Annotated in this window: 46 protein-coding genes and 1 tRNA gene; 23 read left to right on the top strand and 24 right to left on the bottom strand. The window is 33.9% G+C overall.

What is annotated here, in order from left to right:
* The 10 genes from Q4Q35_RS10025 to Q4Q35_RS09980 form a co-directional block, all read left to right on the top strand.
* Positions 1-307, top strand: a 307-nt coding sequence (locus Q4Q35_RS10025) for a T9SS type A sorting domain-containing protein (RefSeq protein WP_303276880.1), incomplete at its 5' end; no start/stop codon positions are given.
* Positions 308-563: 256 nt separating this feature from the next.
* Entirely contained in the window at positions 564-2243 is a 1680-nt protein-coding gene (locus tag Q4Q35_RS10020) for a T9SS type A sorting domain-containing protein (protein WP_303277835.1), read from the top strand.
* Between the two features lie 122 nt (positions 2244-2365).
* On the top strand, positions 2366-2977 hold the full coding sequence (locus Q4Q35_RS10015; protein WP_303277834.1) for a TetR/AcrR family transcriptional regulator: 612 nt from the start codon (positions 2366-2368) through the stop codon (positions 2975-2977).
* Positions 2978-3050: 73 nt separating this feature from the next.
* Positions 3051-4253: a TolC family protein gene (locus Q4Q35_RS10010; RefSeq protein WP_303277833.1), complete on the top strand. Its 1203-nt coding sequence runs from the start codon at positions 3051-3053 to the stop codon at positions 4251-4253.
* A 4-nt stretch (positions 4254-4257) separates the two neighbouring features.
* Positions 4258-5166 (top strand): HlyD family secretion protein, encoded by a 909-nt coding sequence (locus Q4Q35_RS10005; RefSeq protein WP_303277832.1) that lies wholly within the window; start codon positions 4258-4260, stop codon positions 5164-5166.
* The gene (locus Q4Q35_RS10000; RefSeq protein WP_303277830.1) at positions 5166-6077 is read left to right on the top strand and encodes an ABC transporter ATP-binding protein; all 912 of its coding nucleotides are present in this window, start codon (positions 5166-5168) and stop codon (positions 6075-6077) included. Before Q4Q35_RS10005 ends, Q4Q35_RS10000 begins: the two co-directional genes overlap by 1 nt.
* Positions 6078-6082: 5 nt before the next feature.
* On the top strand, positions 6083-6808 hold the full coding sequence (locus Q4Q35_RS09995; protein ID WP_303277829.1) for an ABC transporter ATP-binding protein: 726 nt from the start codon (positions 6083-6085) through the stop codon (positions 6806-6808).
* Complete coding sequence (locus Q4Q35_RS09990) at positions 6808-7920, top strand: ABC transporter permease (protein ID WP_303277828.1); 1113 nt, start codon at positions 6808-6810, stop codon at positions 7918-7920. The genes Q4Q35_RS09995 and Q4Q35_RS09990 overlap by 1 nt, the downstream gene beginning before the upstream one ends.
* Entirely contained in the window at positions 7920-9038 is a 1119-nt protein-coding gene (locus tag Q4Q35_RS09985) for an ABC transporter permease (RefSeq protein WP_303277827.1), read from the top strand. The genes Q4Q35_RS09990 and Q4Q35_RS09985 overlap by 1 nt, the downstream gene beginning before the upstream one ends.
* A 110-nt stretch (positions 9039-9148) precedes the next feature.
* The gene (locus Q4Q35_RS09980) at positions 9149-10219 is read left to right on the top strand and encodes an adenylate/guanylate cyclase domain-containing protein (protein ID WP_303277826.1); all 1071 of its coding nucleotides are present in this window, start codon (positions 9149-9151) and stop codon (positions 10217-10219) included.
* Between the two features lie 335 nt (positions 10220-10554).
* On the opposite strand, the gene Q4Q35_RS09975 is transcribed toward Q4Q35_RS09980, so the two are convergent.
* The 4 genes from Q4Q35_RS09975 to trxA form a co-directional block, all read right to left on the bottom strand.
* A tRNA-Asp gene (locus tag Q4Q35_RS09975) sits at positions 10555-10628 on the bottom strand.
* A gap of 115 nt (positions 10629-10743) precedes the next feature.
* Entirely contained in the window at positions 10744-11673 is a 930-nt protein-coding gene (locus Q4Q35_RS09970; protein WP_303277825.1) for a DUF58 domain-containing protein, read from the bottom strand.
* Positions 11674-11756: 83 nt separating this feature from the next.
* Positions 11757-12299 carry a ClpP family protease gene (locus Q4Q35_RS09965; RefSeq protein ID WP_303277824.1) on the bottom strand — a complete coding sequence of 181 codons (543 nt, stop codon included), beginning with the start codon at positions 12297-12299 and terminating at the stop codon, positions 11757-11759.
* Positions 12300-12379: 80 nt separating this feature from the next.
* Positions 12380-12697 carry a thioredoxin gene (gene trxA / locus Q4Q35_RS09960; protein WP_136480345.1) on the bottom strand — a complete coding sequence of 106 codons (318 nt, stop codon included), beginning with the start codon at positions 12695-12697 and terminating at the stop codon, positions 12380-12382.
* A gap of 385 nt (positions 12698-13082) precedes the next feature.
* Here trxA and Q4Q35_RS09955 point away from each other — a divergent pair, with 385 nt between their 5' ends.
* Genes Q4Q35_RS09955 through Q4Q35_RS09945 form a run of 3 tightly spaced genes read left to right on the top strand, consistent with a single transcriptional unit; the run spans position 13083 to position 14267 of the window.
* On the top strand, positions 13083-13514 hold the full coding sequence (locus Q4Q35_RS09955) for an SRPBCC family protein (protein WP_303277823.1): 432 nt from the start codon (positions 13083-13085) through the stop codon (positions 13512-13514).
* Positions 13504-13827, top strand: coding sequence for an ArsR/SmtB family transcription factor (locus tag Q4Q35_RS09950; RefSeq protein ID WP_303277822.1), 324 nt, complete (start codon positions 13504-13506; stop codon positions 13825-13827). The genes Q4Q35_RS09955 and Q4Q35_RS09950 overlap by 11 nt, the downstream gene beginning before the upstream one ends.
* Before the next feature lie 17 nt (positions 13828-13844).
* Positions 13845-14267, top strand: coding sequence for an SRPBCC family protein (locus Q4Q35_RS09945; protein ID WP_303277821.1), 423 nt, complete (start codon positions 13845-13847; stop codon positions 14265-14267).
* Positions 14268-14828: 561 nt separating this feature from the next.
* Here the strand turns inward: Q4Q35_RS09945 and dnaE are convergent.
* Positions 14829-19217, bottom strand: coding sequence for a DNA polymerase III subunit alpha (gene dnaE, locus Q4Q35_RS09940; RefSeq protein ID WP_303277820.1), 4389 nt, complete (start codon positions 19215-19217; stop codon positions 14829-14831).
* 186 nt (positions 19218-19403) lie between these two features.
* Here dnaE and Q4Q35_RS09935 point away from each other — a divergent pair, with 186 nt between their 5' ends.
* The 3 genes from Q4Q35_RS09935 to rimM all read left to right on the top strand — a co-directional run bounded on the left by Q4Q35_RS09935 (position 19404) and on the right by rimM (position 21818).
* Positions 19404-20462: a lactonase family protein gene (locus Q4Q35_RS09935; protein WP_303277819.1), complete on the top strand. Its 1059-nt coding sequence runs from the start codon at positions 19404-19406 to the stop codon at positions 20460-20462.
* Between the two features lie 111 nt (positions 20463-20573).
* Entirely contained in the window at positions 20574-21131 is a 558-nt protein-coding gene (locus tag Q4Q35_RS09930) for a 30S ribosomal protein S16 (protein WP_303277818.1), read from the top strand.
* Positions 21132-21293: 162 nt separating this feature from the next.
* Positions 21294-21818, top strand: coding sequence for a ribosome maturation factor RimM (gene rimM / locus Q4Q35_RS09925; protein WP_303277817.1), 525 nt, complete (start codon positions 21294-21296; stop codon positions 21816-21818).
* 36 nt (positions 21819-21854) lie between these two features.
* Here the strand turns inward: rimM and Q4Q35_RS09920 are convergent, their stop codons facing one another.
* Positions 21855-22286, bottom strand: a complete 432-nt coding sequence (locus Q4Q35_RS09920) for a hypothetical protein (protein ID WP_303277816.1) — start codon at positions 22284-22286, stop codon at positions 21855-21857.
* A gap of 148 nt (positions 22287-22434) precedes the next feature.
* Between Q4Q35_RS09920 and Q4Q35_RS09915 the strand changes: the two genes are divergently transcribed.
* The 6 genes from Q4Q35_RS09915 to Q4Q35_RS09890 all read left to right on the top strand — a co-directional run bounded on the left by Q4Q35_RS09915 (position 22435) and on the right by Q4Q35_RS09890 (position 27870).
* Positions 22435-23190, top strand: coding sequence for a tRNA1(Val) (adenine(37)-N6)-methyltransferase (locus Q4Q35_RS09915; protein ID WP_303277815.1), 756 nt, complete (start codon positions 22435-22437; stop codon positions 23188-23190).
* Positions 23191-23299: 109 nt separating this feature from the next.
* Positions 23300-24478, top strand: coding sequence for an acyl-CoA dehydrogenase family protein (locus Q4Q35_RS09910; RefSeq protein ID WP_303277814.1), 1179 nt, complete (start codon positions 23300-23302; stop codon positions 24476-24478).
* A gap of 93 nt (positions 24479-24571) precedes the next feature.
* Positions 24572-24946 (top strand): hypothetical protein, encoded by a 375-nt coding sequence (locus Q4Q35_RS09905; RefSeq protein WP_303277813.1) that lies wholly within the window; start codon positions 24572-24574, stop codon positions 24944-24946.
* 75 nt (positions 24947-25021) lie between these two features.
* Positions 25022-26065, top strand: coding sequence for a transporter (locus Q4Q35_RS09900; RefSeq protein ID WP_303277812.1), 1044 nt, complete (start codon positions 25022-25024; stop codon positions 26063-26065).
* An 86-nt stretch (positions 26066-26151) separates the two neighbouring features.
* Complete coding sequence (locus tag Q4Q35_RS09895; RefSeq protein WP_303277811.1) at positions 26152-27051, top strand: metallophosphoesterase family protein; 900 nt, start codon at positions 26152-26154, stop codon at positions 27049-27051.
* A 24-nt stretch (positions 27052-27075) separates the two neighbouring features.
* Complete coding sequence (locus Q4Q35_RS09890; RefSeq protein WP_303277810.1) at positions 27076-27870, top strand: DUF1853 family protein; 795 nt, start codon at positions 27076-27078, stop codon at positions 27868-27870.
* Between the two features lie 194 nt (positions 27871-28064).
* Here Q4Q35_RS09890 and Q4Q35_RS09885 read toward each other — a convergent pair whose 3' ends face one another.
* The 15 genes from Q4Q35_RS09885 to Q4Q35_RS09815 all read right to left on the bottom strand — a co-directional run bounded on the left by Q4Q35_RS09885 (position 28065) and on the right by Q4Q35_RS09815 (position 41929).
* A complete protein-coding gene (locus tag Q4Q35_RS09885; protein ID WP_303277809.1) occupies positions 28065-28394 on the bottom strand; it encodes a 2Fe-2S iron-sulfur cluster-binding family protein in 330 nt (109 codons plus the stop codon).
* A gap of 264 nt (positions 28395-28658) precedes the next feature.
* A complete protein-coding gene (locus Q4Q35_RS09880) occupies positions 28659-28997 on the bottom strand; it encodes a hypothetical protein (protein ID WP_303277808.1) in 339 nt (112 codons plus the stop codon).
* A gap of 10 nt (positions 28998-29007) precedes the next feature.
* A complete protein-coding gene (locus tag Q4Q35_RS09875; protein ID WP_303277807.1) occupies positions 29008-30435 on the bottom strand; it encodes an NADH-quinone oxidoreductase subunit N in 1428 nt (475 codons plus the stop codon).
* 22 nt (positions 30436-30457) lie between these two features.
* The gene (locus tag Q4Q35_RS09870; protein WP_303277806.1) at positions 30458-31945 is read right to left on the bottom strand and encodes a complex I subunit 4 family protein; all 1488 of its coding nucleotides are present in this window, start codon (positions 31943-31945) and stop codon (positions 30458-30460) included.
* Positions 31946-31954: 9 nt separating this feature from the next.
* Positions 31955-33874, bottom strand: a complete 1920-nt coding sequence (nuoL, locus tag Q4Q35_RS09865; RefSeq protein WP_303277805.1) for an NADH-quinone oxidoreductase subunit L — start codon at positions 33872-33874, stop codon at positions 31955-31957.
* 11 nt (positions 33875-33885) lie between these two features.
* The gene (gene nuoK / locus Q4Q35_RS09860; RefSeq protein WP_303277804.1) at positions 33886-34203 is read right to left on the bottom strand and encodes an NADH-quinone oxidoreductase subunit NuoK; all 318 of its coding nucleotides are present in this window, start codon (positions 34201-34203) and stop codon (positions 33886-33888) included.
* Positions 34200-34727 (bottom strand): NADH-quinone oxidoreductase subunit J family protein, encoded by a 528-nt coding sequence (locus Q4Q35_RS09855; protein ID WP_303277803.1) that lies wholly within the window; start codon positions 34725-34727, stop codon positions 34200-34202. Before Q4Q35_RS09855 ends, nuoK begins: the two co-directional genes overlap by 4 nt.
* Positions 34728-34732: 5 nt before the next feature.
* Positions 34733-35209, bottom strand: a complete 477-nt coding sequence (locus tag Q4Q35_RS09850) for a 4Fe-4S binding protein (protein WP_303277802.1) — start codon at positions 35207-35209, stop codon at positions 34733-34735.
* 8 nt (positions 35210-35217) lie between these two features.
* A complete protein-coding gene (gene nuoH, locus Q4Q35_RS09845) occupies positions 35218-36213 on the bottom strand; it encodes an NADH-quinone oxidoreductase subunit NuoH (RefSeq protein ID WP_303277801.1) in 996 nt (331 codons plus the stop codon).
* A 238-nt stretch (positions 36214-36451) separates the two neighbouring features.
* Positions 36452-37576, bottom strand: coding sequence for an NADH-quinone oxidoreductase subunit D (locus tag Q4Q35_RS09840; RefSeq protein WP_303277800.1), 1125 nt, complete (start codon positions 37574-37576; stop codon positions 36452-36454).
* 5 nt (positions 37577-37581) lie between these two features.
* Positions 37582-38130, bottom strand: coding sequence for an NADH-quinone oxidoreductase subunit C (locus Q4Q35_RS09835; protein WP_303277799.1), 549 nt, complete (start codon positions 38128-38130; stop codon positions 37582-37584).
* Between the two features lie 4 nt (positions 38131-38134).
* Positions 38135-38701 carry an NADH-quinone oxidoreductase subunit B gene (locus Q4Q35_RS09830; protein WP_303277798.1) on the bottom strand — a complete coding sequence of 189 codons (567 nt, stop codon included), beginning with the start codon at positions 38699-38701 and terminating at the stop codon, positions 38135-38137.
* The gene (locus Q4Q35_RS09825) at positions 38692-39042 is read right to left on the bottom strand and encodes an NADH-quinone oxidoreductase subunit A (protein ID WP_303277797.1); all 351 of its coding nucleotides are present in this window, start codon (positions 39040-39042) and stop codon (positions 38692-38694) included. Before Q4Q35_RS09825 ends, Q4Q35_RS09830 begins: the two co-directional genes overlap by 10 nt.
* A gap of 14 nt (positions 39043-39056) precedes the next feature.
* Positions 39057-40070 carry a 2-oxoacid:ferredoxin oxidoreductase subunit beta gene (locus Q4Q35_RS09820; protein ID WP_303277796.1) on the bottom strand — a complete coding sequence of 338 codons (1014 nt, stop codon included), beginning with the start codon at positions 40068-40070 and terminating at the stop codon, positions 39057-39059.
* Positions 40071-40072: 2 nt separating this feature from the next.
* Positions 40073-41929: a 2-oxoacid:acceptor oxidoreductase subunit alpha gene (locus Q4Q35_RS09815; protein WP_303277795.1), complete on the bottom strand. Its 1857-nt coding sequence runs from the start codon at positions 41927-41929 to the stop codon at positions 40073-40075.
* A 185-nt stretch (positions 41930-42114) separates the two neighbouring features.
* Between Q4Q35_RS09815 and Q4Q35_RS09810 the strand changes: the two genes are divergently transcribed.
* A complete protein-coding gene (locus tag Q4Q35_RS09810; protein WP_303277794.1) occupies positions 42115-42465 on the top strand; it encodes a 4Fe-4S binding protein in 351 nt (116 codons plus the stop codon).
* An 89-nt stretch (positions 42466-42554) separates the two neighbouring features.
* Here the strand turns inward: Q4Q35_RS09810 and Q4Q35_RS09805 are convergent, their stop codons facing one another.
* From Q4Q35_RS09805 to Q4Q35_RS09795, 3 genes are all read right to left on the bottom strand, one after another.
* Complete coding sequence (locus tag Q4Q35_RS09805; RefSeq protein ID WP_303277793.1) at positions 42555-43196, bottom strand: hypothetical protein; 642 nt, start codon at positions 43194-43196, stop codon at positions 42555-42557.
* Between the two features lie 287 nt (positions 43197-43483).
* Positions 43484-44158 carry a hypothetical protein gene (locus Q4Q35_RS09800; RefSeq protein WP_303277792.1) on the bottom strand — a complete coding sequence of 225 codons (675 nt, stop codon included), beginning with the start codon at positions 44156-44158 and terminating at the stop codon, positions 43484-43486.
* A 143-nt stretch (positions 44159-44301) separates the two neighbouring features.
* The gene (locus tag Q4Q35_RS09795; protein ID WP_303277791.1) at positions 44302-44565 is read right to left on the bottom strand and encodes a hypothetical protein; all 264 of its coding nucleotides are present in this window, start codon (positions 44563-44565) and stop codon (positions 44302-44304) included.
* Positions 44566-44909: the final 344 nt, after the last annotated feature.

The following is a 44909-nucleotide window of genomic DNA, read 5'->3' as shown; positions in this document are numbered from 1 at the left end:
TGGAGATGACTTGTATATTGCTGAAATTTCTGGTAACAGAATTTCTAAGCTCAACTTAGGTACACTTTCAATAAATGAAAACATAGAAGTATCCAATATAAAGTTATATCCAAACCCTTCCCCAGATTTTATTCAAATTTCAGGATTACCCAGAACAGAAAATTATACAATTTATAATATTTTGGGAACTAAAATAAGTAGTGGAATTATCTCTAATAATGAAAAAATTGATATTAAAAAATCACCCAATGGATTGTATTTTCTGAAATTTGAAAACGGAAACACCTTTAAGTTTATTAAAAAATAAACTATGAATTTTAAATCTATAGTTTTAAGTAAAAATGAATCTGAAATCAGGCTTATTTTACTACCAAACTAAATGATAGCAAACATTTCTACCAAATATAATTCCTATCATTTAAAAAAACGCTACAAAGTTTGCAATCAAGATTGTAAACTTCAAAGACTAATGTAAAACAAAATATACCCCATTCAACACTTAAATAATAATGAAACAAATTTATTTTTTTATCACAGTTTTATTTCTATGCTGTTTCAAACTTATGGCACAAACTACAGATTGGGCAGTAAGTTATGGATCTACCTCAGAAGAAAGAATCATTTTATCTAAAGTAGATAATAACGGAAACGTCTATTCTGCTGGCACGTATCAGGAAACCTATAGTCATAATGGACAAAATTTATTAAATATTGGTTTAAGAGATGTTTTTATTGAAAAAAGAGACTCTCAAGGACAATTTTTATGGGTCAAAACTATCAAATCGACATTTGATGAAACCTTGCTAGGTATTTCTATTACTAATAATGGGGATATCTTAGTAAGTGGTACTTTTCAAAACACATTAGATGCTAACCCTAGTGATGACATTCATAATTTAGTTTCTAATGGAGATGCAGACATATATGTAATAAAACTTAATCCAAATGGAGATTTTTTGTGGGCCGTAAATTACGGTAACTCGGAAGGTGATTATCTTATGGATTTAGAAACTGATAACCAAGGAAATACACTTCTAAGTATCGTATTTCGAAATTCTTTAACATTGTCTCCAAGTATTACAATAGAGACACCCTTCTCAACTTTAGACCTATCCAATGGTTTAGTAAAAATAGACCAAAACGGCAATGTTTTATGGGCATATGCTACTGGAACAGCATATGCAAAGGATATTACTTTTGATGACAAAAATAATATTTATGTAGCTGGGTTTTTCCTTATCGAAAATGATTTTGACTATAAAGAGGGTACATTTTTAATGACAGAAACAGGATCTACTCTTGGTAGCCCTATTGGCATTGATTCATACATTCAAAAATTGGATTCAGAAGGAAACTTTATTTGGGCAAAACAGTTAAAAAATCCATATAGTGTTGTCATTCATTCTATTGTTGTTGATACTAATGAAAATGTATATACAACTGGTGTTTGGCAAGGGTCTCCCCAAAATATAGATTTTGACCCAGGTATCGCAATTTTTTCCGTACCAGCTCCCAATACAAGTGAGAGTAAACAATTTATACATAAATTAAATGTTTTAGGTGATTTTGAGTGGGTAACTACATTTGGAACATGGTATTCAACTCCTTCTTATTTAGACCCAGAGCAGGGCGGTTTTTTATCAATTGATAGTAATAACAACTTATACTATGCAGGTGATGTTAGAAATATAGTAGGTACAACGGGTTTTTCTTTTGGAGAAAACACCTATCTACCTATTGATCAAGACATATTACTTGGAAAAATAAATACAATTGATGGTTCTGTAGAATGGAGTTCTATGCTAGGAGGCTCAGGAAACCATAATGTCTATGAAGCCAATATTGATTCAAATGATAACTTGATTATATCTGGAAATTTTCAAAACACTGTTGATTTTAGTATAGATAGTAACCAAACAATAGCCTTGCAAACTATAGGTTTAACCAACTTTTTTGTGTTCAAAACTAACTTTTCTTCTGTGTTAAGTACCAATGAGGTTACGGATTTGAATTCATCATTTAATACATATCCTAACCCTGTAAAAGACAAAATTTACATTGAGAACAATACTGGAGTAATAATAAACAATATTACTCTTTATGATGCGAATGGAAGAGTACTTAAAATTTACAAATCGTCTAACCCGGAAATTAACGTTGAGTTTCTTTCAAAAGGAATCTACATTTTAAAAGTAAAATCTGAAGAAGGTAACACCTTTGCGAGAAAAGTAATTAAAAACTAAAAAATTATAAACCGTTGCTTCACATGAATGAATTTAAACTAATAACAGACTAAAGTAAAATTCCCATTTTTAGTTTTTTTTTGTATATTTATCAACCAAATAGTTAAACCAAATAGTTAATAATGACAAAAGAAAAAAATATAACTACTGAAAACCTCATATTAAAAGCTGCCAAAAGTGTGTTTCAGCGTAAAGGAATGGATGGTGCTAGAATGCAAGAAATAGCAGATGAAGCTGGTATTAATAAAGCAATGCTTCATTATTATTATAGGAGTAAACAACTTTTGTTCGAAGCCGTATTTAAAAATGCATTTAAATCGATGACAACACATCTTGGTGAAATTTTGAATGATGATTTATCTATTGAAGAGAAGATTAGAAATTTCACTTTTAACCATATTTCATTTATTATGGAGCATCCGTATTTACCAAGTTTTATTTTTCAGGAACTTAACAGAAATCCAGAATTCATCTTAAATATAAAAAAGGAAATAGGACTTCCTAACCTTGAAAAATTTAAGAAACAACTAGACGACGAAGTGAAAAATGGACATCTAAAACCAATAAATGGCGAACAGTTATTTATCAATATAATTGCCCTAAATGCTTTTCCTTTTCTAGGGGCACCTTTGATTAAGGCAGTTACAAATACTGAAGACCTTGCATTCGAAAAACTGTTAGAGAATCGTAAAACGGAAGTCGCAAATTTTATTATCAATTCAATAAAAGTATAAAATGTTTCAAAAAACAATCATAGCCTTTGTGATACTCTTCTTCAGTATAAAAACAAACGCACAAAACGCGTCTGTGATAACTCTGAAGGAAGCCTATGTAAAAGTAGAGGCAAATTATCCGCTCCTTTTAAATAAAGGGCTGTTAAATGAGGCATCCAAAACCAATATAGATATTATTAAAAAAGGAAAACTACCTACTATTAGCCTTAATGGTACAGGGCAGTTACAATCTGAAAACTTAAACTTTGGAATGGCTGGAGGACCTGTGAATATTGACCTTCCTCTGGAGAGTTATAAAGGACATGTAGACGTTAACTATAATATCTATGATGGCGGTTTAACCAAGGCTCGGCAACATATTGAAGTTGCATCGTTGGAAGTACATCAACAAGAACTTAATGTGTCGCTTCGCAACCTAAAAGATAGAGTGAATGCACTCTTTTTTGTCATTAAATTATCACGCCAACACCAATCATTGCTGCATACCTCTATACACGATATTAGTACCAATATAGAATCATTGCAAGTTGGTTTTGATAATGGAACAGTTTTAGAAAGTGAACTTTCAAAATTAAAAGTTCGCAAGCTGGAACTAGAATCGGAAGACGGACGGCTTACAGGAGACATAAAAGCCTATTTAGGAGTGCTTAATACACTTTTAGGAACGAACCTTTCAGAAGATACAATACTACAGATTCCCGAAATGGTTTTAATGGATAACCTTCCAAACATTTCAAGACCAGAGCAAGTTTATTATGATTCTAAAAAAAAGCTATTGCAAGCACAGGGAAAGACCATAAATGCTAATAGAAAGCCTAAAGTTTCGCTATTTGCCCAAGGAGGTGTTGGATATCCGAATCCAGTTAATTTTTCCGATGTTTCAAATGCAACCTATGCATTAGGAGGGGTTCGTTTAAACTGGAACATTCTAGATTGGGGCAAAGCTAAAAAAGAGCGCGAAAAAATAGATATACAAGTGAAACAAGTACAAGTAAATAAAGAAACTTTCGAATTTAATATTGTTTCACAGCAAAAGGAATACCAAGAAAAAATAGTTGCTTTAGAGGAACAAGTGAAAAAGGATAATCAAATAGCAGCACTTCAAAAAGATATTTTAGCGCAAATACAAGTACAGTTACAAGAAGGAGTTATAAAAGCCAATGATTACCTCATTCAAATCAACGCCGAATTATCTGCGCGCCAACAACTGAAATTACATCAAATACAAATACAACAATTACAAGTAAATTATTTAACCCTATTTGGAAAATTATAATATTATGCAAATAAAATCAATAACCGTCATCTTCGTTGTCGTATTGCTGTTTTCTTGCGGAAACTCCGAAAAATCCGATGCTTATGGAAACTTTGAAGCCACTTCAGTAACCATTAGTGCCAAAGGAAATGGCGAGTTGCTACAATTCAATATAAAGGAAGGCATGAAACTTCAAAAAGGGATTAACGTAGGCTTAATAGATACAACACAATTGCATTTAGAAAAGTTACAAGTCATTGCAAAATTAGAAGCTTTAGACTTTAAATTACAAGAAGCGGCTCCAGAAATTGCTATTTTATTAAAACGAAAAAGCAATTTAGATAGAGAACGGAACAGAACCCAAAATCTAGTAGCAAAAAAGGCAGCAACCCAAAAACAACTCGATGATTATAATGGAGAAATAGAGGTGGTCGACCAGCAAATAAGTTCAACCACCAGACAGATTAATATTGCCAATCGCAGCATTTTATCAGAGCGAAAACCTTTAGAAGCTCAAATTGCGATTTTGAGAAATAAAATAAACGACCATGAGATCAATAACCCGATAGAAGGTACCGTATTATCCACTTTTGTCGAAGTCTCTGAACTGGTAAATCAAGGCAGACCATTATATAAAATCGCCAATCTAAACACTTTAAAACTAAAAGCATATACGAGCGCTCTGTTACTTCAAAAAGTGAAATTAAATGATAAGGTGACTGTATTAATAGATAGTGATGAGGATAGTTATACAGAACTGGAAGGTATCGTTACGTGGATTGCAGATGAAGCTGAATTTACGCCTAAAAGCATTGAGACCAAAGAGGAACGAGTTAATCTGGTTTATGCATTAGATGTAGAAGTAAAAAACGATGGATTGCTTAAAATAGGAATGCCGGCAGAAGTCGTCTTTTCTAATAAAAACAGAGACTAATGGATGCAATCACAGTAGAACATATCACAAAAAAATATGGCGGTGTGTTAGCTTTGAATGATGTGTCCTTTACCGTGGGTAAAGGCGAATTGTTTGGACTTATTGGTCCCGATGGTGCAGGAAAGTCAACACTTTTTAGAATACTAACAACACTTTTACTTGCCGATAAAGGCAAAGGAACTGTTGCGGGACACCCAATTGTAAACGAGTACAAGGAAATACGTAAAAAAGTAGGATATATGCCAGGACGCTTTTCTTTGTATCAAGATTTAAGCATCGAAGAGAACCTATCCTTTTTTGCTACCATATTTGGTACAACAGTAGAAGACAACTATGATTTAATAAAGGATATTTATGTTCAGATAGAACCCTTTAAAAAGAGATTGGCAGGTAAACTTTCGGGAGGCATGAAACAAAAGCTAGCATTGTGTTGTGCTTTAATTCATAAACCCGAGGTCTTATTTTTAGATGAACCTACCACAGGTGTCGATGCCGTAAGTCGTGTTGAATTTTGGGACATGCTTAAGAAACTAAAAACCAAAGGAATTGCCATTTTGGTGAGCACACCATATATGGACGAAGCCACATTGTGCGATAGAATAGCCCTTATTCAAAATGGAGAAATTCTAAAAATTAATTCGCCGCAGCAGATGATTTCCAATTTTGAAAAACCGCTGTTTTCTATTAATTCTACAGAAACGTATAGGTTATTAAACTATCTACGAGTACAGAATTTTACAGAAAGCGTATTGCCTTTTGGAGAAAATTTACACCTGATTACCAATAAACCGTATGAGGTTTCTCAAATAGAGCATCATTTAAAAATTTCAGGGTTTTCAGATAGTACAGCAAAAACAATTCAACCTACGGTTGAAGATATATTTTTAGATGTAAGTCAACCTGTTAATTAAGAAAAATGAACACACCTATTGCCATAGAATTAGACAAACTCACCAAGCGTTTTGGCGATTTTATTGCTGTTGATGCCATTACTTTTAAAGTTAAAAAAGGGGAGATATTTGGATTCTTAGGTGCTAATGGCGCTGGTAAGACCACAGCTATAAAAATGTTGATTGGTTTAAGCAAACCTACAGAAGGTATGGGGAAAGTTGCGGGATTCAACGTAGATACCGAACCTGAAAAAATCAAAAAAAACATTGGCTATATGTCTCAGAAATTTAGCCTGTATGATGACTTGACCGTCGTTGAGAATATTCAATTTTATGGGGGTATTTATGGGCTTTCAAGGGAAAAGATAAAAGAAAAAACCACAGAAATACTAGAAGAATTGGAGCTAACAGAAGTATCTAAATCATTGGTTATATCCTTGCCATTGGGTTGGAAACAACGTTTGGCATTTGCCATATCTATGGTCCACGACCCAGAGATTGTTTTTCTTGATGAACCCACGGGAGGAGTAGATCCTAGAGTACGCAGGCAGTTTTGGGAAACCATTTATCAGGTGGCCGAAAAAGGACGTACCGTTTTTGTTACAACACATTATATGGATGAAGCAGAATACTGTGACAGGGTTTCTATTATGGTTGCAGGAAAAATTGAAGCATTGGACACACCACATAATTTAAAGCAACAATTCGAGGCAACATCTATGGACGAAGTATTTTTAAAACTAGCACGCTAATGTTCAAAATATTCAAAGCATTTGTAAAAAAAGAATTATATCACATCATTCGTGATAAACGTACGCTAATTATTCTTTTTGGAATACCCATTGTACAAGTGCTCCTCTTCGGGTATGCTGTTAGCACCGAATTTAAAGATGCTTCTATAGATGTATTAGATTATGCCAAAGACGAAACCAGTATACAACTCATACAACATATACAAAGTTCAGGGCATTTTACACTCAATAAAGTATTAACGTCAGAAGCCGATATAGAAAGTGGTTTTAAAGAAGGTAACGTAGCTCTGGTTATGGTAATTCCTAAAGATTTTTCTTCAGATTTTTATGGAAATAATCCGTTAACTATTCAATTGATTGCGGACGGGTCAGACCCCAATAAAGCAAATACTTTGGTACAATATACCACAAGGTTGATTCAAAGCTTTCAGAAAAACAAATTACAACAAATAGAAAATCCTTTTTTGATTACTGTAGAAGATAGAATGCTATATAACCCTCAGTTGATAAGTGCTTATAATTTCATTCCAGGAACCATTGCTTTTATTTTGCTTATTATTTCGGCAATGCTTACATCTCTTGCTATAACTCGGGAAAAAGAATTAGGCACAATGGAGATTTTATTGGTTTCACCCCTACCGCCTTTACTTATCATTTTAGGTAAAGTAACGCCCTATGCACTACTCTCATTTATAGATGCTATTCTGGTACTTATTATTGGTCATTTTGTCTTTAAAGTACCCTTACTGGGAAGTCTCATCCTATTATTACTGTGCTGTTTATTATACGTAATTCTGGCCTTGTCCTTAGGCATATTTATTTCTACCAAGGCAAAAACACAACAACAGGCCATGCTTGCTTCTATGATGGGGTTAATGCTACCAACAATGATTCTATCTGGGTTCATTTTTCCTTTTTCGAGCATGCCTCAAGTTTTACAAGTCATCGGAAGTATTGTAGTTCCCGCCACTTATTTTATTGAAATATTAAAAGCTGTGATGCTACGTGGTGTTGGTTTTCAATCCGTTGTGATTGAAATAGCAATTTTACTAGGAATGACCATTGTATTACTAGCCTTGGCTTTAAAGAATTTTAAAATACGACTAGAATAATGAACATTTTAGCATATATCATACAAAAAGAATTTATACAGATTATACGTAACAAGGCTATTTTGCCTATGATGACTGTATTGCCAATCGTTCAACTCATTGTATTGTCAAATGCAGCTTCCAATGAAGTTAAAAATGTAAACGTAGTAGTTGTGGATATGGATCAAAGTGAGAGTTCAAGAACACTCAACCATAAAATAATAGCCAATGATAGAATAACACTTGTCGCTACTTCTTTTAATACCAATGAAGCCCACTTTTATTTACAAGAAAACACAAGTGATATTGTCATAGAGATTCCGCCTGATTTTGAAAATGATTACATAAATGGTAAACAGCCTAAGATACAGTTGCTGGTTAATGCTACTAATGGGCAACAGGCGATAGTAGGATCGGGCTACTTAAAAGCGATCGTTGCGTCATTCAATGCAAAACTGATTCAGAAAGTAATACCTGACATTTCCATATCAAAGCAAAGTAACACCACCATTTCCTCGAGATACTGGTACAATCCTGAGTTAAAATACACCCATTTTATGGCGCCAGGTATTCTAGCCCAACTTACCGCATTATTAACCATTATACTTTCGGCGATGAATGTTGTACGAGAACGAGAAGTAGGTACCATTGAACAGATTAATGTAACGCCGCTTAAAAAATGGCAATTTATTTTAGGGAAATTAATTCCATTTTTATGTATAGGCCTAGTTCTTTTTACAGTAGGCATTATTGCCAGCAAATTAATTTTCAGTATTCCTATACTAGGAAACCTCCCCTTGCTTTTTGGCTATACAACGCTTAATATCATTGCTGTATTAGGACTAGGTTTACTCATTTCTAACTTTGCAGATACGCAACAGCAAGCCATTTTTGTAGCCTTCTTTTTCATTATCATTTTCGTGTTGATGTCTGGACTTTTCACACCCATAGATAGTATGCCTAAATGGGCGCAACAATTAACCGTTGGAAATCCTTTGGCTCATTTTATTTCCGTTAGCCGAAAGGTATTAATGAAAGGTAGTGGCTTTTGGAACATCCGATTTGAATTTCTATATACCTTTATTTTAGCCTTTATTTTTAATGGATTGGCAGTATGGAGCTATAAAAAACAAGTATAACGATTTACATATTGAAGATTAAAAAACCCAATATAGACTATGAAGCATAAAGTTAAATACAACTATTAAGAATGATTAATCAGCTCAAAATAAACGATTGGATTAAACTCATGAAGCAGTACACAAGAACTCTTTGGCAATCGGTTTTATTCTGGACTATTGCGATGGCTTTTTTTGCTGTTTTTAGGTACTATGGTATTTTTGAGGACAGTTCGATAAAAGAAGCAAACGGATTGGATATAAATGCCGATTTAAGGATAAAGGTTATGCTATTTGCCCTTTCTGGCTTTTTAATGGGGGTCATCTATGCCAATATAGAATTTGGTTTGGAAAAATATTTTTCAAAAAGATTTTCTATGGGGTTTAATATTTTTTTAAGCACCTTTCTTTATTTCTTGTTTATAGTCTTTATTTCCACTTTTGTAAGGAGTATTGCTAATACAGCTTTAGGCCTAGAGCTTAATATTGAGTTTGGATGGTGGCGAAATAGCTTAGTTTTTAGAGCCGCTATTATATATACGTTTATTGCTTCCATAGTGTTTTCATTTATTAAGATAGCCAATGATAAATTTGGTAAAGGTGTCTTTCTTAAAATGCTATTCGGAAAATATAGGGAACCTAAAGAGGAAAAACGCATTTTTATGTTTCTGGATTTAAAATCCTCAACCACCTATGCAGAAGAACTTGGGCATTTAAAATATAGTCAACTTATTCAAGATTGCTTTTTAGATTTAAATGAAGTCGTTCCGAAATATGATGCTGAAATATATCAATATGTAGGTGATGAAGCCGTGATAAGTTGGCCATACAAAAAAGGGTTGGTGAACAATAATTGTGTAGAATTATTTTTTGCATTCACCCATAAACTACACACTAAAAAAGAATACTACATGAAAAAATATGGCGTTACACCAATATTCAAAGCAGGGTTACATGGAGGTACTTTAATGGTAGCAGAAGTTGGTATTGTAAAAAAAGAATTAGCATACCATGGAGATGTCATCAATACATCTGCCCGTATACAGAGTGAATGTAACACGTATAAAGTCTCTTTATTGATATCTGAAAAATTATTGAAAAATCTAAAAATTGAAAGGTATTTGTCCTCTAAATTCTTAGGAAAGGTATTATTAAAAGGAAAACATAATGAAGTTAGTATTCATACTATTAGCAAAGTATAATATGCATTTATTTAAGTGCTAATCACAAGCAAAACACTTAATTCCTAAATCAATTTAATTTAAGTGAATATTTTGAAAAAATAACTGACTCTAGTTGACATACCTTTGACATACGCCCCTTATTTTTACCTCAAATTAATTAAATATATTTCAACACCTCTTTTTTAATACGTTTAGACTTATACTACGTCCTAGATTTTAGTCATGGCCCTAGGTTATTCTGCACGTAATTCCGCAAAGTTCTTTATTTGGTCTGGTATTATACAGAATTTGTTACCCATAAAAAAATCGCTTAGATATCATATCGATTTCTAAGCGATTAGCAATTTAATTTGCGGTCTGGACGGGACTCGAACCCGCGACCTTCGCCGTGACAGGGCGACATTCTAACCAACTGAACTACCAGACCGTTGCATTATTGCGGTTGCAAATATACATGCCTTTTTTTATATCCCAAATGTTTTTTTAAGTTTTTTAATGAAATTCGAAATAATTCTTTTTTGAAATTTATCATTACACTGAATCTAAACAAATTTTTGGCGCTCTATCATGTATGTAGTAAGGATCGTATTAAAATCTTTATTAATATCAGCTTCTACATATTTAATCTTGTATTGCGCGCACTTTAATCGTAAAGCATCAAAATAATTTTTTACAGCTTCATTATAATTCTCTTTTATCGTATCGGCATATAAATTGATATATTCTCCTGTTTCAACATCAATAAAACGCTTAGGCTTATTATCAAAATTAAAGGCTAATTCTTTTTCTTTATCAAATACGTGAAACAAAATGACTTCATGCTTGTTATATTTTAGATGACGTAATGCTTCGAACAATTTTACAGCATCTTCGGATGTTTGAAACATATCGGTAAATAAAAATATCATAGAACGTCTATGAATCTTTTCTGCTATTTCATGTAAATATTTATATGTTTCTGTTTCTTTATTTAAAGGTTTCGAAATGACAGCATCGCTCAAATGATTTAACAGCATTTGATGGTGACGTTCACTGCCTTTTTCTGGTGCATAATAATCGTAATCATTACTATAAATACTTAAACCAACTGCATCTCGTTGTTTTTTTAAAATATGCATTAAAGATGCAGAAGCTAAAGCAGAAAACGCAATTTTATTTAAATTCTTAATTGAAAACGAATCCATTTTCGGATAATGCATCGAGCTACTATTATCTAAAATAATATGACAACGTAAATTAGTTTCATCGTCATAGCGTTTAGTGTAAAGTTTATCTGTTTTAGCAAACAGTTTCCAATCTATATGGCGCGTACTTTCTCCTTGATTGTATATTTTATGTTCTGCAAATTCTGCAGAAAACCCATGAAACGGACTCTTGTGCATCCCTGCAATAAAGCCTTCTACTACCTGCTTAGCAAGTAGTTCCAGATTTTTAAAACCTTCAGCCTTATTAAGTTCTGCTCGTAAATTCATGCTGTTTAAATATTAGGCCACTTAGCTTATAATCAAGACGCTAGATTAAAACCCTAATCTTTTCTTTATTTTTTCTCTTTTCTCTAAATAATCGCATCAACAATTCCATAGGATACTGACTCATCGGCTCCCATCCAGTGATCACGATTAAAATCCTTCATTATCTTATCAAAAGTTTGTCCACAATTATCTGCCAATATTTGTGCACTTAATTCTTTAGTAATTATAATTTCTTTAGCAGTAATTTCTATATCGCTTGCTTGTCCTCGCGCACCACCACTTGGTTGATGAATCATAACACGTGCATGAGGCTGTATAAAACGTTTGCCCTTTTCGCCTGCAGATAATATTATAGATCCCATAGATGCAGCAAACCCTGTACAAATAGTAGACACATCACTTTTTAATGATTTTATACAATCGTAAATAGCAAAACCAGACGTTACATAACCTCCCGGACTATTAATATACAAATGAATGTCTTTAACTTCTAAAGTATCTAAATACATTAAACGGTCTATAACATGCTTTGCAGATGTATCATCTACTTGACCCCACAAAAATACTTTGCGTTCTTCTATTAGTTTGCTATCAATAGCATCTTGTATTTTTATTTGTTTACTCATATCTATTTTTAATTTTTATCTAAAATAAAAAAAGGTTTGTCATAATGACAAACCTTTTTAGCTTTCTTTTAATATTTTAATTATAATAGCGAATCTATCGCTTCTGTATATGCATTTTTTGGTGCTACACCAACTTGTCTTCCAACAACTTCTCCGTTTTGAAATACTAAAACAGTAGGTATGTTACGCACACCGTATTTTGCAGCAAACTCTTGGTTTGCATCTACATCTACTTTCCCTACAACAGCTTTACCATCATATTCTCCACTAATTTCTTCAATAATAGGCCCAACCATTCTACAAGGCCCACACCAAGCAGCCCAAAAATCAACCAATACTGGTTTATCGCTTTTTAATACAGTTTCTTCAAACGTTGCATCTGTTATTTCTAATGCCATAATATTTATATTTTAATTCGTTTTTTATTTTTTATAACACAAAATTAGTCAAAATATTTTCTAAAGCTTACAATCTAACTATTTGTTTTACTTATAGCAGCATCATTTAGGTTTATTTAATTTTTTCTGGCGCATCCCGTAACTATTAGGACTAGGTATCCGCTATATCTTTCTTGTGCAGAATTCGTTTCGGTATCCTGTCAAATAAACTCTGTTTTAAATCAAATCTATAGATCAGCACAAAAAAGGATGCCGCTTCTATCCTTTGCACAATGCCGAACTTTTATTAAAATCTTAGTTAAGCAACCAAAAAGTTGCGTATTTAAATTATTCTTTTTAGTTTAGCAACCGATAAGCTGCATATTAATCAAAAAATAAAACAATTATGAACGACGTTATTAAAAAGGAAGTTACTTTAAATCATTCTATAGACAAAGTATGGAATGCTATTTCTAAAGCCGAAGAAATCTCAACATGGTTTATTCAAGCCGATTTTAAAGCCGAAAAAGGCTATCGATATACTTTTACATCAGAACCTAATGAAAAAGGTTGCACAGTAATAAGTGGCGAAGTAAAAAATGCAAATCCTTATGTATTGGTTTATACTTGGGTAGTTGCAGACACTAAAGTAGAAACTACAGTATGTTGGGAATTAGAATCTACTCAAAACGGGACTAAACTAACATTAGAACATTCTGGAATTTCTAACTATGGAGGTGAAACTGCTGTAAAAATGTTTGAAAGCTTCAATGGAGGTTGGGATAATTGTTTTAACGGATTATCTGGATATTTAAAAGAAGAAGTAAATGCAGGATAAAATAACCAAACTATTTAAAGCCATTGCAGATCCAACAAGGCGTGACATTTTTCACGCCTTAGTTATTGCAACCTCAGCATTGTCTATAACCCAAATATCAAATCAATTTGAGATTAGTCGACAAGGGGTTACCAAACACATAAAAACACTTCAAGAAGCAGGGTTGGTAGTTATTGATGCCCAAGGACGTGAACGCTTTTGTAATGCCAATACCAAACCTTTGCAAGAAATTAACAAATGGCTACAATTTTACTCTCAATTCTGGGATAATTCATTACAAAATTTAGGAAATTATTTAAACAGTAAAACTTAAAATAAACACTACATAAAATGGCAAATATTAGACATCATTTTACGATTAAAGCACCCATCAAAAAAGTTTATGATGCATTAACATTGGAAGAAGGGCTAAAAGGTTGGTGGACAGATGACACTTCTGCAAAACATGAATTAGGAAACATCAACCATTTTAAATTTGGCTCTGAATATTTTAATAAAATGAAAGTTTTAGAACTAAACTTTCCATCCAATGTGAGTTGGGAATGTGTAGATGGAGATAAAGAATGGATAGGCACAAAACTGGCCTTTGAACTTGAAGAAAAAGAAGGTGATACTTATCTAAAATTTTCTCATTTAAATTGGGCAGATGAAAGTGAGTTCTTTGGTTTCTGTAATTATCATTGGGGACGGTTTTTATATAGTTTAAAATCTTTATGCGAAACTGGCATTGGGCAACCATACAAGCAAGAATAAATTAAAACAACAATAAACAAAAAGCCCATTCTAACTCTTGTAAAAAAAGTGATCTTTGAAATGGGCTCAACAATCTAGGCTTACACTAAATATTGATTGTCGTGAGGTTTTGTTCTCCTACTTGAGATAACCTATTCGAAAAAAAAAGATAACAATCAAGTTATTGCCTTTTCATATTAACTCATCAATATTTTTATTGAATGTAACATACTAATCACCTATAATAGAATAAGTTTTAAATTTCGAGGCATTTAAAACTTACACTTAAAATTAGAAAAAAAATTTCAGATGTTAATAACTTATAGCCCTAATTTCGGTCTGCTAATGTCATTTTTGTGTATTATCATCAATTTCCTTATTCAAGAATGGGTAAAATATATTGATTAAAACTTGTAACCAAAGACTTAAGGTCATAGCTGAAATATCATAAAATATAATACAATGATATTTTCTATATTAAACCGTTATGCATTTTTAAATAATGTTATGGAGTCGCAAATACAAACCAAATATTGCACAACAAATCTCACTAAAACTATCTGCACAAAGCATATTAAAATTCTAATTCAATTTATACATAATATGTTGCTCTTCCAACTCTTTAATTAGCTCTTGAGACACTTTTACTTTCTGCCTTCTACTAGGCATTGTTAGTTTTATTTTTTCTTTGGTATCATACACTAAAAAATTAAGTGCTTGATTACCCGGATGCATATTCATTAGTTCTTTTAAGGCCATTATTTTTTGTTCGTCTAAATCCTTAATATCAACTTGTATTGATAATTTTTTTGCATAATGCTCCATAACATCGTGCAGTAATTGGAAACTATTAAACTGTAATCTGGGGTCACTCTTTTTACCTGTATCTTTATTAACCCAGCCTTCTCGAATAAATGTTTTTACAAACACAAAATTGTTTTTCATTAAAAAGTGTCTGAATTTTAAATATTCTTCGCCAAAAATTCTAAACTCAAAACTATCGGTATAATCTTCAACGGTAAATAACCCCCAGCCTTTTCCTTGTTTACTCACACGATGTTGCACATCGGTCACAACACCACCAAAAACAATTTCCCTGTTTATATAAGGTTCTAAATTATTAAACATAGCAATAGTACCATTGCAAAACGTTTTCATTTCCGTTTTAAAATCATCTAATGGATGCCCAGAAATATAAATACCAACAACCTCACGTTCTTTACTTAGCTTTTCCATAGTACCCCACTCTTCACATGGTGGCACTTCCGGCTCTGCTATTTGAACATCGCTGGCCTCTCCAAACAAACTCACTTGTGCCGAGTTCTCATTTTCCTGATGTTTACTTCCATACTTAACCGCTTTTTCTAAAAACGTAATATCATCACCTTCTTTATGAAAATACTGGGCACGGTGTGTATCTCCAAAACAATCGAAACCACCAGCCAAAGCTAAATTTTCGAAAGCCTTTTTGTTTGCTGCTCTTAAATCAATACGTTTTGCTAAATCGAAAATAGACTTATATGACCCATCATCTTTTCTTTTCTCTACTATAGTCATTACGGCACCATGACCAACACCTTTAATAGCTCCCATACCAAAACGTACTGCATTATCCTGGTTTACAGAAAATTTATAATACGATTCGTTAACATCTGGCCCCAACACATCCAATTTCATACGTTTACATTCTTCCATAAAGAAGGTAACCTGCTTAATATCGTTCATGTTATTAGATAATACTGCCGCCATATACTCCGCCGGATAATGTGCTTTTAAATAGGCTGTTTGGTAGGCTATCCATGCATAACAAGTAGAGTGCGATTTATTAAAAGCATAACTCGCAAAAGCTTCCCAATCTTTCCAAACTTTTTCAAGCACTTTGGCATCATGTCCATTTGCACTGGCTTGTTCTACAAATTTAGGCTTCATTTTGTCTAGTACCGCTATTTGCTTTTTACCCATAGCCTTACGTAGGACGTCTGCTTCACCTTTTGTAAAGTCTGCCAGTTTTTGAGACAACAACATCACCTGCTCTTGGTATACCGTAATACCATATGTTTCTTTTAAGTACTCTTCCATGGCCGGTAAATCGTACTCGATATCTTCATCGCCATGTTTTCTTCTAACAAAACTTGGAATGTATTCCATAGGACCGGGACGGTACAAAGCATTCATCGCAATTAAATCTTCAAAAACTGTTGGTTTTAAATCCCTAAGGTGTTTTTGCATACCGGGAGATTCATATTGGAATACTCCAACTGTTTCTCCACGTTGAAATAAAGCGTATGTTTTTTCATCATCTAGTGGAAATGACTCCGGATCTAACAAGACATCGTGTTTTGCCTTTACAATTTTAACAGTGTCTTTTATTAAAGTTAAAGTCTTTAATCCTAAAAAATCCATTTTTAATAAGCCCGCATCCTCAACAACTGAGTTATCAAACTGTGTGACATATAAATCGGAATCTTTAGCAGTTGCTACCGGAACAAACTTGGTAATATCATCTGGTGTAATAATAACGCCACAGGCATGGATTCCAGTATTTCTAACCGACCCCTCCAAAGCTCTTGCTGTATTAACAGTTTCAGCTTCTAAATCGGATCCTTCTGAAATATTTAGAAGTTGGTTTACCTTTTCTAAATCTTCAGCACGAAACTTTTTACTTAATTCCTTTTCATCTAATCCAAAAATCTTTCCGAGTTTGGACATGGTTGGTATTAGTTTAGCAATTCTGTCGGCATCAAAAAGAGGCAAATCTAAAACACGTGCTGTATCACGAATGGACGATTTTGCAGCCATGGTACCATAAGTGATAATTTGTGCTACCTGATTGCTCCCATATTTATCAATAACATAGTCCATAACACGACTTCTTCCTTCGTCATCAAAATCAATATCAATATCGGGCATACTAATACGATCTGGATTTAAAAAACGCTCAAAAAGCAAATCGTACTTAAGTGGATCTATATTTGTAATCCAAAGGCAATATGCCACTACCGATCCTGCAGCTGAACCACGACCAGGGCCTACAGACACATCCATATTTCGAGCTTCGCGAATAAAGTCTTCAACAATTAAAAAATATCCCGGATATCCTGTATTTTCAATAACACTTAACTCAAAATCGAGACGTTCTTTAACCTCGTCGGACAACGCTTCGCCATAACGTTTTTTAGCGCCTTCGTATGTTAAATGGCGTAAATAAGCATTTTCACCTCGTTTACCACCATCTGCCAAATCTTCCTCATGCTTAAATTGATCTGGAATATCGAACGCGGGTAATAAGACCTCTCGCGCCAACTCGTAAGCCTCTACCTTGTCTACAACTTCCTGAATATTACTAATCGCATCCGGAACATCTTTAAACAACGATTTCATCTCGTCCGGTGACTTAAAATAATAGTCTTGATTTGGTAATCCGTAACGATACCCACGACCACGTCCAATTGGTGTTGCCTGCTTTTCCCCTTCTTTTACACACAATAAAATATCATGCGCATTGGCATCATCTTTTTCACAGTAATATGTATTGTTTGTAGCAACTAATTTTACATCATGCTTTTTAGAAAACTCAATTAACACAGAATTCACACGATTTTCGTCCTCTTGATTGTGTCGCATTAATTCGATGTACAAATCATCTTTAAATTGTTCTTTCCACCAAAGTAATGCTTCTTCTGCTTGCGTTTCGCCAATATTTAAAACCTTACTCGGTACTTCTCCGTATAGGTTTCCTGTTAGTACAATTAAATCTTCTTTATATTGTTTTATTAGCTCTTTATCAATTCTTGGTAAATAATAAAACCCATCAACAAAAGCATGTGATGATAATTTCGCCAAATTATGATACCCATTTTTATTTTTGGCCAATAATACTATTTGGTAACCATTGTCTTTTCTGGTTTTATCTTGATGGTTTTCGCAAACAAAAAACTCGCATCCTATAATTGGTTTAATGGTTCTTGCTACTGGCGTTTCGCCTTTTTCTACAGCTTCTTCATTTTTTGCCTTAACAGATTTATTATGATTGTTTACTGCTTTTACAAAATGAAAAGCGCCCATCATATTAGCATGATCGGTTAAAGCAACCGCAGGCATATTATGTGATGCTGCAGAAACCACTAAATCGTTAACACTAATAGTAGATTGTAATATTGAAAACTGTGAGTGGTTATGAAGGTGTACAAAATCGACATCTGCTAAATCTGATACATTTTTCTCAATATCCTCAGTAGAAATCGTTTCGCTTTTAAGCTTTTCAAGACGTTCTCTAATCTTAGCACTTTCTTGTTTAAGATTAACGTGCTTTAAATCTATAAGCTCAATTTCTTTCGGATTGGCCTCGTTAAAATTCTGGAAATAATCGACCTCTACATCTAGTTGTTCCTTAGTATATTCTCCTAAACGAACCAGCTCAAAAAAGCAACGCGTGGTTGCCTCTACATCGGCTGTTGCATTATGGGCTTCAGCAAAAGGCACTTTAAATAAAAACTCATGCAACTCAGTAAGTGTTGGCAGTTTAAATTTACCATAACGCCCTCCGGGAATCTGGCACAAACTAGCCGTATGTTCTGTACAAGTATCTAAAACAGGTAATTCTTGTAGCGGATTAGAAACATCGCCACGAACAAATTCGGCACCCATAATGTTTAAATCGAACTTTACATTTTGTCCGACAACAAATTTGGTTTTGCTTAAAGCTTCATTAAATTTTTCTAAAACTTCGATTAATGGAACGCCTTGTTCTTGAGCTAATTCAGTAGAAATACCATGAATTTTCTCGGCATCATAAGGTATATTAAACCCTTCTGGTTGTACTAAATAATCTTGATGATCGATACAATTGCCCATAGCATCGTGCAATTGCCATGCAATTTGAATACACCTTGGCCAATTATCGGTATCTGTAATAGGTGCATCCCAACGTTTTGGTAATCCAGTTGTTTCCGTATCGAAAATTAAGTACATATTTCCTTTTTAATCTCCCCAAAGGGAAAAGTTATTTGAACACATAAAAATACACAGAAATAAAACTTTTCTAAAAGGAAGTTATAAAGAGTTTTAAACAAAAAATAGGTGGCTAATGATTTCTTTCTCATTACCAATAAATTTCATCCAAAATATGTTATTTTTGAAAACACACAACTCAAAATTATGAATGTTAAATTGTTTTTAGTGGCTGTTTCTATCTTTTTAAACTCCAATGCGCAAAATATTCCTTTATATGTTGGAACTTACACCAATGAAGATAGTAAAGGTATTTATCATCTTCAATTTAACACTAAAACTGGAGAATTAAGCAACAAAACATTAGCAGTCGCTACGCAAAACCCATCATTCATTTCGTTTTCTCCAAATAAAAAATTCATATATGCCGCTGGAGAAAGTAGTATAAGTGCTGTATCTGCTTTTAAAGTTGAATCAGAAGGTAAACTAAAGCTTATAAATACCGTTAGTAGTAATGGCAAAGGGCCTTGTCATGTTTCGATTAACAGCCTTGGAGACAAAGCTGTTGTTTCAAATTACAGAGGAGGAAATATCTCCATTTATTCTATAAATAAGGACGGCAGTCTAAATGAAGCTTCACAAACTTTTAATCATAATACAGACGAAAGAGCATCTCACGCACATTCTGCACAATTTTATAAAGATCTGCTATATGTGGCAGATTTAGGCATGAATGCTGTTTATCAATATAAATTAACAGATAATGCATACAGTCTGGTTTCTCCTGCTATTGTTAAAACAACAGGAAATCCTGGTCCAAGACATTTTTCATTAAGTCATGATGGGACATTTATTTATATTATTAACGAGTATGGAAGCTCAATTACATCGGTTAAAAAAACCGCTAATGGTTTTGAAGAAATTGACTATGATTCTACTTTAGATGACCATTATAAAGGAAAAAATTCTTGTGCCGATATTCACCTATCTAAAGACGAACGCTTTTTGTACGGGTCGAACAGAGGCGAAAACTCTATTGCTGTCTTTAAAAGAAACCCACTAGATGGTACCATTCAAAAAATACAAAATATAAGTGTTCACGGAGATTGGCCCAGAAACTTCACCTTAGATCCTACAGGAAAATTTTTACTAGTTGCCAACAAAAAAAGCAACAATATTTCGGTTTTTAAAATTGATAAGAAAAGCGGTAAACTTACATTTCTACATGCTACAGATTTACCCACGCCTGTTTGCCTATTATTTTAAGATGACTCAATGCTATTTCTAAGAAAAATAAAGCCTTGTTAATTAAAAAAATATAGTATCTTTGCGCCCTCATTAATAACCGAGGTCGAGAACCTCAAATAATTAATTATTATGCCAGTAAAGATTAGATTACAAAGACACGGTAAAAAAGGAAAACCTTATTACTGGATCGTAGCAGCAGATGCACGTTCAAAAAGAGATGGTAAATACCTTGAAAAATTAGGTGCTTACAATCCAAACACAAACCCAGCAACTATCGAATTAAACATTGATGGTGCGGTACAATGGTTACAGAATGGTGCACAACCAACCGATACGGCTAAAGCTATTTTATCTTACAAAGGTGCTTTATTAAAAAATCACCTTGCAGGTGGTGTTAGAAAAGGTGCTTTAACTGAAGAACAAGCCGAAGCAAAGTTTAATGCTTGGGTAGAAGAAAAAGCTAGTAAAGTTGGTGCTAAAGCTGATGATTTAGCTAAAGCTCAAGCGGATGCTAAAGCAAAAGCATTAGAAGCTGAAAAAGCTGCTAATGAAGCTCGTATTGCTGCAGCAGCTCCTGTTGTTGAAGAAGAAGTTGCAGAGGAAGCTACTGAAACTGCAGAAGACACTGTTGAGGAAACAACTGAAGCTGTAGCCGAAGAAACTCCTGCAGTAAAAGAAGAAGAATAAAAAAGAATTTTTTATACTTTTAAACTCCGATATTTTTATCGGAGTTTTTTATGCAAAAAAGTTTCTTTTTGCACATTCCCTTGAAGAAGGGAATCTTTTGAAATAGAGATATAAAAACAATAAGATTTCCGTCTTCACGGAAATGAAAATAAAATGTTCCAGATGCGAAAAGAAGATTGTTTTTACTTAGGTAAAATTGTGAAAAAATATAGTTTCAAAGGTGAAGTTTTAGCTAAACTTGATACAGATCAGCCAGAACTCTATGAGAACTTAGATGCTATTTTTTTAAACTTAAGAAATAACCTCGTTCCGTTTTTTATTGAGCGGTCACAACTTCATAAGTCAGAATTATTGCGTATTAAATTTGAAGATGTCGATGAGGAAGCAGATGCCGATGCCATAATGAAAAGCGATTTATATTTGCCTCTCGACTTACTCCCCAAACTTGAAGGAAACAAGTTCTATTTTCATGAAGTTATCGGTTTTGCCATTGAAGATGTAAAGCATGGAAAAGTAGGTACTATAAAAGCTATAAACGACTCGACTGCACAATCACTTTTTGAAATAGACAGAAATGGTGTTGAAGTTTTAATTCCTATGAATGATGAATTTATTGTAAAGGTTGATCGAGACAACAAAACTATTTTGGTTAATACACCTGAAGGGCTAATCGACTTATACCTATAAAGATTTGGTGTTTAAAAATTAATCAATAAAAACCAGTTATCTTCTTATTAAACGTAATCCATATTGAGTATTATCCTGCTGTTTTACTAATAATCTGCAAAGGGATAAAGGCAGATTAATTTCTCTAAGTAATTCGTTATATTTTTCGATGCACAATAACTCAATTTTATAAATAGAATTCAGCAAATCAGCATTATTCTCATGTTCTAACAAATTATTAAAGTTTCTCAGATATAGATGATAAGGTCTTCTTGACATTATTGATTCTTCAACATCTGTATCGAACTTTTTAATTTCATTTTGCAACATCTTACCAAAATCATATCGTTCAAAACTTTTTTCTTTTAAAAAGGCTTTTGTATTAGTATCAGAAGCTTTTTTACTTGCTTTTGTATAGATTTTCCCGATGGCTTCATTCATTAGAAAAATGTCGTTTAACTTTACTAAAATTTTATTTTCTTTTTTCATTTCCCCAATTAAGTCTCTATTTTTTATATACGTTAACTATAAAATAAACGGATATCTTTAACATTAATTTTAAATATACTTTTATAATTTTTGCTTCGTTACATCTTTTTATTTTATACTATTGCCTTAAACTTCAAAACATAACTTCATGTCTAAAAAACCCTTTGTTTTTAAACAATTTTCCGTGAACCAAGAACAATGTGCTATGAAAATTGGTACCGATAGTGTTTTACTTGGAGCTTGGACACTCGTTAAAGATAATCTTTTTTCTATATTAGACATTGGAGCAGGCACAGGTATTTTATCTCTTATGTTAGCACAACGAAGTCATGCAGTCCCGACAGCTATCGAGATTATTGATGCCATTGAAATTGATGACAATGCTTACGAACAATGCGTTGACAATTTTGAACAATCACTCTGGGGAGACAAATTGTTTTGTTATCATGCTTCACTTCAGGAATTTGTTGATGAAATTGATGACACATACGACCTCATTATTTCTAACCCACCTTTTTATTCCGAAGACTACAAAACAGATAATAAACAACGGGATATAGCAAGGTTTCAGGATGCCATGCCTTTTAACCACTTAATTGAAAGTGTTTCAAAATTATTATCAGAAAATGGTAATTTTTCTACAATTATCCCATTTAAAGAAGAAGAAAAACTGATTAATCTAGCTTCAAATTTCGGTCTCTTTCCTAATAGAATATTGCGTGTTAAAGGGTCTCCGACTTCTGAAATCAAACGGAGTTTAATCGAATTTTCTTTCCTAAAAAACGGTGCTGAACAAGGCCAAAATAGCAATATAAAAATTGACAATCTGACCATTGAAGTATCAAGACATCAATACACAGAAGATTATATAAATCTTACTAAAGATTTTTACTTAAAAATGTAATCGAATCGATATGAATTAATTAAATTTGGGGTCTAAAAATATTGAATTAACAAAAAAACAACATTTTTATTAATGATTTTGTTTTTGACACATACTAAATTTATACTTTATGCGACCAGACTTATTCGAAGCACCAGATTATTATAACCTTGATGAACTACTCACAGATGAACATAAATTAGTACGTGATGCCGCGCGTGAATGGGTAAAACGTGAAGTCTCTCCTATTATTGAAGACTATGCACAAAAAGCAGAATTCCCAACAGAAATCATTAATGGATTAGCAGAAATTGGTGCATTTGGACCGTATATCCCTATGGAATATGGCGGTGCCGGTTTAGATCAAATTTCTTATGGTTTAATCATGCAAGAAATAGAACGTGGAGATTCTGGGGTTAGAAGTACAGCCTCTGTACAATCATCATTAGTTATGTATCCTATTTGGAAATACGGTAACGAAGAGCAACGTCAAAAATATTTACCAAAACTAGCAAGTGGTGAATGGATTGGTTGTTTTGGTTTAACAGAACCAGACCATGGAAGTAATCCTTCTGGCATGGTAACAAATTTTAAAGATATGGGTGATCATTATCTTTTAAATGGTGCCAAAATGTGGATTAGTAATGCACCTTTTGCTCAAGTAGCTGTTGTTTGGGCAAAAAATGAGGAAGGACGTATACATGGTTTAATAGTTGAGCGCGGTATGGAAGGCTTTACTACACCAGAAACTCATAATAAATGGTCGCTTCGTGCTTCTTCTACCGGTGAGCTTATTTTTGATAATGTAAAAGTTCCAAAAGAAAATCTACTACCTAATAAATCTGGTTTGGGAGCGCCACTTGGATGTTTAGATTCCGCTAGATACGGTATAGCCTGGGGTGCTATTGGAGCTGCAATGGACTGCTACGATACTGCTTTGCGATATAGTAAAGAACGTATGCAATTTGGAAAACCTATTGGTCAGTTTCAATTGCAACAAAAGAAACTTGCAGAAATGATTACCGAAATTACAAAAGCACAGTTTTTAACATGGCGTTTAGGTGTATTACGTAACGAAGGCAAAGCGACATCGGCACAAATATCTATGGCAAAACGTAATAATGTTGATATGGCAATACATATTGCCAGAGAAGCCAGACAAATGCTTGGTGGTATGGGTATTACTGGTGAGTATAGTATTATGCGTCATTCTATGAACCTTGAAAGCGTTATTACTTATGAGGGCACACACGATATTCACTTACTAATTACCGGATTAGATATTACTGGATTAAATGCCTTTAAGTAAGTTGAAAAAAATATTTTAAATAACATAAAAATTTAAAACACATGTTTTAGCTCAATTTAGCATCTAATTATATATTTACTAAAAAATATTTCATTGCATAAACTTATAGCGACATTTTTTGTTTTCTTGTACATGATTGCCATGTTGAAACCTATTCAACCTTACATTGAATATGCGCTTAATCAAGATTATATTGCTGAATTTTTATGTATCAATAAAGAAAAACCGGAGTTTCAGTGTAACGGTAAATGCCATTTAGTAAAAGAAATTGAAAAGCAACAAGAAAATGAACCGCTTTCATCTTTAAGAATTTCGTTGGAAAATTATCCTATTGGTTTTGTAACTATTTATAGTATAGAAAAAAAATCTGAAGATTTTGTCATTTCTAATAGCTCCCAATTTTCATATATACAATTGTACCACTTCAATTATTTCAAAAGAGCCTACCAACCACCGGATTTAGTGTAATCTACTATTCAGTTCTTTTGTTTCTTTAGAAACATAAACATTTTCATTTTCACAAAATTTAAACAATTATTTACAATGAAATATTTTTTCATTGCAATGCTATGCGTTGCAACAACTATAACTTTTGCACAACATGAACACCATGACCATGAAGACCATCAATCTAATTCAAATTTATGGTCTTCAGACAGACCAGATGGACATGCACCAATTTCTATTATGGCAGATCATACGCACCATAAAGGGGGCTTTATGATTTCATATCGCTACATGACCATGGATATGAGACAACTACGACAAAGCACAGAGGACGCTACCAACATGAATGCTTTTGCAGACTATATGGTTGCACCACAAAATATGACCATGAATATGCACATGCTTGGTGGTATGTATGCCCCATCAGATAAGCTAACTTTAATGGTTATGGCTAATTATATAGAAAACGATATGGGCTTACAGATGATGACCGGAGTAGATTTCGACACAAGCTCTGGAGGACTAGGAGACGTTTCTGTAAGTGCATTATATAGCCTTTTTAATAAAAACAGAAAATCATTACATGCCGAATTAGGTGTTAGCTTTCCAACTGGAAGTATTGAAGAAAAAGATGTCACACCCATGTCTTCGGGTACAGATGTTCAATTGCCTTATCCTATGCAAACAGGTACCGGTTCATTTGGAACTAAGCTAGGATTAACATACTTAGGGCAATGCGACAACTTTTCCTGGGGGCATCAATTAAATGCCAAAATAAACATTAACGATAACGATCAGGATTATAAGTTCGGAAATCGCTACTCGTTTAACAACTGGCTGGCAGCTAAAGCTGGAGACAATTTATCGGTTTCTTTAAGATTAGAAGGATTACTTGTTGATGAAATTGATGGAGCAAGTAGCGATTTAAACCCCATGATGGTTACAACTGCAGATACAGCAAACTCAGGAGGCACTTATATTAATTCTGGTATAGGGCTAAATTATTTAGTCACTAATGGCGGCCTAAAAGGCTTACGCTTTGCTGCCGAATGTGCAACGCCTTTATATCAAGACTTAAATGGTATTCAATTAAAACAGAATTACAATTTAACGTTCGGATTGCAATACGCATTTCATTAAACCCTTTTTGTTTTCAAATCTTGAAAAAGCGTTTCTTCCGATAGTTATCGGGATTGAAACGCTTTTTTGTTTACATTTACTTTATCATGTATTCATCCAAAAAAAGATTAGATAACGCATATGCAACTGCCAAAATCATCGACTTTAACGACGATAGTAAGTTTATCTTGTTTAGCGATTGTCACCGCGGTGATAATAGTTTTGCCGATGATTTCGCCAATAACCGAAACATATACTTTCACGCCTTAAAGCACTATTATACAGAAGGCTTTAATTATTGCGAACTGGGGGATGGTGACGAACTTTGGGAAAACCTGTCATTTAATTCCATATTAAACGCTCATAAAAATGTGTATATGCTTATGAAACTTTTTCATAAGGATAACAGGTTACATATGATTTGGGGAAACCATGATATGGTATACAGAAACCCAGATTATGTTAAAAAACATTTATCCACTTATTTTGATGCTAAAATGGGGGAAGATGTTGAGCTTTTTGGAAATATTACCTACCATGAAGGCATTGTTTTAAAACACAGCTCAACCGGTCAGGAAATATTTTTAACGCACGGACATCAAGCAGATTGGTGGAATTTCTTATTTTGGAAATGGAGCCGTTTTATGGTACGTGTTCTTTGGAAACCTTTAAACGTTATGGGAATTGCCGACCCGACAAGTCCTGCAAAAAATTATAAGGAACTCATTAAAGTTGAGCGTAGAACCAAAAAATGGATTAGTGACAATAATAATTTATTAACCATAGTTGGCCACACGCACAGGCCTCGTTTTCCAGAACCCGGAGACATTGCTTTCTTTAATGATGGAAGTTGTGTACACCCAAGAAGCATTACTGGTATTGAAATTGAAAACGGTACTATTTCTTTAATTAAATGGCATATTGCTACTAGAGAAGATGGTACGCTTCAAATTGTTAGGACTTTGCTTGAAGGGCCTAGAAGGTTGGCTGATTATAAAACAGAATAATTAATTATATCACCTACTTCATTAATGCTTCAAAAAAGATATATAGGTTTTTTAAACACTCCATTTTTATGGAAAAGTGATATTGTTGCTCATTTGAATCAATTCGAAATTGTTTCAAAATCTAACAAAATTGATATTAGTATTGACGAAACACTACGCTTAGGCAAATACGTTGAACGATTTGTTTCTTTTGAATTAGAGCAGCATGAGAATATTTCCATTTTGGCTGAAAACATTCAAATTCAGGATAATAAAACAACTCTAGGGGAATTAGATTGTTTGCTTCTTAAAAACAACCAACCCATTCATCTGGAAATTATTTATAAATTCTATTTGTACGGCCCTACGATTGGAGCAACCGAAATCGAACATTTTATTGGTCCAAACAGAAAGGATTCTCTAAAGGAAAAAGTCACCAAACTAAAAGATAAACAATTACCACTTTTACATTCTAATACCTGTAAAGACTATTTAAAATCCCTTAATCTGGAATCGGAAACTATTTCTCAACAAGTCTATTTTAAAGCACAATTGTTTGTTCCGTTTTCAGATAAGGACATGCAACTTAAAACACTTAATACAGATTGTATTATTGGTTTTTATATCAATAAACATCAATTAGGCGAATTTAGTAATTGTAAGTTTTATATCCCTAAAAAGAAAGATTGGTTAGTCATTCCACATACCAATGTAGATTGGCTTAGTTTCAATGCCTTTGAAGTTATAGCAAAAGACTATTACGAACAACAATTTTCTCCAATGTGCTGGGTGAAATTTAAAAACGGCACGCTGAAAAAAGTATTTTTGGTTTGGTGGTGATTATGTTTTTTGGAAATGTCAACTCACTATTAGGTCATGTCTATCCTAATAATTATCAGGATAGAAATTACCCAGAACGTGGAATTACGTATAGAAAGTCGTCCCAATTTGAGGAGTTCTCAAAATATTTAATACTATTTAAGTTATAATTTATGAGATTCCTTCCCGATAGCTATCGGGATTAGCAGGAATTGTTAACTCTCTGGAGCTAGCTCTACTTCTAGACCTTCCATTTCCGGCGTCATTTGTATCTGGCAACCTAAACGACTATTTTCTTTTACATCAAAAGCCTCCGATAGCATAGCTTCTTCATCGTCTAACATTTCGGGGAGTTTATGATCTGAATTCACATAACATTGACATGAGGCACACATAGCCATACCACCACAAACACCTATAGTACCTTCTGGTGCTAACTCGTAAGACCTAACAACTTCCATAAGGTTCATCGCCATATCGGTAGGGGCTAAAATTTCATGTTTTTTTCCTTCTCTGTCCGTTATATTTATTGTAACGTCAACCATTGTTTTATATAGAATTTTTGGTCAAAATTAAGCTTAATTTTTAATAATACATAACTCTTTAACGAATTATTTCTATAGATTTAGTAGGAATTAAAAATAAACCGGATTTAACTCCTTGTTTATTAAACATATAAGCGTTTGTTTTTTTGAAAAAAAAATTTGTTAAAATAACTTGAGGTAAGTAATTCTTTAGTTATTGTTCAAAATACTTAAAACTAATTTAACCTGAGTTTCTATACTAAAAACCAAATAAAAAGCCCACATTTACTTTTTGGGGCTACTCCCATTATTCCAATATTGAGGTTTGGCATTTTCAGTTTCTTGATTCCAATAATCTTGGGTTACTTTTTTTCCATCAAAAGTTTCGAGCTTTCGTTGGAACACCCATATCGTTGGGTTAAAAACCATATCGGTTACAGCCACTGTATAGAGTTGAGGGTCTTCTTCTGCCTTCTTTTTATCTTCCTGAATAAGGACTTCAAAACCATTATATTCTAATAATTTTTTCAGAAAGTCTTTTCTATTTGCGCTTGCTCCCTTTTCTACAAACGTAACTCTGGTATCTTCAATGCTTCCAAATGTATGTCTTCCTGTTAATGCCATAGTTTTTAATTTACAATAAGTTTCTGCTCAACTCATAAATATAATCATATATCGGACTGTATATCCCAATGACTAGAATGCCAATTGCCGTAATTAACAACCCCAATCTCATATATACCTTACTTTTAAAATAAGGGATCGCATTATCACTTTTCCTTAAAAACATAGCTCTTACAACCAACAAATAATAGTATAGTGAAATGGTTACGTTAACCACAGCTAAAAATACCAATAAATAGTACCCCTTACTTGCAGCAGCAGTAAATAGAAAGAACTTACCAAAAAACCCTGCTACCGGAGGGATTCCAGCCAAGGAAAATAACGCTAACATCATAATAAGGCTTAAGTTGGGGTTTGTTCTATATAGCCCTTCATAATCTTTCATCTGCTCTTTACCTGTTTCTAATGAAATAGCCTGTACAACTCCAAATGCTGCCAGATTAGAGAAAATATAAATCAGTAAAAAATAAACTACTGTGGCTGTTCCTAACTGGTCTCCTGTGATTAACCCTAATAAAATAAATCCTGCTTGTGCAATAGATGAAAAAGCCAAAAACCGCTTCATATTCTGCTGCCTAAGCGCAAATAGGTTACCAATAAACATGGTAACAATAGCAATAATATAAACCATGTTTTCCCAAATATGCATCAGGGGTTTTAGTACGGTAAATAGTAAAATCATTAATATAAAAACAGCAGCTCCTTTAGAAATTACAGATAAATAAGACGCAATGCTTATTGGAGCGCCTTCATAAACATCAGCTGTCCAAAAATGAAAAGGAACTAATGAAATCTTAAACGCCAAGCCTGTAAAGAACAAAATAAATGCTAAAACAGTTAAATTATCTGCGGTAATAACATAACTAATTTCTGTAAAATAGATAGAACCTGTGGTAGCATATAGCATGGAAATTCCAAATAACGATACGCCTGATGCTAAAGCAGCAGACAAAATTAGTTTAATTCCAGATTCACTTGATATTCGTTTTGTTATATCATAAGCTGCTAATGCTGCAACCGGAAGTGTCGATAATTCTAACCCTAAGTAAAACATAAGAAAATCTCCGGCAGAAATCATAAAATACATGCCCAAAAGTGATGAAAATAGTAGTATAAAAAACTCAACACCTCTATTTACCCGAATAATCTTTTCCTGTAGCCAGTCACCTGATTGCAATAATAAAATAAGGACTCCAATATTGAGTACATTCTTCAAAAACTGAATTAATGCGTTGGTATGAAACATGCCTCCAAAAAGGCTTCCGTAATCGATGCTTAAAAACCCTATTAAGGTGTGAATGCCAAATAAAAAAACGGCTAAATGAACCATACTGCTTTTTTTACTTTCAGCAATAAAAACCTCGCCAATAATAAGCAATAAAATAACTACCAAGAGGACTATTTCGTGTCTCATCAATAAAAAGGTACTTAAATCCATGCGTTGTTTTTTATTTTAATTTCTACAATAGACCTTGAATAAAAGGTTGTAAACTTTCTAAAATCATATCACTCAGCCAAAGCGGTGCTACACCGATACCCACTATTGGAATGAGTAATAATAAAATTCCAAATCTTTCGTACCATGTTACTTTTTCCAATGTTAAATAAGACTCATTTTTAATTGGTCCCATAAGCATGATGCCAACAACTCGTAAAATATATACTGCGGTAATTACAATAACTGAAACCGATAGTATGGTAGCAATCCTCATAAACAGACCCTCTTGTTGGAAGGCACCAACAAATATGTTCATTTCAGCAACAAATCCGCTAAACCCGGGCAAACCTAATGAAGCCAAACCTGCTATAACATATATGACCGATATAAACGGAATCACTTTAAGCAGTCCGCCTAGTTTGGTAATATCCCGCGTATGTGTTCTACTGTATATCATCCCGATTAATGCGAAAAACAGTGCCGTCATAAATCCATGAGACAAGGACTGTAAAATAGCCCCGTTCCATGCTGTTTTATTCAACATTAATAACGCAAATAGGACTAAGCCTAAATGACTTACTGATGAATATGCATTGATATACTTTAAATCGGTTTGTTTAATAGCACTAAACGCGCCATAAACGACTCCGATAACGGATAGAATTATAAATATCCATGACCAATGTAAAGCGCCTTCGGGCAATAAATACATGGCTACTCTAAACACACCATACCCTCCTAATTTCATAAGCACACCTGCGTGTAACATGGATACGGCTGTTGGGGCTGAGGCATGACCATCTGGCGACCAGGTATGAAATGGGAATAAGGCTCCGATAACCGCAAACCCTATAAAAGTAAGTGGGAAAAATAATTTTTGTACTTCAAAAGGGATGTTCGCTTTAGCTATTTCTAATATATTAAAGGTTAGTGCTCCTCCGTCTGCATTCGAATTAAAGTAAATACCTAAAATACCTACTAACAAAACTGCTGAAGCCCCCATGAGCATCAAGGTTAATTTCATAGCAGAATATTCCTTTGGCCCGGATCCCCAAATACCTATAAGCAAATACATAGGTATTACGGCAATTTCAAAGAACACAAACATGGTAAAGAGGTCTATTGAAATAAAAAATCCGTAAACACCAATAGATAAAACTATTAAAGAAATAAAGAACTCTTTAGGGAGGTCGTACATTTTCCAGGAAATAAAAACACCCGCAAGTACTACAATGGCTGTTAGCAATAATAGTGCTACCGAAATACCATCTACACCAATCGTATAATGAATATTAAATTGTTCGAACCAAACAACATCTTTGGTAAACACCATGATATCGCTATTAATGGCACGTTCTTTTAAATAAGCAAATACCAGATTAATAGCCATTCCAAGTTGAACAAGACTTCCAACCACTGAAACCAAACGCGCCTGTTTTAGGTTTCTAGTGAACACTAAAACCAAAATGGTTAGTACCGGTACAACTATAAAAAGTGATAAAATATCCATATTACTTGCTTAGTTTGGCCATAAATAAATAAACACTAAAGCTAATACAACAACGCCTGCAATAAATGCAAAAGCATAATCCTGAACTTTCCCAGATTGTATTCCTTTTATTTTTTTTGATGTTAATACCGTCTTATTGCCTATACCGACCATAGTACCGTCAACATATTTTTTATCAAATTTTGCTATGGGTTCAGACACGCGTTTAAACAAAATTTTCTTAGCTACGAACATATAAATCTCATCAAAATAAAATTTATCGCTTGCCCATTTATAAAGCGGTCCAAATGCTTTCGCATATCTATCGGATAAACTGTTTTCATTTTTATAAAAGATCCATGCCAATACAATTCCTATCAACCCAACACCTGTCGCCACAGCTGCTAATGGATAATTCAAATGGGCTTCAAAACCAGCTTTATCTGCTGTTACAAATTCACTAAATGGAATAAATCCGGCAGTAACACTTAAAAACGCTAGTACAATTAAAGGTAGCGTCATTGACAAAGGTGACTCTTTTGGTTTATGGTCGTAGGTTCTTTCCTTTCCCCAAAAGATGCCAAAATAAATTCTAAACATATAAAACGCTGTTAATCCCGCTACAAAAACTCCCACATAATAGATTAGTTTATTGTGCTCGAAAGCTGCAACTAATATTTCATCCTTGCTCCAAAATCCGGCTAATGGCGGAACGCCTGCAATAGCTAAAGCCGCAATTAAAAAAGTAATATTGGTTATGGGCATATATTTACGCAAGCCTCCCATATCTTTTAAATAATTACTATGCACAGCATGAATTACTGAGCCTGCTCCTAAAAACAGAAGCGCCTTAAACATGGCATGTGTAAACAAATGAAACATAGATGCCATATAACCAACACCTTCATGCCCTTCGTAACCAGAAACGCCTAAAGCCAGCATCATATAACCTAATTGAGACATGGTTGAAAATGCCAAAACGCGCTTGATATCTGTTTGTGTTATCGCAATAATGGCTGCAAATAATGCTGAAAATGCACCCACATAGGCCACTATATTTAAAGCAAAACCATCTTCCACAAAATAGAACATAGGGAATAACCTTGCTACTAGAAAGACCCCTGCAACAACCATGGTAGCTGCATGAATTAATGCTGAAACCGGTGTTGGCCCTTCCATAGCATCCGGCAACCAAATATGTAGTGGAAACATAGCTGATTTCCCTGCACCTCCTATAAATATGAGTATCAATGCCCAAGTGATTACCGACAATCCCATAAAAGAGGTTGCTGCCCAATTTAGTATAACACTTCCTTCGGGGTTGTTTAATGTTTCAAAATCGAATGTTCCGGTATAGAATCCAATAATCAATATGCCAATCAAGAATCCGAAATCGGCAAACCGTGTTACTATAAATGCCTTTTTTGCCGCAGCGATAGCCGCCGTTTTGGTATAGTAATAGCCTATTAACAGGTACGATGAAACGCCTACCAGTTCCCAGAATATATAAATCTGAAACAGATTAGTTGCCAACACCAACCCATACATAGAAAATGTAAATAGGGATAAAAAAGCAAAGAATTTGGTATAACCTTCATCCCCTTTCATATAGCCTCTACTATACATATGCACCATAAGTGATACCACAGATACTACGACTAGCATCATAACAGATATAGGGTCTACTAAAATACCCATATCTATATGAAGGGTGTCTGTAAAATTCATCCAAACTGTTTTTTCTGAAAATGTTTGAAAAACACCATCTACTTTACCATAAACAAAGAAGTATTGATAGGCTGCATAAAATGATAGCGTTGTTGAAGCCAATAACCCAAAAACACCTACATAACCTGAAATACCAGGTTTAATTTTCTGATTAAAAATTCCGAGTAGCAAGAATACTACGAGTGGAATTATCGGAATTAATATGATGTAACTGATGTCCATTTATTTAATAATTAATGCTTCATAACTTCAGTATCTTTAACCTCAACAGAGTTTATTTGCCTATAAAGATTAATAATAATAGATATTGCCAGTGCTGTTTCTGCTGCAGCCACTGCTATTATAAAAATGGCGTAAACTGCGCCTTGCAACATATCTGGGTACAAATACTTGTTTATAACTACAAAGTTTACGACGGAGGCATTTAAAATAAGCTCTACAGAAATTAACATAGATATTAGGTTCTTTCTTGTAAGAAATCCATAAACACCAATAAAAAACAACACTGTTGTTACTGTTAAGATCTCGTATATACTAATGCCCTGTATCATTCTATTCTTTTGTTTTCATGCTTTTCAACCTGCTTCCCTTTAGCAATAATAATGGCTCCAATCATGGCTGCTAATAAAACCACACTAATCACTTCAAAAGGTAAAATAAATCCCCCTTGATCGTAACTTAATAGTTTCGAGCCAACATCGGCAGTGGTTATAGCCGTATCATTTTCTATAACTTTAAAATCATAGGAGTAAATGGTTGTTAAAATCACCCCTATTCCAACCAAACAGGCTAAGGCTGTGATAATCTGTTTAAGTGGTTTTGCCAGTTCTAATTCTAATTCGATATGATGAACCAGAAGCACAGAGAAAATAATGAGTACTATAATCCCTCCGGCGTAAACTGTAAGTTGAATGGCCGCAAGAAAATTATAATCGATTAAAAAGTAAAGACCTGCTATACTACAAAGTACGAATAACAGGTAAATAACCGAGCGTAACATTTTACGGCTACTTACTGCTGCAATGGCGAAAATGACTATTATTAAGGCCAATATGTAAAATAGGATGCGTTCCATAATTATTAATCTTCTACCCCGGGTCTAATTTTAGAATCGGGTTTATTTAAAACTCTGGTTAATGCTGTTCTATCATAAACAGAATTCTCGAAATTCTGCCCCCATTCAATAGCATCTGTCGGACAAACATCTATACACAAACCGCACATAGTGCATAAACTTAGATGGTAAACAAACTGATCTATCTTCTTTTTCTTTTTCCCTGTGGCTTCATCAAGACCTCTGTCCCAAATAATTTCAATCGTTCCATTTGGACATGCTATTTCGCATTTCTGACATCCGGTACATGCGTGTTCGTTATTTTCATCGTGTGGCATAATCACTTCACCACGAAACCTGTCAAACATTTTAAGGATACCACGGTTATCTGGATATTGCTGCGTAATGGCTCCTTTTCTTGAGTTTAAAAAATACTTCCCTGTAACACGCATTCCTGTGAGAAGTGTTTTTATACCATAAAAAATATTTGAAAAATAACTCATATCCTTTTTTAAAACTGAATAATTAAATTTTGCCAAACTACAAATGCCATAATTACAATATTAACCAGGTTAATAGGTAACAAATATTTCCACTCCAGAGTTAACAACTGATCTACTCTTAGTCTTGGGAAGGTCCATCTAAACCACATCATTAAAAACACCAGTATTAAGGTTTTTAATAGGAACCAAAAAACGCCCAGCCAGGGTATGGATTCCGTAATCCCAAATGGCGATAACCACGCTCCAAAAAATACGGTTGTTGCTATGGCGGCTATTAGGAACATATTAATGAACTCTGCTAAAAAGAAATAAGCGAATTTCATTCCTGAATATTCGGTATGAAACCCTGCTCCTAGCTCCGATTCGGCTTCTACCATATCAAAAGGGGCTCTATTAGTTTCTGCTGTACCGGCTATCATAAATACCATAAAGGCTATTATAGCCGGAATGTGCCCTTGAACAATCAGCCATCCGTTTTTTTGGACTTCTACAATTTCTGAAAGCTGTAAAGAGCGTGTTAATAATATCATTGTTAAAAGTGATAAACCTACTGAAAGTTCGTAGCTAATGGTTTGAACCCCACTTCGCATAGCTCCAATAAGAGCAAATTTGTTGTTACTGGCCCATCCTCCTAATAAAATACCTATAACGCCTATTGATGAAATAGCTATTAAAAAGAAAATGCCAATATTAATATCGAATGCCTGAAAATCTTTGGTAAATGGAATAACACCGAGTGCCATTAAGGCTGTAATAATCACAAAATAAGGTGCTAAATTGTATAGAAACTTATCTGCTTTCTCTGTTCCTGTTAACTCTTTGGAAACTAATTTCAAAGCATCGGCCATGGTTTGCAAAAGTCCTTGAAAGCCCACACGGTTTGGACCAATTCTTAATTGAAACCAAGCTGCTACACGTCTTTCTAATAAAACCAAAAACAATCCTGCAACAGAGAAAATCCCTAAATAAACCAGTGCTATCAATACCATTTCAATAATACTCATATTTCGAAGTTTATTTTATAACCTAAGGTGAGTTCGATTTAACAATTTGAGTGTCAGGTTGAGCGCAGTCGAAACCTATTTAAACTTGTATATTTTAATGACCTTTCGACTGCGCTCAAGGCGACAAGTAACAATATTATTGAGTTTATCCTTAAAATGAACTTGTCTTAACTCGAACTCACGTTAACCTAATTATTATTTTCTTTTAAATTAATATTTTAATTTTCTATACCTCTTATCATCGATCTATATCCGGAATTACCAAGTCTAATGTGGCCATTGTTGCTACTAAATCTCCTATTTTGCCTCCAACAGCTATATGATTTAGTAAGGACAGGTTGGAAAATCCGGGTGATCTAAACTTTAATCTATAAGGATTTTTTGTTCCTGTACTTATAACATAAACACCTAGCTCACCTCTTGCCGTTTCAACTTTTTGATAAAATTCTCCTTTTGGTAGTTTTATTACTGCATTTGTTTTTACGCGATGTTCTCCTTCTGGAATATTATCGATTAACTGTTCTACAATAGACAAAGACTGCCACATTTCCTGAATTCGAACTTGATACCTCGCAAACGTATCACCTGCTGTTTGTAAGGATTCTTTAAATGTCACTTTATCTAATGCGCTATAGGGGTGGTATTTTCTAACATCGCATGAGTATCCCGACCCGCGGCCAACGGGACCGGAAGCCCCAAAGGAAATAGCATCTTCTTTGGATAAAACACCTACGCCTTTTGTTCTCTTTTGAAAAATCACATTGCCCGTTAGCAGTCTATCGTATTCTGGTATTTTGGTTTTAAAATGTTTTACAAATGCTTTAACACGGTTAACGAAATTGGGGTGAATATCCCACATTAAACCTCCCGGTACGTTATAGTTCATAGTTAATCGTGCACCACAGGTTTCTTCAAAAATATCATTGATCATTTCGCGATCTCTAAACCCATAAAAATAGGTAGTCAGTGCGCCAACATCCATACCCATAACTCCCCACCATAAACAATGCGACGCTATTCGGGTGAGTTCGCCAATAATGGTTCTAACAACCTTGACGCGTTCTGGAATTTCTAATTGCAGGGCATTTTCGACAGTTAAGCAAACAGCTTCGTTATTTATATGCGAGGACAAATAATCCATCCTGTCTGTTAAATGAACGATTTGCTGGTAGCTGTCCCGTTCACACATTTTTTCTATGGAACGATGTATATATCCAAGATCCGGTTCTACCTTTTTAATAATCTCGCCATCTATAGTCAATAAAAGACGTAGTACTCCATGTGTAGCAGGGTGTTGAGGCCCCATATTAATGAAATACTCTTCAGATTTGAAATTATTATTTATGGTTGTGGTTTCTTGCATAACCTTTATTTAATAACCATGTTTATTTCGTCTACATAATCTTTTCTAAGTGGAAAACCATCCCATTCTTCTGTTAAGAAAAGACGCTTTAAATTTGGATGATTATGGAACTTTATACCAAAAAAATCAAACACCTCACGTTCATGGAATTCTGCTGTTCTCCATATATCACAAACTGAATCGAAGTTTGGATCTTCTCTATCTTCTGTTTTTACTTTTACAACTATGCTATGACGATATGTAGTAGATTCTAAATGATACACCACTCCTAATGCTGTTCCCCAATCTACCCCGCTTAAACAAAACAAATAATCAAAACTTGTTTCGTTACTAGCTTTTAACTGGGTCATTAATTCATGTAAGTTTTCAGGTTTTACCGAAACATTTAAAAACTGTGAGCCTTCTTCTGTAAATTCCAAAAGACTTGGATTAATAGGCTCCTGAGGTTCCGCTATGCCTTCTCCTTCAGAAACCTGAATTGGTTCTGGGGTTATACCAGCTTCTGGATTGGGAAACCAACTGCTTATTAATTTTTGTAATGCTTCGTTAGTCATAATATTACTTATAAAAGCCTTCATCAAACCCTTCGATAGGGTTCTTTTTATCTTTCATGCTCTCTGTTCTAATTTTATCTTGTAGCATAAGCATGCCTTCTAATAATGCTTCTGGTCTGGGAGGACATCCGGGTACATAAACATCTACAGGAATAACATGATCTGCTCCTTTTACTACTGAGTAGGTGTTATAAAAAAACGGTCCTCCTGAAATGGCACAGGCTCCCATAGCTATAACGTATCTGGGTTCTGCCATTTGGTCGTAAAGTCTTCGTAAAACGGGTGCCATTTTATTGACTATGGTTCCTGCAATAATTATTAAATCTGCCTGACGTGGGGAAGGCCGTGCAACTTCAAATCCAAATCTGGAATAATCGTGTCTCGCTGCTCCGGTTTGCATCATTTCTATAGCACAGCAACTTGTTCCAAAATATAAAGACCAAAGGGAGTTTGAGCGCCCCCAATTAATTATTTTATCTAATGAGGTAACAACAATATTTGCTCCATTTCCTGCCGGAATTACTTTTCCGGGAAAATCATCTGGAATTTTATATGTGTTATCTACTCCCATTTTAAAGCTCCTTTTTTCCAAGCATAAAGCAGCCCAAGGCCCAATATGAATAGAAATATGATTATTTCAATAAAAGCAACGCCTCCAAAATCTTGAAATACAACCGCCCATGGCACTAAGAAGGCAACTTCAACATCAAAAATTAAAAACAAAATTGCAAACAGATAGTACCCTACTTTAAATTGAACCCATGTAGGCCCTATGGTTTTCATACCGCTTTCGTACGGTTCTCTTTTTTGCGCATTATCGGACTTGTGTGAAATTAAATTTGATAAAAAATTAGAGCCGGCGACTAATACCACTCCAGCAAGAAAGAAAACAATAATAGCTTCAGATCCCATAAGGTTTTTTTTATTTATTCAACTTCGTATATGTCTCCTGAAAAAAACAAATCATCCGTTTTTCTAAATTTAGAATTCGACTTCACTTCTTGTGTTTGCGCATCTTTTCTTTCTTCCAGGGTTATATCATTAAAACTTCTTATAACTCCCATAACTTTTGGATAATCTAATCTAACCAACATTTGGTGTAATGTCGGATCTTGTTCTTTTGCATCATGAACCAAGATATCTTCTTCGGTAATATTATTTTCTCCAATGGCAACGACTTCTAATTTCAGTCCGTTTAAAACAAGCCCTTGATTACGATCTTTACCAAAAATCATGGGCTTACCATGTTCTACAAACAACTGCTTATCTGCTCGAACGGCCTTATCTGTAAATTGGTCAAAACAACCATCATTAAAAATTGGGCAATTCTGCATGACTTCTATTAAAGAAGTGCCTTTAAACTTTTCGGCCTCAATAAAAATCTGGGTCATTTCTTTTGGTGTATTTCCGCCAATTCTGGCAAAAAAACGTGCTTGTGCACCTATGGCTAATTCACCGGCAGAAAATGGGGGTTGTGTATTTCCGTAAGGTGACGATTTTGTTTTCTGTCCTACTAAAGAGGTTGGGGAAAACTGACCTTTTGTGAGGCCGTATATTTCATTGTTAAACAGTAAAATATTTAAATCTACATTTCTTCTTAAGGCATGTATAAAATGATTTCCTCCTATAGCCATAGAATCTCCATCACCCGTAATAACCCATACGCTTAAATTAGGGTTTGCCAATTTTGTTCCTGTTGCAATGGCTGGTGCTCTTCCATGAATACTATGCATCCCATAGGTATCCATATAATATGGAAAACGAGAGGAACAACCTATGCCTGATATAAAAACAATATCTTCTTTTTTTACTCCTATTTCTGGAAGTGCCTTTTGCATGGCGCGTAAAATAACATAGTCATCGCAACCGGGGCACCATCTAACTTCCTGATCGCTTGCAAAGTCTTTAAACGTATATTTATTTTCAACCGTTGTGTCCATAATTATTTTACCAATTGTTTAAATTTTTGAACTAATTCTTCATTACCAAATGGTAGTCCTTGAATCTTGTTAAACTGCAAAATATTAAAGTCATTAAAATTCAATTTCAACACTTTTGCAAACTGACCATTGTTTAATTCGCATACGACGATCTTTTTAAATCGTTTTAGTACTTCCGCTGTATTTTTAGGCAGCGGATTTATATAATTAAAATGAGCAAAACCAATGGTATTAAACCCTTCTTCTTTAATATGCTTTACTGTGGAATACAAAGACCCATAGGTGCCTCCCCAACCTATAACAAGCAAATCGCCTTCATCTGAAAATGCCGTAGTTAACTCGGGAATTGAATTTTGAACGCGCATAATTTTCTCTGCTCTAATATTTACCATGTACTCATGGTTATCGGGAACATAAGACACATTGCCACTTATTCGATCTTTTTCCAATCCGCCTACTCGATGTTCTAAACCGGGTGTTCCTGGTATGGCCCAATCGCGCGCCAACGTTTTTTCATTCCTATCATAAGGATGCCAATTTTCTTTAGCTTTATGAATAATATTATTGTTTATGTCCGGCATATCGCTAACTGATTTAATCTTCCATGGTGCAGAACCATTTGCTATATACCCGTCGCTTAACAAGACTACAGGAGTCATGTGTTCTATAGTAAGTTTCGCTGCTTCATAGGCAAAGTCGAAACAATTTGAAGGTGTACTTGCCGCTAAAACAATCACCGGACTTTCTCCATTTCTTCCATATAATGTTTGAAGTAAATCGGACTGCTCTGTTTTTGTCGGCAATCCTGTAGATGGTCCGCCGCGTTGAACATTAACGACCACCAAAGGCATTTCTATCATCATGGCCAAACCTAAGGCTTCTCCTTTAAGCGCCAATCCTGGTCCTGATGTGGTAGTAATTGCCAAATTCCCTGCAAAGGAAGCTCCTATGGCTGAGGTTATACCTGCTATCTCATCTTCTGCCTGAAATGTTTTTACGCCAAAGTGCTTGTGTTTAGCTAGTTCATGAAGAATATCGGATGCAGGTGTTATTGGGTAAGATCCTAAAAACAAATCTAATCCGCATTTCTCTGATGCTGCCAAAAACCCCCAGGCTGTTGCTGTATTACCCATTATAATTCTATATGTACCGGATTCCATTTTTGCAGGGGCAACGGTATAGGAATTAGGTATTAGCTCCAAGGTTTCTGCAAAGTAGTAACCCGTATTTAGCACCTTCGTATTGGCTTCTATGAGTTGTGGCTTTGTCTTAAACTTATTCTTAAAAAAGGCTATGGTATGATCGGTAGATCTATCGTACATCCAATACACCATGCCTAAAGCAAACATATTCTTGCTTCGGGTTATGCTTTTGTTATCTAAGCCTTCTACATCTTTTAAGGCTTCTTTGGTTAAGGAAGTCATGGTTACTTCGATAACTCTATAGTTTTCTAAGCTTCCATCTTCTAATGGATTGCTATCGTATTGTGCTTTTTCTAAGTTCTTTTTGGTAAAGGCATCTGTATCTACTATAATGGTATGCCCGGGCTTAACGGCATGCAAGTTCGTTTTTAATCCGGCCGGGTTCATGGCTACCAATAAATCTACCTCATCTCCGGGTGTACTAATTTCTACACTTCCTATATGAACCTGAAATCCTGAAACACCATATAAACTCCCTTGTGGGGCTCTAATTTCTGCTGGATAGTTAGGAAATGTAGCAATATCGTTACCAAACATAGCTGAGGTATCAGAAAATTGCGTGCCTGTTAATTGCATCCCATCTCCCGAGTCTCCTACAAATCTAATAATTACTGCTTCTAGTACTTCTGGTTGGTGTTTTATTTCAGTTGTGGCCATCCTTTACCAAAAATTAAATATTTTAACTAAATTTATTAAATATTTACCAAATATTTAATAAATTTATACGAAATGTGTGGTTTAAATGTAATTTAATTTTATATGAAGAAACATGAAATTTATCATATTAATATTTTAAAATGACATTTAACTTTACAAAATCGTTTCTTTTAAATAAATAAATCATGGCGATCATAATAACCGATGAATGTATAAATTGTGATGCATGCGTATCTGAATGCCCAAACAATGCAATTTACGAGCCAGATCAGGAATGGTCTTACTCTGATGAAACGTCTTTAAGTGGTATGGTTACTTTACCAAATGGTGGCGAAGTTGATGCCGATGCCGAAAACGACCCTGTTTCTGATGAGTTTTATTTTATTGTACCTGATAAGTGTACTGAGTGTAAAGGCTTTCATGACGAACCGCAATGTGCATCGGTTTGCCCTGTTGATTGTTGTGTTCCTGATGAAGATCATGTTGAATCTGAAGAGACTTTACTTGAGAAGAAGGCTTGGTTGCATACGGAATAGGGGAGAATGGTTTTGGGTATGATTAAATTTAGCAATTAAAATTGCTTGTTTTTCAACTCAGTTCTTTGTTGTATTTAGTTTTTCTTTAATCAATATTTTATGCTTTCAGCAACTTTTATTTTTGTTTCGTCATATTCCTTTGAGTGAGAAACACAAGTTCCTGAAACTTCAATTATCATTAACTTATTTTCAGTTATCTTATGTAGATATTGGATGTTTGAGCATTGGTTGTCGAAAAAAAACGTACATTTTATTACCTTTTTATTATTAATAATCAATTCCTCAATTTTTTTAAACCATTCTTTACCCAAAAGATTTCTTTCTGATTCTGCTAATGAATTATTCTGTATTTTAATAATAACTTGTGTGGGGTCAATTCCATCTTCGTGAGTTATTAATATGTTGTTCTTATTCCAATTATAATAACTATTTGTTTTTGATGTTATGTTTATCCAGTTTTTAGGTTGTTTCAATGAAATATTATGTTTTTTCAGTTTGAGGCCCACCCAATTGGTAGTGTCTATTTTACTACTCACTTCTAATTTTTTTTGATTTAAAAAACCTCCAAAAATATATGATTCTAATTTTGGATTTGCAGGATTTTCTATTTGTATCCAATTTGAAGAAATTTTCAATCCCTCATCAAGAATTGTTTCGAACTTATTAGGTAAAACTTTTTTTATTATGACTTTAGATTTATATTCTAATTTTCCAATTTTTTTAGATTCCAAAGATGGTTTTTCTCTTATGGATAATCCACTTTCAGCTGTTACATAAAAAGGTAACCCATTAAATTCTTGTAACGAAAATAGATTAAATGAAGTAAAAAATATGTAAATAATAATTATATCCTTAAATTTCATATGGCATTTCATAATTGAGCATAACGGTCAGTGTATGGTTAGTCGTGTGGTTAAGCAACTAATTTAGCAAATAAATCACAGATAGAATATTCCGCAGGAATGTTCGTAAGTCGGCAGTGACCAAGTAATTATTACACACAGCTGCTGGCTTCATTTTATTCAAATCCAAACTCAATAAATTTCAAACCAATATCATTAATTTTGAAAAGCAGTTTTGCTTTAGCTCCATCTATACTACCTGTCACTTTCTTTAGAAATTTTAATTCCTCACCTATATCTGAAATAGATTGATTTAGAATACCTAATTGGTGCAAGTTAGATTTAATGTCAGGACTTATATAACTTAAATGTTTATTGTTTTTTAGTAATTTTAAGTCATCCAGATAGGCATTGTCAATTATGTGAGTAAGTCTATTAAATTCCGTGTATTCTAATTTACCCAATATTGTATGCTTGAATAATCTACCAATAAAGGTAGCTTTTTCATCTTCATTTAATCTATTAAGTGTTATTAAAAGTTTTTCACCTGCCTTAGCAGTCTGATTTTTAGATTCTAATTCATTAATGAATTTTTTTCGTTCTGATAATGGGATTTCTTTAAGTTCAATTAAAAATTTTAGTAATTTTTTTGTAAAAAACGATTCCGTGATTTTTTGATACAAGCTAAAACTTTTAAATCCAATTCCAAATACTGGTATATCCTTCAAAACATCTGATTCTACAATTAAATCAAGTCCAGTTTCAAGAAGTTCAGGTGTTAATTCGGTTATAGCTTTAGACTTTACTGATTTAAAAATATCAATTTGATTTTTTTCTTCTTTATTGCTCATTCTTTGGCTTGCAGGTAACGTGTTTATGGTTTGTTGCGTGGTTTAAGCACTAAATTTAGCAAATAGAAACCGAATAGAAAATCCGCGAGGATTTTCGTAAGTAGGCTAGAACCGAGCAATAAATTATATACGGCAAACTGGCTTTATTTTATTAGTGAATCATAGTCTTTAATCAGTGCTCTCATTAACATCTGTCCATTTTCTCCAAGGTCATTGTTTTTTAAACCTAAATCTTTTCTCATTTCAGCCATTATTTTTGTCATTAATAACAAATGAGTTAGGGAATCAAGTTCCTTATTCTCATCTTGATGGTACATAAATTGAAAATAATCAGAAAAGGCGATTATAACTTTTGGTGATGCATACAGTACATACTTTTTATAAAATTCATATAAGTCAGTAAGCATCTTGTTAGTATTGTTTCCTTTATTGGATTTAGTATTTGCGAAGATTCCAATAATCAAATTCACATACTGCTGATAAATAGCTCTTCTCTCTTTAGTTATAAGAGATTTTGAGACAGTCTGACGGCTCCGTATATGAAAAGTAGCGCTGAAAATAAGCTGTTACTTTTCGGATGAAACACAAGCCGAATTTTTAAATTTTACTATTTAACGTGAATCTTGCTTAAGAGTTCAGAAGTCACTTCGAGTGAAATTCTGGAAGAATTTTGTATCGAGAAGCTTTTTTAGTCGAAAATTTATTGGTTTTCGATACGATTTTTTGCAAGAATCACTCAAACTGACATAAA

Source organism: Flavivirga aquimarina (assembly GCF_030540835.1).
In the GTDB taxonomy this organism is placed as follows: Bacteria; Bacteroidota; Bacteroidia; order Flavobacteriales; family Flavobacteriaceae; genus Flavivirga; species Flavivirga aquimarina.
Note: the sequence above shows the minus strand (reverse complement) of the source record. Positions and strands in the feature narration are given on the sequence as shown.

Excerpts from the sequence above, each read along its gene's own strand:
- Q4Q35_RS10020 (WP_303277835.1), top strand. The coding sequence starts at position 564 with ATGGCACAAACTACAGATTGGGCAGTAAGTTATGGATCTACCTCAGAA.
- Q4Q35_RS10015 (WP_303277834.1), top strand. The coding sequence starts at position 2,366 with ATGACAAAAGAAAAAAATATAACTACTGAAAACCTCATATTAAAAGCT.
- Q4Q35_RS10005 (WP_303277832.1), top strand. The coding sequence starts at position 4,258 with ATGCAAATAAAATCAATAACCGTCATCTTCGTTGTCGTATTGCTGTTT.
- Q4Q35_RS10000 (WP_303277830.1), top strand. The coding sequence starts at position 5,166 with ATGGATGCAATCACAGTAGAACATATCACAAAAAAATATGGCGGTGTG.
- Q4Q35_RS09995 (WP_303277829.1), top strand. The coding sequence starts at position 6,083 with ATGAACACACCTATTGCCATAGAATTAGACAAACTCACCAAGCGTTTT.
- Q4Q35_RS09990 (WP_303277828.1), top strand. The coding sequence starts at position 6,808 with ATGTTCAAAATATTCAAAGCATTTGTAAAAAAAGAATTATATCACATC.
- Q4Q35_RS09985 (WP_303277827.1), top strand. The coding sequence starts at position 7,920 with ATGAACATTTTAGCATATATCATACAAAAAGAATTTATACAGATTATA.
- Q4Q35_RS09980 (WP_303277826.1), top strand. The coding sequence starts at position 9,149 with ATGAAGCAGTACACAAGAACTCTTTGGCAATCGGTTTTATTCTGGACT.
- Q4Q35_RS09970 (WP_303277825.1), bottom strand. The coding sequence starts at position 11,673 with ATGAATTTACGAGCAGAACTTAATAAGGCTGAAGGTTTTAAAAATCTG.
- Q4Q35_RS09965 (WP_303277824.1), bottom strand. The coding sequence starts at position 12,299 with ATGAGTAAACAAATAAAAATACAAGATGCTATTGATAGCAAACTAATA.
- trxA (WP_136480345.1), bottom strand. The coding sequence starts at position 12,697 with ATGGCATTAGAAATAACAGATGCAACGTTTGAAGAAACTGTATTAAAA.
- Q4Q35_RS09955 (WP_303277823.1), top strand. The coding sequence starts at position 13,083 with ATGAACGACGTTATTAAAAAGGAAGTTACTTTAAATCATTCTATAGAC.
- Q4Q35_RS09950 (WP_303277822.1), top strand. The coding sequence starts at position 13,504 with ATGCAGGATAAAATAACCAAACTATTTAAAGCCATTGCAGATCCAACA.
- Q4Q35_RS09945 (WP_303277821.1), top strand. The coding sequence starts at position 13,845 with ATGGCAAATATTAGACATCATTTTACGATTAAAGCACCCATCAAAAAA.
- dnaE (WP_303277820.1), bottom strand. The coding sequence starts at position 19,217 with ATGTACTTAATTTTCGATACGGAAACAACTGGATTACCAAAACGTTGG.
- Q4Q35_RS09935 (WP_303277819.1), top strand. The coding sequence starts at position 19,404 with ATGAATGTTAAATTGTTTTTAGTGGCTGTTTCTATCTTTTTAAACTCC.
- Q4Q35_RS09930 (WP_303277818.1), top strand. The coding sequence starts at position 20,574 with ATGCCAGTAAAGATTAGATTACAAAGACACGGTAAAAAAGGAAAACCT.
- rimM (WP_303277817.1), top strand. The coding sequence starts at position 21,294 with ATGCGAAAAGAAGATTGTTTTTACTTAGGTAAAATTGTGAAAAAATAT.
- Q4Q35_RS09920 (WP_303277816.1), bottom strand. The coding sequence starts at position 22,286 with ATGAAAAAAGAAAATAAAATTTTAGTAAAGTTAAACGACATTTTTCTA.
- Q4Q35_RS09915 (WP_303277815.1), top strand. The coding sequence starts at position 22,435 with ATGTCTAAAAAACCCTTTGTTTTTAAACAATTTTCCGTGAACCAAGAA.
- Q4Q35_RS09910 (WP_303277814.1), top strand. The coding sequence starts at position 23,300 with ATGCGACCAGACTTATTCGAAGCACCAGATTATTATAACCTTGATGAA.
- Q4Q35_RS09900 (WP_303277812.1), top strand. The coding sequence starts at position 25,022 with ATGAAATATTTTTTCATTGCAATGCTATGCGTTGCAACAACTATAACT.
- Q4Q35_RS09895 (WP_303277811.1), top strand. The coding sequence starts at position 26,152 with ATGTATTCATCCAAAAAAAGATTAGATAACGCATATGCAACTGCCAAA.
- Q4Q35_RS09890 (WP_303277810.1), top strand. The coding sequence starts at position 27,076 with ATGCTTCAAAAAAGATATATAGGTTTTTTAAACACTCCATTTTTATGG.
- Q4Q35_RS09885 (WP_303277809.1), bottom strand. The coding sequence starts at position 28,394 with ATGGTTGACGTTACAATAAATATAACGGACAGAGAAGGAAAAAAACAT.
- Q4Q35_RS09880 (WP_303277808.1), bottom strand. The coding sequence starts at position 28,997 with ATGGCATTAACAGGAAGACATACATTTGGAAGCATTGAAGATACCAGA.
- Q4Q35_RS09875 (WP_303277807.1), bottom strand. The coding sequence starts at position 30,435 with ATGGATTTAAGTACCTTTTTATTGATGAGACACGAAATAGTCCTCTTG.
- Q4Q35_RS09870 (WP_303277806.1), bottom strand. The coding sequence starts at position 31,945 with ATGGATATTTTATCACTTTTTATAGTTGTACCGGTACTAACCATTTTG.
- nuoL (WP_303277805.1), bottom strand. The coding sequence starts at position 33,874 with ATGGACATCAGTTACATCATATTAATTCCGATAATTCCACTCGTAGTA.
- nuoK (WP_303277804.1), bottom strand. The coding sequence starts at position 34,203 with ATGATACAGGGCATTAGTATATACGAGATCTTAACAGTAACAACAGTG.
- Q4Q35_RS09855 (WP_303277803.1), bottom strand. The coding sequence starts at position 34,727 with ATGGAACGCATCCTATTTTACATATTGGCCTTAATAATAGTCATTTTC.
- Q4Q35_RS09850 (WP_303277802.1), bottom strand. The coding sequence starts at position 35,209 with ATGAGTTATTTTTCAAATATTTTTTATGGTATAAAAACACTTCTCACA.
- nuoH (WP_303277801.1), bottom strand. The coding sequence starts at position 36,213 with ATGAGTATTATTGAAATGGTATTGATAGCACTGGTTTATTTAGGGATT.
- Q4Q35_RS09840 (WP_303277800.1), bottom strand. The coding sequence starts at position 37,576 with ATGCAAGAAACCACAACCATAAATAATAATTTCAAATCTGAAGAGTAT.
- Q4Q35_RS09835 (WP_303277799.1), bottom strand. The coding sequence starts at position 38,130 with ATGACTAACGAAGCATTACAAAAATTAATAAGCAGTTGGTTTCCCAAT.
- Q4Q35_RS09830 (WP_303277798.1), bottom strand. The coding sequence starts at position 38,701 with ATGGGAGTAGATAACACATATAAAATTCCAGATGATTTTCCCGGAAAA.
- Q4Q35_RS09825 (WP_303277797.1), bottom strand. The coding sequence starts at position 39,042 with ATGGGATCTGAAGCTATTATTGTTTTCTTTCTTGCTGGAGTGGTATTA.
- Q4Q35_RS09820 (WP_303277796.1), bottom strand. The coding sequence starts at position 40,070 with ATGGACACAACGGTTGAAAATAAATATACGTTTAAAGACTTTGCAAGC.
- Q4Q35_RS09815 (WP_303277795.1), bottom strand. The coding sequence starts at position 41,929 with ATGGCCACAACTGAAATAAAACACCAACCAGAAGTACTAGAAGCAGTA.
- Q4Q35_RS09810 (WP_303277794.1), top strand. The coding sequence starts at position 42,115 with ATGGCGATCATAATAACCGATGAATGTATAAATTGTGATGCATGCGTA.
- Q4Q35_RS09800 (WP_303277792.1), bottom strand. The coding sequence starts at position 44,158 with ATGAGCAATAAAGAAGAAAAAAATCAAATTGATATTTTTAAATCAGTA.
- Q4Q35_RS09795 (WP_303277791.1), bottom strand. The coding sequence starts at position 44,565 with ATGCTTACTGACTTATATGAATTTTATAAAAAGTATGTACTGTATGCA.